This window comes from Micrococcus sp. H39-S4, from assembly GCF_027158145.1.
In the GTDB taxonomy this organism is placed as follows: Bacteria; Actinomycetota; Actinomycetes; order Actinomycetales; family Micrococcaceae; genus Micrococcus; species Micrococcus luteus.
The window spans coordinates 1-49,678 of the sequence record NZ_JAPVLT010000012.1 but is presented as its reverse complement, the minus strand read 5'-3'; the positions used below and the strand labels follow the sequence as shown (position 1 = coordinate 49,678).

Sequence of the window (49,678 nt, the reverse complement as noted above, 5' to 3'; positions counted from 1 at the left end):
CTAAGGCGAGGCCGACAGGCGTAGTCGATGGACAACGGGTTGATATTCCCGTACCAGTGAAGAACCGTCCATGTTGAGCCGGTGATACTAACCGCCCGAACCATCCCGAACCCCGTCTTTGACGGGGTCGGTGGTGGGGAGCGCGGGACCTGAACCGGGGAGGCAAGCGCATTAACGGGTGTGACGCAGGAAGGTAGCCGGGCCGGGCAATGGAAATGACCTGGTCTAAGGGTGTAGGGCTGCCGGTAGGTAAATCCGCCGGCTGTATGCCTGAGACCTGATGGGCGCCCACGTGGTGGGTGATCCGGTGATCCTATGCTGCCTAGAAAAGCATCGGCGCGAGGTTCAAACTGCCCGTACCCTAAACCGACACAGGTGGTCAGGTAGAGAATACTAAGGCGATCGAGAGAATCATGGTTAAGGAACTCGGCAAAATGCCCCCGTAACTTCGGGAGAAGGGGGGCCCCAACCTTGAGCACCACGTGCTGGTGTGAGGGGATCGGGGCCGCAGAGACCAGGGGGAAGCGACTGTTTATCAAAAACACAGGTCCATGCGAAGTCGTAAGACGATGTATATGGACTGACTCCTGCCCGGTGCTGGAAGGTTAAGGGGACCTGTTAGCTTCGGCGAAGCGGAGAACTTAAGCCCCAGTAAACGGCGGTGGTAACTATAACCATCCTAAGGTAGCGAAATTCCTTGTCGGGTAAGTTCCGACCTGCACGAATGGAGTAACGACTTCCCCGCTGTCTCAACCATGAACTCGGCGAAATTGCATTACGAGTAAAGATGCTCGTTACGCGCAGAAGGACGGAAAGACCCCGTGACCTTTACTATAGTTTGGTATTGGTATTCGGTGTGACTTGTGTAGGATAGGTGGGAGACTGTGAAGCGGGCACGCCAGTGTTCGTGGAGTCGCCGTTGAAATACCACTCTGGTCACTCTGGATATCTAACTTCGGCCCGTGATCCGGGTCAGGGACAGTGCCTGATGGGTAGTTTAACTGGGGCGGTTGCCTCCCAAAATGTAACGGAGGCGCCCAAAGGTTCCCTCAGCCTGGTTGGCAATCAGGTGTCGAGTGCAAGTGCACAAGGGAGCTTGACTGTGAGAGTGGCAGCTCGAGCAGGGACGAAAGTCGGGACTAGTGATCCGGCGGCTCGTTGTGGAACGGCCGTCGCTCAACGGATAAAAGGTACCTCGGGGATAACAGGCTGATCTTGCCCAAGAGTCCATATCGACGGCATGGTTTGGCACCTCGATGTCGGCTCGTCGCATCCTGGGGCTGGAGTAGGTCCCAAGGGTTGGGCTGTTCGCCCATTAAAGCGGTACGCGAGCTGGGTTCAGAACGTCGTGAGACAGTTCGGTCCCTATCCTCTGCGCGCGTTGGAAATTTGAGAAGGTCTGTCCTTAGTACGAGAGGACCGGGACGGACGAACCTCTGGTATGTCAGTTGTACCGCCAGGTGCATGGCTGATTAGCTACGTTCGGGATGGATAACCGCTGAAAGCATCTAAGCGGGAAGCCGGCTTCGAGATGAGATTTCCTTGCCCCTTTGAGGGTGTGAGGCCCCCAGCTAGAACACTGGGTTGATAGGCTGGATGTGGAAGCGAGGACTGAAGACTCGTGAAGCTGACCAGTACTAATAGGCCGATGACTTACACACACTCTTATCCTATTGCTTGCTTCAAGGTGATGGGTTGGTGTTCGCGTCCACTGTGCGGTTGTCTGATTGCAACCGGCTGTCTGCTTGTTGGTGGGTGGTTGAGGTGTTTTGAGTTGAATAGTGTCACTGTTGTGTGACCCGTAGGTTTCCCTGCTGTTGCCCGTGTTGAGGGTGGTGGTGTGGGGTTAGGGTTACGGCGGTCATAGCGTGGGGGAAACGCCCGGTTCCATTCCGAACCCGGAAGCTAAGGCCCACAGCGCCGATGGTACTGCAGCCGGGAGGTTGTGGGAGAGTAGGTCGCCGCCGGACATTCTTTGAGGGAGGGCCTCGCACCGTTGGGTGCGAGGCCCTTCCCGCATTTCTGGACTGCTTTCCCCGCAAGGACGGTCTGCCACAGGCTCCGGGCACTAGCCTGGTCCCCTGAGGACCCGGCCGCGAGGCCGGCACATGAGGAACAGAGACCGCGTTCCCGCGGACCGTCGCGGCGTGACGCCCAGGAAGGACACCATGGCTGAGGACACCCCCCGAGAGCGCCGCGAGGACCGCGGATCCGAGGGCCGCGGGCCCCGTGGTGGCGGTGATGGCCGGCGTCGTGGCGGTGACCGCGACGGACGTCCTCGCAGCGGTGCCGGTGACCGGCGCCGCTCCGGCGGGCCTCACGAGGACCGGCGGCGCGGCCCGGGCCAGGGGGGCGGACGCCCCGAGCGCCGCGGTGCGCCGACGGGCCCTCGTCGCGAGGACCGCGCCGAACGACCCGCGCACAATCCCGGTGACCTCCGAGCGGCGAATCGTGCGGACCAGGAGCGCTCTCCGGACATCGACCCGGACGTGACGGGCCAGGAGCTCGACCGCGGCACGCTCAAGGAGATCAACGGCCTTGACGAGCGTCCTGCCAGCTGGGTCGCCAAGCATCTCGTGATGGCCGGCCGCTACCTGGACGTCGACCCGGCGCTGGCGTTCCAGCACGCCCTCGCCGCGTCCCGCAAGGGCGGCCGCCTCTCACGCGTGCGCGAGGCAGTCGCGCTCACCGCCTACGCGGCGGGGGAGTACGCCGACGCGCTGCGCGAGTTCCGCACCTACCGGCGCATGACGGGCGACGACACCCACATCGCCGCGCAGGTGGACAGCGAGCGTGCCCTCGGCCGCACGGAGAAGGCCCTGCAGCTGGCCGCCGAGGTGGATGCCTCGCGTCTGGACCGGGCGGCGCGGGCCGAGCTGGCCATGGTCGTCTCCGGCATCCGCGAGGACGCCGGCGACCTTCAGGGTGCCCATGAGGCCCTGCAGATCCCGGAACTGGACCGGCGGCGCGGCTACCCCTTCTCTCCCCGGCTGTTCCAGCGTCAGGCCGACGTGCTGCTCGCCCTGGGGCGCCGCGACGAGGCTCGGCTCTGGGCGCGTGCCGTGCGCGTCGCGGAGAAGGCCCTCGGCGTGGGCGGGTTCGCGGACCCGGAGATCATCGACGTGGACACCGAGCCGGTCGAGGACCCCCGGGACCGCCGCCCGTCCCCCCGCGAACGGCGCCACGAGCGGTATGCGGCCGAGGCCGGTGCGGAGCCGACGGCGGACGGATCCCCGGCCGAGGAGCCGGAGGCCGCCACGGAGCCGACCGAGGCGCCCCGGCCGGAGGCCGCCGCAGAGCCGCCGGCCGCCGTCGACGCGCCGGACGAGGTCGACCCGAACCAGCTGTCGCTGTTCGACGCCCTCGAGGCCCCGGAGGCGGACGAGCGGTGAGCGCCACGTTCTTCGCCGGTCACGACGGGCTGCTGTGCGACCTGGACGGCGTCGTCTACGCCGGAGGCGGCGCGATCGCCGGGGCGGTCGAGACGCTGTCGACGCTGCAGGAACGGGGCGTGCCGGTCGGGTTCGTGACGAACAACGCCTCCCGCGCGCCGGAGTCTGTGGCCGAGCATCTCCGCACGCTCGGGGTGCCCGCGCAGGCGGGGCAGGTCTTCGGCTCCGCACCGGCGGGCGTCGACCTGCTCGAGGAGACGCTCGGCCGCCGCACCGGCCGGGTGCTCGTGGTCGGCTCGGCGTACCTGCGCGCCGTGGTCGAGGAGCGGGGCTACGAGGTGGTCGCGTCCGCGGCGCAGCGTCCCGACGCGGTGATCCAGGGCTTCGACCCCGGTCTCGGCTGGGCCGATCTGGCGGAGGCGGCGTACGCCGTGCGCGCCGGGGCCACCTGGGTCGCCACCAACCTGGACACCTCGATCCCGCGCGCGGAGGGGATCGCCCCCGGCAACGGGGCCCTCGTCGAGGCGGTGGGCCGGGCCACCGGCACCGCGCCCGTCGCGGCGGGCAAGCCCGAGCCACGACTGTTCCGGACGGCGGCCGAGGCCCTCGGCCTGGCCCGTCCCCTCGTGGTCGGCGACCGCCTGGACACGGACATCCGCGGCGGCAACGCGGCGGGGTTCGACACGGTGCTCGTCCTGACCGGCATCGACACGCGCGAGACCGCGGCCGCCGCCCCCGGGCCGGACCGGCCCACGTGGGTCCGTGCGCACCTGCCCGCTCTGCTCGCCGGCGGGGCCGAGGCCTTCGCGGACCCACGGCGTGGCTGAGACCGCACGCGCCGACGTCGCCCTGGCCGCCCGGGGCCTGGCCCGCTCCCGCACGGAGGGCGCGGCGCTCATCCGCGCGGGGCAGGTCCTCCTCGACGGCCGCCCGGTGCGCCGGCCCTCCGACCGCGTGGCCGCCGACGCCACGCTGCGCCTGCGCGACCCGGGCCCGCGGTACGTCTCCCGTGCGGCCCACAAGCTCGTCAGCGCGCTCGAGGCATTCCCGGACGTCGCCGTGGCCGGCCGCCGGGCGCTCGACGCCGGGGCCTCCACCGGCGGATTCACCCAGGTCCTCCTCGAGCGGGGCGCCGAACGGGTGGCCGCCGTCGACGTGGGCCACGACCAGCTGGCCCCGCCCGTCCGGGCCGACCCCCGCGTCCTCGTGCGCGAGGGGCTCAACGTCCGCGACCTCAGGGCCGAGGACATCGACGGTCCGGTGGACCTGGTGGTCTCCGACCTGTCCTTCATCTCGCTGCGCCTCGTCCTCGCCCCGCTCGCGGGCGTGTGCCGACCCGGCGCGGAGCTGCTGCTCATGGTCAAGCCCCAGTTCGAGGTCGGGCGGCGCGCCCTGCCGCGCTCCGGCGTCGTCACCGATCCGGACGCCCGCCGCGACGCCGTCGCCGGGGTGGCCGCGGCCGCGCTGGGCGCCGGCCTCGCCCCCCGCGGCCTCACCCGATCCGGCCTGGCCGGCCAGGACGGGAACGCCGAGTTCTTCCTGCGGCTCCACCGCCCCGACGCCACCGCGGCCGACGACCCGGCCGGCAGGACGAGCCCGGCCACGCCCGCCGACGAGCGCGCCGCCGGGTGGGTCCGGGGCGCCCACATCGACTGGTCCTGACCCGCGTCCGGGGGGGCGCCGCCCGTCCACGGGCGCGGGGCCACCGGTTCGCGTGTCCGATCTCGTGGCTATCCTGGAGCGCAGTGCCCGGCACCCCGGCTCGCGGAAGGAACCATGCCCTACACCCCCGGACGTCGTGTCCTCGTCCTGACCCACACGGGCCGCGAGGACGCCATCAGCGCGGCGCTGCAGGCCACCCGCATGTTCGCGGAGGAGGGCCTGGTCAGCGTCATGCTCGAACAGGACGTGGCCGCCATCCGCGCGGCCGCGGGGGACCCCCCGGAGTTCGCGCCGGAGGCCCTCGGGGTCGACTGCGAGCTCGAGGACATCACCCTCGGCCTCGTCCTCGGCGGCGACGGCTCGGTGCTGCGGGCGGCCGACTTCGTCCGCGGCCACAACGTGCCACTGCTGGCGGTGAACCTGGGCCACGTCGGCTTCCTCGCCGAGTCCGAGCGCACCGACCTGCACCGCACCGTCCAGGCGATCGCCTCGGAGTCCTACGTAGTGATCGAGCGCATGGCCCTGGACGTCGTCGTGCTCGTGGAGGGCCGCGAGGTGGCCCGCACGTGGGCCCTCAACGAGGCCTCCGTGGAGAAGTCCCACCGGGAGCGGATGCTCGAGGTGGTCGTCTCCGTGGACAACTCGCCGCTGACGGCCTTCGGCTGCGACGGCGTCGTCCTGGCCACCCCCACCGGCTCCACCGCCTACGCCTTCTCCGGCGGGGGCCCCGTCGTGTGGCCCTCCGTGGAGGCCCTGCTGTGCGTGCCCATCAGCGCCCACGCCCTGTTCACCCGCCCCCTCGTGGTGGGTCCGCGCTCCACGATCGGCGTGGACGTGCTCACCCGCACCCGCGAGACCGGTGTGCTGTGGTGTGACGGCCGGCGCACCGTCGAACTGCCGCCGCAGGCCCGGATCGAGGTGTCCCGGTCGGCGGAGCCGGTGCGCCTGGCCCGTCTCAACCCGACGCCCTTCGCGGAACGGCTCGTGCGCAAGTTCCGGCTGCCCACGGACGGCTGGCGCGGCCCCGTCACCGCCCAGGAGCGGGCGGGCGTGCTCCACGCGGTGGAGACCGTCGAGCCGCGGCACGCGGGGCCGCGTCCCGACGTCGTCGAACCGGCCACCATGCCGCTGTCGGTGCTCTCGCCCGCGGACATCCAGCGCCACCGCGACCGCGGGGCGCGTCACCCCGGGGAGGACGCATGATCGACCATCTGAGGATCTCGGGGCTCGGCGTGATCGGCGAGGCCACCGTGGACCTGGACCCCGGCTTCACCGTCGTCACCGGCGAGACCGGCGCCGGCAAGACCATGGTGGTCACCGCCCTGGGCCTGCTGCTCGGCGCTCGCGCCGACGCGGGCGCGGTCCGCCGGGGCTCGTCCCGTGCCGTCGTGGACGCCGGCGTCCGCCTGCCCGAGGCGCACGCCGCGCTCGCCCTCGCCGAGGACGCCGGGGCCGTGCTGGACGAGGCCGACGAGGGCGTCCGGGAGCTCGTCCTGAGCCGCAGCGTCACGGCGTCCGGGGAGGGGACCCGCTCGCGCGCCGCCGCCGGCGGGCGGACCGTGCCCGTCGGCCTGCTCGCCGAGATCGGGGCGACCCTCGTGGCCGTGCACGGCCAGAACGACCAGGTCCGCCTCCAGGGCGCCGACGCCCAGCGGCACGCCCTCGATGCGTTCGGCGGCGCCGAGCTCGCCGCGGCCCTGCGCGCCTACCGCGCGGACCACGCCGCCTGGACCGCCGCGCGTCGGGAGCGCGAGGAGCTCACCGCCCACCGCCAGGAGCGGGCCCGCGAAGCCGAGGCGCTCCAGCGCTCGCTCGAGGAGATCGACCTCGCCGAGCCGCAGGAGGGGGAGGACGAGGAGCTGCGGGCTCTCATCCGCCGGCTCGAGGACGTCGAGGAGCTGCGCGCCGCCTCGGGGGAGGCGCACGCCCGACTGGCCGGCCCCGACGTGGACGCGATGGACGAGACCCCCGGCGCCGTCAGCCTCGTGGAGGCGGCGCGGCAGGCCGTGCTCGCCGCCCCCGGCGACGACCCCGAGCTCGCCGCCGCGGCCGCGCGCCTGGCGGAGGCCGCCGTCGTGCTCTCGGACATCGCCGGCGACCTGGCCCGCTACACCGCTGACCTGGACGCCGACGCGGCCTCCGACCTCGACGCGGCCCAGTCGCGGCTGGCCGAGCTCACGCGACTGCAGCGGCTCTACGGGCCCGAGCTCGCCGACGTGATCGACTGGGCCCGGACCCAGCGTCCGCGCCTGGACGAGCTGCAGGGCGACTCCGGCCGCCTCGAGGAGCTCGAGGCGGAGGTCGACCGGCTCGACGCCGCGCTGCGCGAGCGGGCCGCGACCCTCACCGCCCTGCGCACCGAGGCCGCCGAGCGGCTCGAGACCGCGGTGACCGAGGAGCTGCACGCCCTGTTCATGCCGGACGCCTCCTTCCACGTGGGACTGACGCCGGTCGCCGGGGACGGTCTCGGCCCGTACGGCGCTGAGGACGTCACGCTCGCCCTGCGCCCCCACGCGGGCGTCGAGCCCCGGCCCCTGGGCCGCGGCGCCTCCGGCGGCGAGCTCTCCCGCGTGATGCTCGCCCTCGAGGTGGTCCTGGCCGCCACGGACCCGGTGCCCACCTTCGTGTTCGACGAGGTCGACGCCGGCGTGGGCGGTGAGGCCGCCGTGCGGATCGGGGCCCGCCTGGCCCGGCTCGCCCGCCACGTGCAGGTCATCGCCGTGACGCACCTGCCCCAGGTCGCCGCCTACGCGGACCGGCACGTGCGGGTGGAGAAGAACTCGGACCCGGCCGCGGGTGTGACCACCTCCGACGTCGTGACGCTGACGGCCGACGAACGGGTCGAGGAGCTCGCCCGCATGCTCGCCGGGCACGGGGACTCCGCGGCGGCCCGCGAGCACGCCCGGGAGCTGCTCGAGTCCTCCGCCCGCGAACGCGGCTGACCCGGTCCGCGGACGCCGCCCCGACATGAAAGGATCGCCCCATGCCTGAGATCCCCGCGTCCGCGGGACGCTCGCCCCTGCGCGACCTGCACGTCCCCCGCCCGGTGAAGAAGTCGAAGACCGTCTACGAAGGCCGAGTGTGGGACATCGCCCGGGAGTCGTTCCGCCTGGACCCGGCGGACAAGTCCCAGGATCCCCTGACCCGGGAGCTGATGGTGCACCCGGGCGCCGTGGCGATCCTCGCGGTCCGCACCAAGCTCACCACCACCGGCCCCCGCGAGCAGGTGGCCCTCGTCCGCCAGTACCGCCACCCCGTGGGCATGGAGCTGTGGGAGATCCCGGCGGGCCTGCGGGACGTGGACGGGGAGGACCTCCACCAGGTCGCCGTCCGTGAGCTGGCCGAGGAGGCCGACCTGCGCGCCCTCGAGTGGCACACCCTCGTCGACTACTACACGACCCCGGGCGGCTCCAGCGAGGCGATCCGCGTGTTCCTGGCCCGTCAGATCGAAGAGATCCCCGACGGCGAGCGGCACACCCGGCAGGACGAGGAGGCCGCCATGCCGCTCGTGTGGGTCGGCGTCGACGAGGTGACCGACGCCGTCCTGGATGGGCGCGTGCACAACCCCTCCACGGTCGTGGCGATCCTCGCCCTGTGCGCCCACCGCGCCCAGGGGTGGCGGCGCCTGCGCCCCGTGGACGCCCCCTTCGTCCCGGACCGCCACGGCCCCGGGGCGGACTGGCCCGCGTGAGCACCGACCCGGCCGCCCGGGGGAGCGGCGAGGCCGAGGCCCGTGGGAGCCGTGGGGGCCGGGGCGCGGAGTCCGCGCTCGCGGCCCCGTTCCGCCGCCACCTGGAGCACCTGGCCGTCGAGCGGGGCCTCGCCGCGAACACGCTGGCCGCCTACCGCCGCGACCTCGAGCGCTACCGCCGCTGGCTCGAAGCCCACGGGGTGCGCGCCCCCGCCGACGTCGACCCCGGCCACGTCTCCGGCTTCCTGCGGGCGCTGGGCACCGGCGAGGACGGCGGGCGGCCCCTCGCGGTCCGCTCGGCGGCCCGCGTGCTCGCGGCCGTGCGCGGCCTGCACCGGTTCTGGGCCCTCGAGGGCCTCACGCCCGCCGACCCCGCCCTCGACGTCCACCCGCCGAAGCCGGGCGCCCGCCTGCCGAAGGCGCTCCCCGTGGAGCAGGTGACGGCGCTGCTGGAGGCCGTGCCCGTCGACACCCCGGCCGGCCTGCGGGACCGCGCGCTGCTCGAGTTCCTCTACGGCACCGGCGCCCGCATCTCCGAGGTGGTCGGCCTCGACGTCGACGACGTGGTGGGGCTCGCGCAGACCGGGGACGACGGCGGCCAGCCTGTGGTCCGCCTGTTCGGCAAGGGGTCCAAGGAGCGCGTGGTGCCGATCGGCTCCTACGCGGCCGCCGCGCTCGACGCGTGGCTGGTGCGGGGACGGCCCACGATCATGGCGGGAGCCGCACGCTCCACGCCCGCCCTGTTCGTCAACGCCTGCGGCGGCCGGCTCTCCCGGCAGTCCGCGTGGGCCGTGCTGAAGCGGGCGGCCGAGCGCGCCGGCCTCGAGGCGGACGTCTCGCCCCACACCCTGCGCCACTGCTTCGCCACGCACCTGCTGGCCGGCGGCGCGGACGTCCGCGTGGTCCAGGAGCTGCTCGGGCACGCGTCCGTGACCACCACGCAGGTGTACACCCTCGTCACCGTGGACTCCCTGCGCGAGGTCTACTCCGCCGCGCATCCGCGCGCGCGCTGAGCCCCGCACCTGATACGCTCAAGATCCGTGGTGAAACGAACTTCTCGTACTCAGACGTCCACGCGCGTCACCCGTCACGTGTTCGTGACCGGCGGTGTCGCCTCCTCCCTCGGCAAGGGGCTCACGGCCTCCTCGCTCGGCCACCTGCTCAAGGCGCGCGGGCTCAGGGTGGTGATGCAGAAGCTCGACCCCTACCTCAACGTGGACCCGGGCACCATGAACCCGTTCCAGCACGGCGAGGTGTTCGTCACCGAGGACGGCGCCGAGACGGACCTGGACATCGGCCACTACGAGCGCTTCCTCGACGAGGACCTCGACGGCCTGGACAACGTGACCACCGGCCAGGTGTACTCCACCGTGATCGCCCGCGAGCGCCGCGGCGAGTACCTCGGGGACACCGTCCAGGTCATCCCGCACATCACCGACGAGATCTGCCGCCGGATGCGCCTGCCCGCGGAGCCCCGCGGCGACCGCCCCGCCCCGGACGTGATCATCACGGAGATCGGCGGCACCGTCGGCGACATCGAGTCGCAGCCCTTCCTCGAGGCCGCCCGCCAGGTCCGCCAGGACGTCGGCCGCGACGACGTCTTCTTCCTGCACGTCTCCCTCGTGCCGTACATCGGCCCCTCGCAGGAGCTCAAGACCAAGCCCACCCAGCACTCCGTGGCCGCCCTGCGCTCGATCGGCATCCAGCCGGACGCGATCGTGCTGCGCTCGGACCGGGCCGTCCCCGACGACGTCCGCGGCAAGATTGCCCGCATGTGCGACGTCCCGCAGGACGCCGTCGTCAACTGCGCCGACGCCCCCTCCATCTACGACATCCCCCGCGTCATCCACGACCAGGGCCTCGACGCCCACGTGGTGCAGTCCCTGGACCTGAAGTTCAAGGACGTGGACTGGACCGCCTGGGACGCGCTCATGGACGCCGTGCACCACCCGGAGCATGAGCTCACCGTGGCGCTCGTGGGCAAGTACGTGGACCTGCCGGACGCCTACCTGTCCGTCACCGAGGCGCTGCGCGCCGGTGGCTTCGCCCACCGGGCCAAGGTGGGCATCCGCTGGGTGGCCGCGGACGAGTGCGCCACCCCCGAGGGCGCGGCGGTGGCGCTCGCGGACGTCGACGCCGTGTGTGTGCCCGGCGGCTTCGGCGTGCGCGGGCTCGAGGGCAAGCTCGGCGCGCTGCGGCACGCCCGCGAGCAGCGGATCCCGACGCTGGGTCTGTGCCTGGGCCTGCAGTCCATGGTCATCGAGTACGCCCGCAACGTCCTCGGCCTGGAGGACGCGGACTCCACCGAGTTCGACCCGGAGACCGCCTCGCCCGTGATCGCCACCATGGCCGAGCAGGAGCAGATCGTGGCCGGCGAGGGGGACCTCGGCGGCACCATGCGCCTGGGCGCCTTCCCCGCGACCCTGCGCCCGGGCTCCGTGGTGGCCGAGGCCTACGGCACCACCGAGGTGACCGAGCGCCACCGCCACCGCTACGAGGTGAACAACGCCTACCGCGACCGCCTCGAGGAGGCCGGTCTCGCGATCTGCGGCACCTCCCCGGACGGCGCCCTCGTGGAGTTCGTGGAGCTGCCCCGGGACGTGCACCCGTACTACGTGTCCACGCAGGCCCACCCGGAGTTCTCCTCCCGGCCGACCCGCCCGCACCCGCTGTTCGCCGGCCTCGTCGCCGCCGGCCTGGCCCGCCGCGCCGACGCGGCGGCCCGGCGCTGAGGGGCCGACGACCGGCCCGACACAGTGGTCACGACACGCCGTCGCCGCGCCCGGCACGCGGCGTGTCGTGACCACTCTGCGAGGGCGTCGCACCGATGACGACACGACGACGGCGGGCCGCCCCACCCGGGGCGACCCGCCGTCGTCGTGCACGCGGCACCGCGCCGCGAGCGAATGGGGCGATGTGTCGGAGGTGATCTGCGTCTACACCTCCGACAAGTCGCCCCGACCGCCCCTCACGAGGCTCAGCCCGCCGGCAGCTCCCGCTGCTCGGGGCCGTCGTAGGCCGAGAGCGGGCGGATCAGCGCGTTCGCGGCGCGCTGCTCCATGATGTGGGCGGTCCAGCCCGTGATGCGCGAGGCGATGAACAGCGGGGTGAACATCTCCGTGTCGAAGCCCATCAGGTGGTAGGTCGGGCCGGCCGGGTAGTCGAGGTTCGGCTTGATCTGCTTGGCCTCGTCCATCGCGGACTGCAGGCCGTCGTACAGCCCGAGCATCTCCTCGCGGCCGTAGTGCTCGATCATCCGGTCCAGCGCGGCCTTCATGGTGGGCACGCGGGAGTCGCCGTTCTTGTAGACGCGGTGGCCGAAGCCCATGACCTTCTTCTTCTGGGCCAGGGCGTCCTCCATCCACGCCTTCGCTCGGGCGGCGGCGTCCTGGCGGGACTCCTCCTTCCGGATGCCGATCTCGTCGAAGGTGTGCATCACGGCCTCGTTGGCGCCGCCGTGCAGGGGGCCCTTGAGCGCGCCGATCGCACCGGTCACGGCCGAGTGCAGGTCGGAGAGCGTCGAGGTGATCACGCGCGCGGTGAAAGTCGAGGCGTTGAACGAGTGCTCTGCGTACAGCACCATCGAGACGCGGAACGCGTCCACGACCTCCGGGGCGGCCTCCTCGCCGAACGTCATCCAGAGGAAGTTCTGCGAGTAGTCCAGGTCCTCGCGCGGCTCCACCACGTCCTGGCCGCGCCGGCGGCGCTGGTCGTAGGCGACGACGGCCGGGAACGCCGCGAACAGGGCCTGGGCCTTCTCCAGCTCGGCCTCGGGGGAGGAGTCCTCCGCCTTCGGGTGGTTCGCGCCGAGCACGGACACGGCGGTGCGTCCGACGTCCATGGGGTGGCAGTCGGTGGGCAGCAGGTCGATGGCCTGCTTCACCTTCGGGTCGAGGGCACGGTGCGCGCGCTCGAAGTGCTCGAACGCGGCCAGCTCCTCGTCCGTGGGCAGCTCGCCCGTCCAGAGCAGCAGCGCGACGGCCTCGAACGAAAGCTGCGCGGCCAGGTCCTGCACGGGATAGCCGCGATACAGCAGGGAGTTCGTCTCCGGGTTGACCTTGGAGATCGCCGTGGTGTCCACGACGACGCCGGCCAGGCCCTTCTTGATCTCGGTCTCGGTCATGGTGTCCCTCCTCGGGGAGTGGGGCCCGCCCGCGCACGGGCGGGCCCGGTGACGGGTCAGAGGTCGGCGTGGTTGGCGCCGATGTCGAGCGTGGGCACGTCGAAGTTGAAGATGCCCGTGTCGAAGGCGTTGTAGCCCTCGTAGTCCACCAGCTCGTAGAGGCGGGCGCGGGTGAGCATCTGCTCCACCTGCGACTGCTGGGTGCCCTCCTCCTTGATGGCGTTGAGCACGCGCTCGGCGGCGCCCATCGCGGAGCGCAGCAGGGTGACCGGGTAGATCACCATCGCGACGCCGGCGTCGGCCAGCTGCCGGCGGGTGAACAGCTCGGACTTGCCGAACTCGGTCATGTTCGCCAGGACCGGGACCCCGAGGGGCTCCAGCTCGCGACACACGGTCTCGAACTCGCCGATGTCCTTCAGGGCCTCCGGGAAGATCGCGTCCGCACCGGCCTCCACGAGCGCCTTCATGCGGGCGATCGCGGCGTCCAGGCCCTCCACGGCACGCAGGTCGGTGCGCGCCATGATGAGGAAGTTCGGGTCCCGGCGGGCGTGGACGGCGGCGGCGATGCGCTTGACCGCGGTGTCGAGCTCCACCATGTTCTTGCCGTCGAGGTGGCCGCACCGCTTGGGGTTGAACTGGTCCTCGATGTGGCAGCCGGCCAGGCCGGCGTTCTCGAACTCCTGCACCGTGCGGGCCACGTTCATCGGCTCGCCGAAGCCGGTGTCCGCGTCGATGAGGCACGGCAGGTCCGTGAGGCGGGCGATCTGCCCGCCGCGCACGGCCACCTCGGTGAGCGTGGTCAGCCCGACGTCGGGCAGGCCCAGCTCGTTCGCGAGCACGCCGCCGGAGATGTAGACACCGGGGAAGCCCTTCTCCTGGATCAGCTTGGCGGTCAGCGGGGTGAACGCGCCCGGGAACTGCTGGGCGCCGCCCTGCTTCAGGGTCTGCCGCAGGTCGATCCGCTTCTGTTCGGCCGTCTTCGTCGAGTACAGCATCAGAACAGGCCCTTCGGGGCGGCGGCGAGGTCGGCCTCGGACAGGAACGCCGGGTCCGCCAGGATGTTCAGCTGGTCCAGCTCGCCGGGCTGCAGCTCGGCCACGCGCTCGGCGGCGGCCAGGAAGCGGTCCTGCTCCTCCTTCGAGACGATGCCCTCGGCCAGGGTGCGGAACTTCTGGATGTACTGCTCGCGGGCGAACGGCCGGGCGCCGAGCGGGTGGGCGTCGGCCACGGCGATCTCGTCGGTGATGACGGTGCCGTCCTTGAGGGTGATCTCCACCGCTCCGCCGAACGCCTTCTCCGCGAGGTCCAGCGAGTGGTAGCGGCGGGTCCACTCCGGGTCCTCCACGGTGGTCACCCGGTGCCACAGGGCCACGGTGTCCTCGCGCTGGGCGCGCTCGGGGGCGTAGGAGTCCACGTGGTGCCAGGAGCCGTCCTGCAGGGCCACGGTGAAGATGTAGGGGATCGAGTGGTCGAGGGTCTCGCGCGAGGCCGTCGGATCGTACTTCTGCGGGTCGTTGGCGCCCGAGCCGATCACGTAGTGGGTGTGGTGCGAGGTCTTGATCAGCACCGACTCGACGTTCGCCGGGTCGGTGGCCTCCGGGTGCTCCCTGTGGAGCTTGCGGGCCAGGTCGATCCAGGCCTGGGCCTGGTACTCGGCCGAGTGCTCCTTGGTGTAGGTGTCCAGGATGCCGCGCTTGGGCTCGCCCTGCTCGGGCAGCGGCACCTCGTAGGAGGCGTCCGGGCCGTCCAGCAGCCAGGCGATCACGCCGTCCTCGCCCTCGTAGATCGGGACGGGGGAGGTCTGGCCGCGCATGGCGCGGTCCACGGCCTCGACGGCCATCTTGCCGGCGAACGCCGGGGCGTGGGCCTTCCACGTGGAGATCTCGCCCTTGCGGGACTGGCGGGTGGCGGTGGTGGTGTGCAAGCCCTGGCCGATGGCCTGGAAGATGGTCTCGGTGTCCAGGCCGAGCAGGGTGCCGATGCCGGCGGAGGCGGAGGGGCCGATGTGGGCCACGTGGTCGATCTTGTGGCCGTACAGGTTGATGGACTTCACGAGGTCCACCTGGATCTCGTAGCCGGTGGCGATGCCGCGGATCAGGTCCTTGCCGGAGCGGCCGGTGTGCTGGGCGACGGCGAGGATCGGCGGGATGTTGTCGCCCGGGTGGGAGTACTCGGCGGCCAGGAACGTGTCGTGGTAGTCCAGCTCGCGGACGGCCACGCCGTTGGCCCATGCGGCCCACTCGGGGGAGACCTTCTGCTCCACACCGAACACGGAGGCGCCCGCACCGCCGGTGGAGACCGGGTGGGACAGGGCCTGGGCGCGGGCGGCGACGATCGGGCCGCGCTTCAGCGAGGCGACCGCGACGGAGGCGTTGTCGATGATCCGGTTGATGATCATCTCCTCGACCTCGGGCAGCACCTCGACGTCGTCGACGGCCACCTCGGCCAGCTTCCAGGCCAGCTGGTCCTTGCGCTCGAGGTTCTCCTCGGAGCGGTGCACGCGCACGTGATGGTTCTTCATGGTCGGTCTCCTTCGGTGGGGGTCAGCAGGGTCGGGGTCTCCTCGGCGCGGCCGCGCCGGGTCAGATGGTGGAAGGCGTGGTGCAGGTGGACCCGCGTGGTCGCCTCCGCGAGGTCTGCGGCGCCCGAGCCGACGGCGTCGGCGATGTCCGCGTGCTCCGCGGCGGAGGCCGCGAGGCGGGCCGGGTCGTCCGCGGCCAGTCGGCGCAGGCGCGCCAGGTGCAGGCGCAGGGTGCGCAGGGTGGAGACGAGGTAGGGGTTCGCGGCGGCCTCGTCCAGCCGGCTGTCCAGCTCGGCCGTCATCGCGTAGTAGTCCGCCGGGTCGGTCCCGCCGCGCAGGGCCGCCTCGGCCTCCTGGAAACGGCCCGCGAGGACCGTGAACCGCTCGGCCGCCTCCGGGGTGGCCCGCTGCGCGGCCCGGCGCGCCAGGAGGGACTCGAGGGCGATGCGCAGGTCGAACAGCTGGTCCGCCTGCTCGAGGGACAGGTCGGCGACGACGATGCCCCGGCCCGGGGCCTGCTCGGCCAGGCCGTCGGCCACCAGGCGGGAGAGCGCCTCGCGCAGAGGGGTGCGCGAGATGCCCAGGCGCTCGGCCTGCTCCACCTCGCCCAGGCCCGCGCCCGGAGGGAGGGACCAGTCGAGGATCTCCGCCCTCAGGGCCTGGTACGCCCGCTCACTCGCTCGCATGCCGCCAGTGTATACACAACAGTCCCGCCGAGGGCAGGGGGTGTGTCCGATGCGCGTGCCGGGCGACGCCGTCCACGGGGAGCGTCGTCCGGCGTGCGGGGGCTGGGTGGTGCGTCCCCGGCGCGGGTCTCGCGCGTGCCGCCACGCCTCACTGACGGGGCACGAAATGTATACAGATCCCTTGCCCCCTGTGATCCACGGCACTACCCTGGGCGCATGGCGACCCACGATGCCCCCACCGAAGACCGCCCCTCCGGCGCGTACGCCGACGCCCACGCCCGCTCCCTCCGCGACCCCGAGGGGTTCTGGCTCGACGCGGCGCGCGCCATCGACTGGACCGTCGCGCCCACGCGCGCCCTCGACGACTCCGCCGCGCCCCTGTACCGCTGGTTCCCGGACGGCGAGCTGAACACCGCCTTCAACTGCCTGGACCGGCACGTCGAGGCGGGCCGCGGGGACGCCGTCGCGCTGATCCACGACTCCGCGATGACCGGCGAGGTCACCCGCTACACGTACGCCGAGCTCACGGACGCGGTGGCCCGTCTGGCCGGCGCCCTGGCCGCGCGCGGCGTCGGCAAGGGCGACCGCGTCCTCGTGTACCTGCCGATGATCCCGCAGGCCCCCATCGCGATGCTGGCGTGCGCGCGGCTCGGCGCGGTGCACTCCGTGGTCTTCGGCGGCTTCGCCCCGCGCGAGCTCGCCTCCCGCATCGACGACGCGGCCCCCGACGTCGTGCTCACCTGCTCCGGCGGCATCGAGCCCAAGCGCCGGGTCGAATACCTGCCCGCCGTGGCCGAGGCGCTCGAGACCGCCGCGCACCCCGTGCGCACGGTGCTGGTCCACCACCGCGAGGGCTTCGAGACCGCGCTCGCGGACGCCGACGGGCGCGGTGGCGCGAGCTGGGAGGACTGGGGCGAGGCCGTCGCGGCCGCCGAGCCGGCCGACTGCGTCCCGGTGCAGGCCACCGACCCGCTGTACGTGCTCTACACCTCGGGCACCACGGGCAAGCCGAAGGGCGTCGTCCGGGACAACGGGGGCCACGCCGTCGCCCTGCGCTGGACCATGGAGCACATCTACGACGTCGGCCCGGGGGAGGCGATGTGCACGGCCTCGGACGTGGGCTGGGTCGTGGGGCACTCCTACATCGTCTACGGCCCGCTGCTGGCCGGGGCCACCACGGTCATGTACGAGGGCAAGCCCGTGGGCACGCCCGACGCCGGCGCGTTCTGGCGGCTCATCGAGGACCATGGCGTGCGCTCCTTCTTCACGGCCCCCACGGCGCTGCGCGCGATCCGCCGCGCCGACCCCGAGGGCGAGCTGCTCCAGGCCCACGACCTGTCCTCCCTGCGGCACTTCTTCGCCGCGGGCGAGCGCCTGGACCCGGAGACGCAGCGGTGGATCGAGGGCCTGCTGGGCATGCCGGTGATCGACCACTGGTGGCAGACCGAGACCGGGTGGGCCATCGCGGCGAACCCGGTGGGCCTGGAGCAGCTGCCGGTGAAGATCGGCTCGTCCTCGGTGCCCTCGCCGGGCGTCGATCTCGTGGTCCTGGACGGCCTGGGCGAGCCCGTGCCCGCCGGGACCGAGGGCAACATCGCCCTGCGGCTGCCGCTGCCCCCGGGCACCCTGCCCACCCTGTGGGGCGACGACCAGCGCTACATCGACTCCTACCTCAGCGCGTTCCCCGGCCATTACGCGACCGGTGACTCCGGCGTCGTGGACGAGGACGGCTACGTGTTCGTGCTCGGCCGCACCGACGACGTCATCAACGTCTCCGGGCACCGGCTGTCCACGGGCGTCCTCGAGGCCGCCCTGGCCGCCCACCCGGCGGTGGCCGAATGTGCCGTGATCGGCATCGCGGACCCGCTCAAGGGCCAGCGGCCCTCGGGCTACGTGGTCCTCAAGTCCGGCGTCGAGACGCCCGAGGCCGGCTCCGAGGCCGAGGCCGCGCTCCTGGACGAGCTGCGTCAGGCGGTGCGCCGCGAGGTGGGCCCGGTGGCGGACTTCCGCGACGTCGTCGTGGTGGACGCGCTGCCCAAGACCCGCTCGGGCAAGATCCTGCGCAAGACCATGCGGCAGATGGCCGACGGCGAGGAGTACGCGGTGCCCTCGACCATTGAGGACCCCGCCGTGCTCGAGGCCCTGGCCGGGGTGCTGCGCCCGGCCCGCTGAGCCCCGCTCACGTGCGGCCGGCCCAGCGGTACTCCTGCTCGGGCCGGCCACGGCCGCCGTGCCGGGCCGAGCGCCGCACCCGGCGGATCCGCTCGAGGTGCTCGAGGTAGCGCCGGGCCGTCACGCGGGAGATGCCCAGGCGCTCGCCCACCTCGGCCGCGCTCAGGGCGGTCTCCGGGTCCGCCCCCAGCAGCTCCACCACCTCGCGCAGGGTGCTCTCGGTCAGCCCCTTGGGCAGGGCCTCGGCGCGCCGCTCGCGGGAGACGCGGAAGACGGCGTCCACCTGCTCCTGGCCGTCGAGGGCGCCGTCGCCGGCCAGCATCGCCGAGGCGGCGCGGAACCCGCCCAGCCGATCCGCGAACTCGTCGAACCCGAACGGCTTCACGAGGTACTGCGTCACGCCGTACGCGACGGCCCGGCGCACCACCGGCAGGTCGGTGGCCGCGGTGAGCGCCAGCACCCCGCCGTGGAAGCCCGCCGCGCGCAGTTGGTGCAGGAAGTCCAGGCCGTGCCCGTCCGGCAGGTTCATGTCCAGCAGCACGACGTCGAACGGGAAGCGCCCGTCCGCGTGCAGGCCCGCCGCGGCGACCTGCCGCGCGGCCAACAGGGAGCCGGCCACCGCGGCCACCTCGAAGCCCGGCAGCCGGTCCAGGTGCGCCACGTAGGTCTCGGCCGTCAGCTGCTCGTCCTCGACGACGAGCACCCGGTACGGGCGGGCGGTCATATCTCCTCCTGGGGTCGGGGGGTGCGGGGCACCTCGACGGTGAACACGGTGCCCGAGTCGGTCGCGACGTCCGCGACCCCGCCGGCCTCCTCCGCGATCCGCCGCGTCAGCCACAGCCCCATGCCGCGTCCGGCGGCGCCGACGGGCTTCGTCGACCAGCCCCGGTCGAAGAGTCGGCCGCGGTCCGCGTCGGAGGGTCCGGGGCCGCCGTCGGCCACCTTGCACGAGCAGGCCCGCGGCGTCCGAGACCACCTCGACGTCGACCCACCGGTCTGCCGCGGACAGGTCGGGTGCGGCGGCCGCGTCGAGGGCGTTGTCCACCAGGTTGCCCAGCGCGGTCAGCAGGGCGGCGAGGACGTCGTCGGAGGCCTCCTCGTCCGCGGCGCGTCGGGACAGCACGGCGCGGGCCGCCTCCAACCGGCCCGACTCGACGAGGGCGAGGGCGGTGTGCAGCTGGTTGGCGTGCTCATGCGTCTGCGCGCGCAGCGCCGTGGTCAGGGTGTGGGCCACGGTGAGCTCGTCGCCGAGCCGCTGCAGGTCGGTGCGGTCGTGCAGGACGAGCACGCGCGATCCCGCCGGGGCGGTGGTCACGCCCTCGCGGGCGGCCGCGGCGAGGGCCGTCGGCGGGACCGACCCGCCGGGGTCGGAACGGCCGGGCGACCGCACGACACGCTGCTGCACCACGAGGACCCGCCCGCCGGCGGCGAGGCTCGCCTCGCCGCTGACCGCGCCCGGCAGGGCCGCGGAGAGCTCGGTGGGCAGTCGAGGCTCGCCCGCGCTCTCCCAGCCGAGCAGGCGCGCGGCGGCGTCGTTGTGCAGGCGGGCCCGCCCGTCCGGGGCGAGGACCACGACGCCGGCCTCGAGCGAGTCCATGGCCGTCTCCGCCAGCAGGAACTGCTCGGCGATCTGCTCGGGGCCGCGTCCGAGCGTCACCCGGTTCAGATACCGGCCCACGAGCCAGGCGACGAGCAGGCCGACGGCGGCCACGGCGGCCGAGCCGAGCAGGATGCCGGGGATCTGGGCCTGGGCCATGATGGCGACATCGGAGATCTGCACGCCCGTCGTGACCACGCCCAGGACGGTGCCGTCCTCCGGGTCCACGACCGGTGCGAGCGCGCGCACCGAACGGCCCGCCGCACCGGTGCTCGAGAGCTCCACGACGGTGTCCCCGGCGACGACGGCGTCCACCGGCTTCGGGTAGCGGACACCGACCTGCTCGGGGCGCCAGCTCGCCAACCGCATCCCGTCCGGGTCCATCACGGTCAGCCACGAGACCTGTGCCTCGGCGATCCAGCCGTCGATCCCGGCCTGCAAGGCGGGGGCGTCGCCGGCCCGCAGGGCCGAGACGAGCGCGGGGTCGCGCGCCACGAGGGTGGTGACGCCCTGGACGTGGCGCTCCTCGACGCGCTGGGCCACCTCGCGGGCCTGGAGGTAGGCGCTCCACACGCTGAACAGGGCGATGGCCGCCACGAGCGCCACGTGGACCACGGCGATCCGCCGGGCGATCGACCACGGGTGGCGCATGCCTCTCCTCCCTCGGGCCGGCGACGCGCCGGTCCACCCCCACGATCCTGCAGTCCGCCGGCCGCCGTGACCACTATGACCGCAATCGTGACCGACACCACCCGGGGCCGCGAGAGTGGTCACATCCCTCCCGCGCCGCTGCGGACCGCTCGGCGGCGCCCCACCACCGCAGAGAACGGAACGCCCGATGGCGCACACCCCACCGGCCGAGACCTCGGCCCCGCCGGCCCCGGCGGGAAGAAGGACCGCACCCACTGGCTGTACATCGCCGTGATCGCCTCGGTGGTGCTGGGCGCCGCCGTCGGCCTGCTCTTCCCCGAGTTCGGCAAGTCCCTCAAGCCGCTGGGCGACGGCTTCGTCTCCCTCATCAAGATGATGATCGGCCCGGTCATCTTCTGCACGATCGTCCTCGGCGTCGGCTCGATCGCCAAGGCCGCGACCGTCGGCCGCGTGGGCGGCATCGCCCTGGTCTACTTCATGGCGATGTCCACGTTCGCGCTGGCCGTCGGCCTCGTCGTCGGCAACCTCATCCACCCCGGCGAGGGCCTCAAGCTGACGCCCTACGACCCGAACAAGCCCACGGCCGCGGTGGACGGCACCGTCCAGTTCCTGCTGGACATCATCCCCGGCTCCCTGCCGATGCTGCCCACCCTGTTCATCGCCCTGCTCGTGGGCTTCGCCCTGCAGCAGATGGGCCCGGCCGACGCCCCGCTGCTGCGTGGTCTCACGCTGATCCAGGGCGTCGTGTTCCGCATCCTCATGATGGTGATGTGGGTCGCCCCGATCGGCGCCTTCGGTGCGATCGCCGCCGTCGTCGGCTCCACGGGCTGGTCCGCGATCGGCGCCATGGCGCTGCTCATGGGCGCCTTCTACCTGACCTGCATCGCCTTCATCGTGGTGGTGCTCGGCACCGTCCTGAAGGTCGTGACCGGCCTGAGCATCCTGTCCCTCATGAAGTACCTGGGCCGGGAGTACCTGCTCATCTTCGCCACCAGCTCCTCCGAGACCGCCCTGCCCCGCCTGATCGCCAAGATGGAGCACGCCGGCGTGGACAAGTCCGTCGTGGGCGTGACCGTGCCCACCGGCTACTCCTTCAACCTGGACGGCACCGCCATCTACCTGACCATGGCCGCGCTCTTCGTCTCCAACGCGATGGGCGCGGAGATGAACCTCGGCGAGCAGATCGGCCTGCTGGTCTTCATGATCATCGCCTCGAAGGGCGCGGCCGGCGTCACCGGCGCGGGCATGGCCACGCTCGCCGCCGGCCTGCAGGCGCACCGACCCGAGCTGCTCGGCGGCATGGGCGTGATCGTGGGCATCGACAAGTTCATGTCCGAGGCCCGCGCCCTGACCAACTTCACCGGCAACGCCGTGGCCACGCTCCTCGTCGGCCGCTGGGTGGGCGAGCTCGACGGCGAGCGTGCCCGGCGCGTCCTCAGCGGCGAGCTGCAGTTCGACGAGGCGACCGTGGCCGGCCACGACGGCGCCGCGCACGACCCGCAGCAGTCCCCGACGATCGCCGAGCAGGCCTACGAGGGTCACCCCGACTCCAGCCTGAACTTCGCCATGGCCGCCGACGGCGACCGGAACCCCGCCCGCTGACGGAGGCGGCGGGCCCGCGCGGCACGCCGCACCGTCGACCACCGGCGACGCCGGGGACGAGCCTGGACACCGGCCCGTCCCCGGCGTCGCCGTCGTCCCGGGAACGCCAGGCACTAGGGTGGGGGAAGATCCGGACACGCCGACGACGGCGGCCGCGGCGCGCCGCGGCCCGCGGCCGGGCGTGCAGACCACCGTGGAAGGAGCCGGCGCCGCCGTGACCTCGAGAGAACCGATCCCCGTGATGACCATCCACGGCGAGCCCGTGCTCGGGCCCACCGGCCGGCCCAAGCACGACTTCCCCGAGCCCGCGCCCCTGACCTCGCACGGCCCGGCGCGGATCATCTCGATGGTGAACCAGAAGGGCGGCGTCGGGAAGACGACCTCCACCATCAACCTGGGCGCCGCGCTCGCGGGCTACGGCCGCAGGGTGCTCATGGTGGACTTCGACCCGCAGGGCGCCCTCTCGGCCGGCCTGGGCGCGAACCCGCACGAGCTCGACACCACGGTGTACAACGTGCTCATGGAGCGGTCGGTGACCGCGAAGGACGCGATCCTGTCGACGGACTTCGAGAACATGGACCTGCTGCCGGCCAACATCGACCTGTCCGCGGCCGAGGTGCAGCTCGTCAACGAGGTGGCCCGCGAGCAGGTCCTCGAGCGCGCGCTGCGCCAGGTCCGCGACGACTACGACGTGGTCCTCATCGACTGCCAGCCCTCGCTGGGCCTGCTGACCGTCAACGCGCTGACCGCCTCGCACGGCGTGATCATCCCGCTGACCGCCGAGTTCTTCGCGCTGCGCGCGGTCGCCCTGCTCGTCGAGACGATCGAGAAGGTGCAGGACCGGCTCAACCCGGACCTGGAGATCGACGGCGTGCTGGCCACGATGTTCGACCAGCGAACCCTGCACTCCAAGGAGGTCGTGGGCTCGCTGGTGGCCGGCTTCGGGGACCGCGTGTTCGAGACCGTCATCAAGCGGTCCATCAAGTTCGCCGACGCCACGGTGGCGGCCACGCCCATCACCCTGTTCGCCGAGAACCACGACGGCGCCAAGGCCTACCGGCAGCTCGCCCGCGAGCTGATCTGCCGCGGCGGCGCGCCGTGACCGTCGGCTGAGCGCCGACGACGCCGGCCCGGTCCCGTCGCGGGACCGGGCCGGTTCTCTGCGCGCTCGCGGCCGGGGGAGCGGTGGCCGGGAGACGCGACGCCGCCGATCTGCGAGAATGGAGCCGGGCGTGTCCGTCTCCGGGCCGTCCCTCACCCCCTGACCCGTCCGCCGCCGGCCCGACCGGCGCCGTTGACGCGCACCCGAAAGGACGCCCTCCCCATGAACTCCCGCAAGCCGCGAGGCTCCGGACGCACCCCCGCCGTCGGTCGACGGGGCGGCCCGTTCCAGGAGCGCGACTACCAGCGACAGATCGGTGCCCGCCGAGGCGCCGCCGGCCCCCGCGAGGAGGCCCCCTTCGACGAGGACGCCGTGCCGCGCACCCGCGGTCGCCGCGGCCGCGGCGCCGGCGCCGCCCGGGCCAAGGCCGCCCACCTCGACCGCATCCACGACGAGTCGGGCGAGCGCCTGCAGAAGGTGCTGGCCGCGGCGGGTGTGGCGTCCCGGCGCGTGAGCGAGGACCTCATCGCCGAGGGCCGCGTGGAGGTGGACGGCGTCGTCGTCACCGAGCCCGGCGTGCGCGTGGACCCGGCCACGGCCGTGATCCGGGTGGACGGCATCTCCGTGCAGACGGACGTGACCAAGCAGTACTTCGTCTTCAACAAGCCCCGCGGCGTGATCTCCACGATGGTGGACCCGGAGGGCCGGCCCTCGATCGCCACCTACCTCAAGCCCGGGCAGGAGCACCTGTTCCACGTGGGCCGTCTGGACAACGAGACCGAGGGCCTGCTCATCCTCACCAACGACGGTGAGCTGGCCAACCGCCTCACCCACCCCAGCTACGAGGTCCCCAAGACCTACGTGGTGCAGACCCGCGGCCCGCTGGCCAAGGGCGTCTCGAACCGGCTGCGTGAGGGCGTGGAGCTGGAGGACGGCGTGGCGCAGGTGGATTCGTTCAAGCTCGTCGACTCGACTCCGGGCCACGTGCTCGTCGAGGTCGTGCTGCACTCGGGCAAGAACCGCATCGTGCGCCGCATGTTCCAGGAGATCGGCCACCCGGTCGAGCGGCTCGTCCGCGTCAAGGTGGGCCCCATCCTGCTGGGCGACCAGAAGCAGGGCACCGTCCGCGCGCTCAACGCGCAGGAGCTGGGCCACCTCAAGGCCCTGGTCGGCCTGTGAGCGCGCCCGCCGAGTCCGCCGCCGCGCTCGGTGACGGCCCGGCCGGGATCCCGCAGCCCGTCCTCGTCCGGGGGACCGGTCTGCTGGGCACCTCGATCGGCATCGGGCTGAGCGCGGCCGGTGTGGACGTGCGCCTGCACGACCCCTCGCCCGCCGCCCTGGCCGTGGCCGCGGACATCCGCGCCGGACGCCCCGCCCGCCTGGACGCCGCGGGCGACGACCTCGACGCCGCCCCGGGCCTCGTCGTCGTGGCCGCGCCGCCGGACGTGACCGCCGACGTCGTGGTGGACTCGCTGCGCCGCTGGCCCGCGGCCGTGGTGGTGGACATCGCCTCGGTGAAGGAGGCGGTCGCCGCGGGCGTGCGCGCCGCCGTCGACGACGGCCGCCTGGCCCCGCAGGACGCCGACCGGTACCTCGGGACGCACCCGATGGCCGGCTCCGAGCGGTCCGGTCCCGTGGCGGCCCGCGGCACCCTGTTCACGCAGGCGCCGTGGGTGCTGTGCCCGACGGACACGACGCACCCGGGCGCCCTCGCGGCCGGTCGGGCGCTCGCGCTGACGCTGCAGGCCACCCCGTACCGGATGGCGGCCCGCGCCCACGACGAGTCGGTCGCGCTGATCTCGCACCTGCCGCAGATCGCCGCCTCGCTCGTGGCCTCCCGCCTGCAGGACACCCCGGACCAGGCGCTCGCCCTGGCCGGCAACGGGCTGCGGGACACCACCCGGATCGCGGCGTCGGACCCGCAGCTGTGGGTGCAGATCCTCTCCGGCAACGCCGGGCGGATCGTGCCGGCGCTGCACGGGCTGCGGGCGGACCTGGACCGGTTGATCCGCACCCTGGAGGACCCCTCCGCCCCCGGGGCGCGGCTGGACATGGCGCAGCTGATCGCCGAGGGCAACGCCGGTCGGGCCCGGGTGCCCGGCAAGCACGGGGCGCCGCCGCAGGCGTTCGCGGTGGTCACGGTGATTGTGGACGACGCCCCCGGGCAGATCGCGGCCCTCCTCGACGAGGTCGGCCGCACGGACGTGAACGTGGAGGACCTGCGGCTCGAGCACGCCTCGGGCCACCGGGTCGGCATGGTGGAGGTCTCCGTGCTGCCCGGCCGCAGGGACGAACTCGTGGCGGCGTTGACCGCCGCCGGATGGAAGGTGGTCTGAGATGACCGAGCACACCCGCGACGACGTCGCACCCGCGCCGCTCGTGGTGGCGGTGGACGGGCCCTCGGGCTCGGGCAAGTCGTCCGTGTCCAAGGCCGTGGCGCGGCGTCTCGGCGCCGCGTACCTGGACACCGGCGCCATGTACCGCGCCGTGGCGTGGCACTGCCTGAACGAGGGCGTCGACCTGGCCGATGCGGAGGCCGTGGCGGCGGCCGCCGTCGCCATGGACCTGGACCAGTCCACCGACCCGGACGTCGAGGCCGTGCGGGTCGGCGGCACGGACGTCACCGAGGCGATCCGCGGCCCCGAGGTCACGGACACGGTCTCCACCGTCGCCGTGGTCATCCCGGTGCGTGAGGAGCTGCATCGTCGCCAGCGGGCGGTGATCGCCGCCGCGGGCCGGATGGTCGCCGAGGGCCGTGACATCACCACGGTGGTGGCCCCGGACGCCCACGCGCGCGTGCTGCTCACGGCCTCCGAGGCCGTGCGCACCGCCCGCCGCTCGGGCCAGCTGGCCGCGGCGGGGGAGACCGGCGTCGATGCCGGCACGCTGCACCGTCAGGTGGCCGGGCGCGACGCCCGCGACGCCACCGTGTCCACGTTCGACCGCCCCGCCGACGGGGTGGCGCTCGTGGACTCCACCGAGCTCGACTTCGAGCAGACCGTGGCGGCCGTCCTGGCCGCCGTCGAGGACCAGGCCGGCATTCCGGCCGTGAAGGGAGGCCGACGATGACCGAGAACCCCCAGCACCGCTCCGGTGAGGACGAGTTCGTCCCCGCCGGCGACGATCAGGTGGCCGAGCGGCTCGCCGCCATGACCGAGGAGGAGGCCGAGGCGCGCGCCGCGTCGCTGCGCGCAGGCCTGGCCGACTACGAGCTCGAGGAGGACGACGCCGCCCTCCTCGACGCGTGGCAGCTCGGGCCCGACGAGGACGTCGACGCGCCCGTGCCGCCCGTGCTGGCCATCGTGGGCCGGCCGAACGTCGGCAAGTCCACGCTCGTCAACCGCATCATCGGCCGCCGTGAGGCCGTGGTGGAGGACGTGCCCGGCGTGACGCGCGACCGCGTCTCCTACGACGCCGAGTGGAACGGCCGCGAGTTCACCGTGGTGGACACCGGCGGCTGGGAGCACGACGCCAAGGGCATCCACCGTCGCGTGGCCGAGCAGGCAGAGCTGGCCGTGGACGTGGCGGACGCCGTCGTGTTCGTGGTGGACGCCACCGTCGGCATGACGGCCACGGACGAGGCCGTGGTCTCGATGCTGCGTCGCAAGGACCGCCCGGTGATCGTGGCCGCCAACAAGGTGGACGACATGGTCCAGGAGGCCGACGCCGCCACCCTGTGGTCGCTCGGCTTCGGCTACCCGTACCCGGTGTCCGCGGTGCACGGCCGCGGCGTCGCGGACCTGTTGGACGCCGCGCTCGAGGCGCTGCCGGAGGAGTCCGCCCACGGCGGTCTCGTGCCGCGCGGCGGCCCGCGCCGGATCGCCCTCGTGGGCCGGCCGAACGTGGGCAAGTCCTCGCTGCTGAACAAGCTGGCCGGCTCGGACCGCGTGGTGGTGGACGACCTGGCCGGCACCACGCGCGACCCCGTGGACGAGCTCGTGGAGCTCGGCGGACGCCTGTGGCGCTTCGTGGACACCGCCGGCATCCGTCGACGGCAGCACATGGCCCACGGCGCCGACTACTACGCGTCGCTGCGCACTGCCTCGGCCCTGGACCGCGCCGAGGTGGCCGTGGTGCTGCTCGAGGCGCCGCAGGTGATCTCTGAGCAGGACGTGCGCATCCTCCAGATGGTGCTGGACTCCGGTCGCGCCCTCGTGATCGCGTTCAACAAGTGGGACCAGGTGGATGAGGATCGGCGGCTCCAGCTGGCCAAGGAGATCGAGCGGGACCTGGCGCACGTCGCGTGGGCACCGCGCGTGAACATCTCCGCGAAGACCGGCTGGCACAAGGACCGTCTCGTCCCCGCGCTGGACCTCGCCCTGGACTCATGGGACACCCGTATCCCCACGGGCAAGCTCAACGCGTTCCTCGGCGAGCTCGTGGCGGCCCACCCGCACCCGCTGCGCGGCGGCAAGCAGCCCCGCATCCTGTTCGCGACCCAGGTCTCGAGCCGGCCGCCCAAGTTCGTGCTGTTCACCACCGGGTTCCTGGACCCCGGGTACCGCCGGTTCATCGTGCGCCGCCTGCGCGAGACCTTCGGGTTCGAGGGCACGCCCCTCGAGATCGGGATGCGCGTGCGCGAGAAGCGCGGTCGCCGCCGCTGATCCGGCCCCGCCCCGACGACGTCCCTCGACCACCCGCGTCGGGGGACGTCGTCGTCCCGGCCGGCTCCCACCGTTCGTCCACCTTCGCCTCGTAGCCTGAGGGCATGAGCCTCATCCGACGTCGCCCCGCCGCCCTGTCCCTGGCCACCCTGGCCGCGCTCGCGCTGGCCGCATCCGGCTGCGCGGTCGACGACGGCGCGACCCGGGCCGCGCTGCAAAGCGCGGAGGACCGGCTCGCCCAGGCCGAGGACCGGATCAGCGAGCTGGAGGCGGACGCCTCGGACCGCGTGGACCTGGGGCAGCTGCGCCAGGAGGCCGAGGGCGCCCTCGAGGAGGCGGACCAGCGCGCCGCCGAGGTCGTCGAGGACCTGACGCGATCGCTGCCCTCCGGTTCGGACATCGTCGACGTCGAGGCCCTTCGGGAGGACGGGAAGGTGGTCATCGAGTACGGCCAGTCCCTGCTCGAGGCCGATCCCCAGGTTCTCGAGGACACGATGCGGGAGGCGGCGGACCGGGCGCGCGACGCCATCCCGGACCTGGAGGACGTCGAATTCCGCGTGGGGGACCGAACCTTCACGTTCTGAGCCTGCGACGGGGCTCCGTGAGGCCCCCGACACGCCCCTGCGACGCGCCCGGAACGGCGGATCGGAGCGGCTCAGCGTGTTACACTTCTCACGTGCGCGACTGCACCCTCAGTCATGAGAGGGTTCGTGCAGACCGCCAGGCCCACCGGTACGCCGGGGCCGCGGTCGCTGGGGGACTCTCGGTCGGGTGGCCCTCGGTCAAGGGATGAGGGGTTCACGTCTGTGAAGAGGACGTGGGCCCCTTGTTCACGTTTCGGGGGTGTCGCGCGGTTTGCCCCTGACAACGACGACCTGGCAGGCCCGCTTCCGATTCGCGCCCGGCGGTGCCGGTGGGGTATGCTCATCGGGTGCCGAAGCGCGGATGACCGCGATTCGCCACGGGCTATGGCGCAGCTTGGTAGCGCGCTTGACTGGGGGTCAAGGGGTTTACCCCGCTCTGATCGGCCCGAACAACTGAAAATCGATGCCACGGGATGTGGCGCAGCTTGGTAGCGCACCTGACTGGGGGTCAGGGGGTCGCAGGTTCAAATCCTGTCATCCCGACAGAAAAGCCCCGATGAGAAGCCATTTTCATCGGGGCTTCGTCATGTCTGACGACGGGTTTTTGTTGGTCCCCCTCTGGTCCCCTCGCCAAGGCATCGATGCCGCATCACAGACGTCGGAGGGCATATCTGGCTCTCTGGAAAACGCCGCCTGTGGATAAGGGGACCAAAAGGGGACCAGAGCCCCCGGTCGTGGCTTCCGGCTCCCCGTCACAGTGGCCTCGAGGCCTCACGCCGGCTCGGTCTGCTGGCCTTGGCGGATCGGGCGAGGAAGGCGTTGGCCTGCTCTGCGGCGGATGCGAGGTGGCGGTCGTCGGGGTGCAGGTATCCGCGTGTGGTCTCGACGGAGGCGTGGCCGAGGATGTCCTGGAGGACGTGCAGCGGGATGCCTGCGTCTGCCATCCAGGTGGCTCCGGTGTGCCGGAGGCCGTGCCGGGTGAGGTCGGGCAGGCCGAGATCGCTGACGATCTGGTCCCAGTTCGTGGCGTCCCGCACGGTCGCGGTCGTGAGAGCGCCGCCCTTCGGGCCGATCAGCAGCCGGTCCTCGGGCTCCTTGCCTTCCGCGAGCCGCTCGAGGATCGGGCGGAGCGGGTCGAGGATCGGGACGCGGCGTTCTCTCCGGCCTTTCGTCTGTTTCGTGATGAGCCCGCCTTTGCCGGGGTAGGTCTGCCGTGCGATCATCACGATGTTCTTGTCGAACCGGACGTCACCGGCCTGAAGGCCCGAGACCTCGGATGAGCGCGCTGCGAGGAGGGCGGCGAGCATGACGAAGTCGGAGTAGGACTGGTGAATGTTCCCGCAGGCTTCAGCGAGCGTCGTCAGCGTTGCCATGTCGGGGATCGCATGCGCGCGCGGGGAAGCATCCTCCGCAGGCTGGAGACGGAAGGCATTGCGGTTCAGGCTGCGCTTGGCACGGTTCTTCGCGGGGTTGATCGGGATGAGCCCGTCGCGCACCGCTTCATCGAGGACCCGCACGAGCGGGGCGATGGAGTTCTTGATCGTTGACGCCCCGTGCCGTTTCTCCCAGGCATCGATGGTGCGGTCGATGATCCCGGCGGTGATCTGCGCGACCGGCAGGTGCCCGAGGGCAGGTAGCACCCGGAGCTTGAGACCGTACCCGTAGGTCTCCCCGGTGGAGGTGGGGTCGAGGCCGCGCGCCCATCGGTCGCCGATCGTGGTGACGAACTCGGTGAGCGTCATGGACACGTCCATGCCCTTGGCCGATGACTGCCGCAGCGAGTCGAAGAACTCGTGCGCCGCAGCCTCGTCATCGACGATCTCGGAGCGGATGATGCGGCGTTTGCTGATCGGGTCCGTCCAGCGGGCACGGGCGCGGATGCCGTAGGAGCGACGTTCCAGGTCGGTGGAGATCTTCACGCCGACCGGAGGCACCGGCTTTGGCTGCGCGTGCGGGAGCGGCTCACCCTTCCGGGGCATGGCTGTCCTCCAGCCCAGCCAGCCAGGCGTCGACCGCGTCGATGCGGTACCGGGCGATCCCGCCCAGCCGCAGGAACGGCGGCCCCTGACCAGCCGAACGCCACCTCGACAAAGTCGACTCGGACACCTTGAGATAGGCGGCGATCTCCCGACTGTCCATTAGAGGCGAGACCACGATCGTGCCGCCGGTATCGCTCATGCGACTTCTCCGGTGTTCGGGTCGAGTCCGGCATAGAAGTCGTCCTCGGCCTGGCGGCGCGCGGCGACATCGTCGAGGACGAACTGCACGAAGTCCTGATCCCGGTGAGCGATGATCGTGTCCTCGACCGGGCCTGCCGGGTCCTCGCCGGGCCAGGTGGTCTGCCGGGTCGGGCGGTCTCGGTCGAGACGGGTTCCGGAAGCGGCGACCCAGTCGCGGAGCCGCTGGCGGGCGTCGGCGAAGTCGCGATGCCAGCCCAGCGGCGCGGAGCCGTTCTGCTCCGGGTCGTAGGCGGACAGCCAATGCAGGTGCAGAGCGCTCAGCTCCCACAACAGCTCCGGGTGGCGGTGCCAGAACGGCGGAACTACCGAAGCAGGCAGCCCGTAGGTGCGGCGGAGCCAGTCGACCCAGCGGTTCAGCTCCAGCCACTCGGCCTCCGCTTCCTCGCTGGTCAGGAGGTTCCAGTTGATCGGGTGCGGAGGCTCCGGGATCAGCGGCCCGTCGAACTCCGCGGCCTCCCCGTCCAGGTCCGGTTCGTCGGTCTCGGGGGCGGTGTCGTTCTGGTTCATCACGGTCACCGCCGTTCAGAGCCCGAGCGCCGGTGCGGCGCCGCGTGATTCGCGGCGGGCGCCGACATCGACGGTCTGCCCCGCGGTCTCCTGCGTGACGGCGGGCTGGCGGCGGGTGCGGTCGACCTCGTAGCTCGTGCGGGCGAGGTCGTGGCCGAGCTTCTTCGCGACGAACTCCTCGGACTTGACCACCTCGCCTTCCGGCGTGGCGCGGTCGTACTCGCGGGTGTAGCCCTCGGCGACGAACTTGTCTCCCTTGGCGAGCCGGTCGTGGGCGCGCTCGGCGGTCTTCTTGAACGCCACGAGGTCGTGGAAGGTCGTCTCGGTCTGCGTGAACGACCCGTCCGGCTCCTTGCGATAGTGCTCCTGCCCGATCTTGGCGTAGAACCGGGCATCGCCCCGCTCCGTGTAGGTGAGCTGCGGGTCGGAGGCGATGAACCCCGAGACGGATTCCTGCGTGTGGAGAGCCATTGGACTGCCCCTCTTTCTGACATCGGCGGCGACCCCACGGTGGGGCCGCTCTGTCAGGCAGGTGCGCCCGGCGGCTCCTCCGAGCGGTGCTGCAGCGTCGCCTCGATGTCGGCCCGGTCGTCGCGCAGCTGTTTCGCGTCGGGCCGGTCGGTCCAGGTCCGCAATCGGGTGACGATGGGTGGTGCGGAGCGCAGCAGCACCAGTGCAGTCCCGAACGGGAGGGTGCGGATCGTGTCGGGCGGCATGATCGGCACGCGGCGGATGGAGCGCTGTGCGGAGCGGGAGCCGTGGTCTCCGACCGTGGTGGAGTCGGTCACTTCGTCGCGCTCGCCGATGAGCGTGGTCAGGTCGTGCAGGTCCTTGGAGTTCGACGCTCCGCCGAGGACGATCTTGACGATAGCGGCGTCCCAGATCGCGCCGGCCGCGTTCTCCGACCACTTCTCCCGCGCCTGCGCGAGGCTTTGGAGTACGGGCATGGTCGTGATCCCGGTTCCGCCGCCCTCTGCCATGAGCGTCGGCAGCGAGGGCAAGGGTGCGAGGTTGCCGACCTCATCGAGTGCGAGCAGCAGTGGCGGGTCGAGGCGGGCGCCGGGGCTCGTGGCGGCGAGGCGGCGGGCGGCTTCCACGACGTCTTCCACGAACGCCGCCACCAACGCAGCGGAGTTGTTGGCGCCGGCTCCGGTGGCGAGCAGATAGAGGGTTCCTCGGTCGCGGAGGAACGCTTCGGGGTCGAAGTCCTCGTCCTCGCGCGGCGAGACGGCGTCGAGCACGCGCGGGTCTGCCAGCGCGGCGAGGGCGAGGGAGACGCCTTGCCAGATGGAGTCGCGCGTGCGGGGGTCGGAGTCGATCATCGCCTGCAACGAGTCCGCCCACCCAGTCGCCGCTCGCGGGTTCGCGGTGAGGATCGCCACTGCGTCCGCGGCGGCGGAGGGGTCGAGGGTCCAACGGAACAGCTCCGAGGGCGGCCGGTGATCGAGGGCGGCGGCATGGAGGAGCGCCTGGAGCGCGGTCCTCGTCTTGCCCTCCCAGAACCCGCCTCCCTCGACCCCGCCGGCCGAGAGACCGGTGCCGGCGGCAAGGCCGGTCGCGCGGATCATCGCCGTCAAAGGGTCCTCACACCCGCGGATGGGTGACCACCTGAGCCCGGCGGGTAGGCCTTCGGCGAGGTGCTGGGGGTCGAACACCGCGACAGGGCCGATCTTCTGCCGGGCGCGGAGCGTCGCGGTCAGGTTGTCCGGCCGCGTCGATGTGGTGACGACCGCGCCAGGGGCGTCCAAGATGGCGTTGATGACGATGTGGGCGCCCTTCCCGGAGCGGGGCGGGCCGATCAGCAGGATGCTGTCTTCGACGGACGCCCAGACGCTCGTGCCATGTGAGGCGCCGATCCGGTAGCCGACATCCTTCGGCTGCGGCTGGTGGAGCGAGGGCCGCAGGTGACCGGCCCGGCGCAGCAGCGCCGCCTCCGAGGCGGCCTTAGCGACCTCGTTGCGGGTGGCGATCCCGGCGATGCGGTACGGGTCGGTATTCACTTGACGGCCGTGCTCGCGGAAGAACCGCCACGTCCACCAGCCGGCCACTCCGGCGCCGAGGACCAGCAGACCGGCGGTGATCCAGTACGCCACGGCGCTCAGGCCCGGTGCGCCGAGCGCGGTCGCTGGGTCACCGGGGCCCAGCAGCACGCCCAGTCCGGCTTCGACTCCGCCAGTGGGCTGGTTGACGCCGGTGATCCAGGCGGCGACGGACCCGGCGCCGCGGAGGATGGCGGCGAGGACCGCCGTGCCGATGAGGATGCCGATGCCGAGGTTGCTCAGCTCGTCCCCGAGCGCTCCCGTGGGCCGGGGCGTGCTCATTCGGGGTGGCCGATCGTGAGGGTGCCGGAGACGCGGCCGAGCAGGATGACCTCGCGGGTCGGGGTCCCGGCGAGCTGGTGGGCTTCGACGAGGCCGCGCATGGTGCCGTCCGGGGCGGCATCGCCGTGGGCGATGACGACGGCGATCGCGACGTCCTCGCCGGGAACGAACCCTTCCCCGTGCAGCGCGACGAGTTCCGCCGCCGGTCGGCGGGCCGGTTCTTCCGATGCCGGCTCTGGATCGGGTTCGGTGCGGCGGCGCCTGCTCGGGGTGATGATGTCGGTGAACACGGTTCCGTCCGCTTCGCGCACCTCGACCCGCACCGGGGAGCGGCGCAGGTCGGTGAGCTGGTCGAGGACGCGGGCGAAGTCCTCCCGCCGCCACGGTGGCGCGAACGGCTCCGGCTCGAACGGCGCCCCGTCGACAGTGACGGTCATGCGGCCGTCCTCGGCGATGGTGATGGCGACGAGCGGGAGCACGACCGGCACGGGCTCGGCACTCCCGCTTCGGGATGCGGGTTCGCCCCAGGATCGCTTGTAGCGGGGCCGGAGCATCAGGAATCCTGCCGATCGTTCGGGATTCCTGAAGGCACGTCGAGATTCCCGAACTCGTGCGCATCTGTCCCAACCGCCGTGAGTTCGTTCGCGGTGTAAGTCGGTCGCAGTCTCATATCCATCAGGTACGCGGGCGAGTACGGCCAGTGCTCCGCGGCTGACGAACGTTCAGGATTAGTGCGAGGAGTTCACGATTCGTGAAGGAATCGCAGGAATGGTGAACGCTCGGCTCGGGCTGGACTATCCGACGTTGAGGGCGGCGAGTTGCTGCGGGGAGCCGGTCACCACGAGCCGCAGGTCCGAGTGCTGCTCCTCGATGCGCCAGTCGACGAAGGAGCAGCAGGAGCTTTCGGCCTCGACCAGCCCGCGAAGGCGGGCGATGGAGTCCTCGACCTTGGCGTAGTGGATGGTCAGCCGCGTGTCGGTGCGTTCCGTTTCGAGTGCGTAGTCCTCGTCGAATGCTCGCCACTTCTCGATCTGCGCCTTGCCGGCGGTGGGGGTCAGCGTGCAGGCGATGGGCAGGCCGTTGAGCGGGCCGATGTGGGTCACGGGGTGACCTCCTCGTGGTCGTCGTGGTCGAGGTCTTCGAGCACCTCGAAGGGGGATTCGATGTCGCCGCGCCAAGCCTCGATACCCTCACGGATCGCCAGGCCCGCCACCACGAGCGCGGCGATGGAGTCGGCCCACGCCCACCCGAACAGGCCGTTGAGGACGAGCCCGATGAGGACGGTGCCGGAGAGGTAGATGCACAGCAGAAGCTGCTTCGCATCGGCCTGCACGCTCTTGGAGCGCAGCTCCCGGCCGGTGCGAAACTCGAACCAGGCCAGGACGGGCATCACGATCAGGCTGGCGATCGCGATCCCGATACCGACCGGACTGTGATCCGGGTCGCGGACGCCGGTGAGGGCGAGGATCGCATCGACGGCGACGTACACGGCCAGGGCGAAGAACGCGCCCCCGATCACCCGGACGGTGGCCTTCTCCCACCGTTCGGGGTCTCTGCGAGTGAACTGCCAGGCGATCGCGGCGGCAGAGGCGACCTCGATCACCGAGTCCAGACCGAACCCGATCAGCGCCGCAGACGACGCAACCGCGCCGGCCGAGAGCGCAATGACAGCCTCGATGACGTTCCAGGTGATCGTGAAGAAGACGATGAACCGCACCCGCCGGTGCAGCTGGGCGCGGCGCTCGTCGGTCAGGGCCGGCGCGCTCATCATGCGGTGGCCTCGGTGTCGCAGCAGCCGGGCACGCTGCAGGCCGGGTCCAGGCACGGCGCGCTCTCGTCGACGGCGAGCGTCACATCCACCAGCGCGACGAGCGCCGCCGTCAGGTGTGGGTCGGCGATCTCGTACCGAGTCTGCCGACCCTCGGGCTCGGCAACCACGATCCCGCAACCACGCAGACACGACAGGTGGTTCGACACGTTTGTACGGGTCAGGTCCAGGTCGCGGGCGAGCTTCGCCGGATACCCCGGCTGCTCCAGCAGCGACAGCAGGATGCGCGAGCGGGTCGGGTCGGCCATCGCCCGGCCGAGCCGGTTCATCACGTCCACCCGAGAAGCAAGAGTCAGCACACACTGGCTATACAGCGATCAGTGACCTATTGGAAGGCTGGAAGGATAAGACTCATGCGGACGGCGGTCGAGTGGATGGAGCGGTGGCAGGTGCCCCTCTACCTCGCCGCGTTCGTCCTCGGCGCGGGCATCGGGCTGCTGATCCCGGCGATTGCGCACCCGGCGGAGTTGGCGATCAACCCCGTGCTCGGGCTGTTGCTCTACGCGACCTTCCTCGGGGTGCCGTTCGCGAAGATCGGGCAGGCGTTCCGCGACTGGCGCTTCCTCGTCACCGTCTTGACGGTGAACTTCGTCGCCGTCCCGATCGTCGTCTACGTCCTTTCGCGGATCGTCGCCCACGATCAGGTGCTCCTGATCGGCGTGTTGTTCGTCCTCCTCACGCCATGCGTGGACTACGTCATCGTGTTCACCGGCATCGCCGGTGGAGCCAAGGATCGGCTGCTCGCGGCCGCACCACTGCTGATGCTCGCGCAGATGCTCCTGCTGCCGCTCTACCTCTGGCTGTTCGTCGGAGCCGAGTTCGTCGCCACGGTCGACTTCGCCCCGTTCATCGAGGCGTTCCTGCTGCTTATCGCGCTGCCTCTCGTTGCCGCGGGGTTCACCCAGCTTGCCGCCGCCGGCACCCGCTGGGGCGTAGCGATCCAGGGCACCGTGCTGGGGGCGATGGTGCCGCTCATGATGCTCAGCCTCGCTGTCGTGGTGGCCTCCCAGATCGCCGGCGTCGGACGACAGCTCGGCGCGCTCCTGCTCGCCATCCCCGTCTACATCCTGTTCGCCGCGGTCATGGTCCCGATCGGTGCCGCCGCCGGGAAGGTTGCCCGGATCGACGTCCCCGGTCGCCGCGCGATCGTGTTCAGCGGCGCGACCCGCAACTCCCTCGTCGTCCTCCCGCTCGTCCTCGCCCTACCCGCCGCGTTCGACCTTGCTCCGCTCGTCGTTGTCACACAGACCCTCGTCGAGCTCATCGTCATGGTCGTGTTCGTGCGGCTCATCCCGCGACTGCTCCCCGACGACATCGACACCGCGAACTCACGACCTCAGATACTCTGAAATGGCCCCTCGGCCCGTGGGTTCCCGCCTCAACTGCCTTCAGGATTCGTGATCTTACGTGGGTTCGCTGGTCATGCGGCCGGTGGTGTCGAACGCGGCGAGCTCGGCGGGATGGAGCTGATGCTGCACGACGAAGGAGCGGTCCTTGATCCGCCAGAGCCCCTGACCGGTCCCCAGGCCGGGGAGCAGCTTCTGCTCGGTGCCGGTGAGCCCGAGCGCGAGGGCGGTGGAGCCGAGCTGGTCCGGCTCCTGCCGGTACACGATCCGGGTCTCCGCATTCGCCAGCAGCGACGAGGCGAGGGCGCGCATCGCGGTCCCGGCATCGCCGACGTTGTCGAGGTCGGAGAGCTTGTGGAAGATGAGCATGTTCGCGATTCCGAAGTGCCGCGCCAGCCTCCACTGGGCGTCCATGCGGCGAAGCAGCGCCGGGTACTGCATGAGCCGCCACGCCTCGTCGTAGACCACCCATCGCTGCCCGCCCGCCGGGTCGGACAGAGCGGACTCCATCCATGCGGACGAGCAGGTCATCAGCACCGAGATCAGCGTGCTGTTCTCCGCGACCCGCGATAGGTCGAGCGACACCATCGGCAGCGACGGGTCGAACCTGACCGTGGAGGGGCCGTCGAACAGGCCTTGGAGGTCTCCGGCGACAAGCCGACGGAGCGCGTGGCCGACGAGACGACCGTCTTCCGCGAGCCGACCGTCCTCATCGTCCCCCGTGTTGGGGGTGAGGATGCGGTCGACGACCATCGGCAGGATCGGCACCTCGGCGCTGCGGACGGCGTCTCGGAGGGCGAGGTCGATGGCGGTGTGCTCCAACGGCGACAGCGCCCGGTCCAGCACGGTCTCTGCGAGGGCGCCGATGAGGTCGCGGCGGCGGGAGGCGACCTGCATCGCCCACTCCGTATCCGACACGGCAGATGGCCGGTGGCCCTCATCGAGCGGGTTCAGACGATTGCGAAGGCCGTGGCCGAGGATGATCGCCCGTCCGCCGACCGCCTCCGCGACAGCCGTGTGTTCGCCCTTAGGGTCGCCGGGGACGTAGACCCTGCGTCCGAACGGCAGGCTGCGCGTGTACAGCGACTTCGCCAGGGAAGACTTGCCGGAGCCGACGATCCCGGCGAGCACGACGTTCGGCGCCGTGATGAGGCCGCGCTGATAGAGCACCCAGGGGTCGTAGACGAACGATCCGCCGCTGTAGAGGTCCTGGCCGACGAAGACGCCCTGGCTGCCGAGGCCGGCCTCGGCCAGGAAGGGGTACTGGCCGGCGAGCGTCGCGGAGGTGTCTTGGTGCTTGGGGAGCCGGAACCGGCCCGGCGTCCGCAACGCCGCGGGCCCCGCCTCGCCGGAGGCGGGCAGGTAGCTCGTGTTGCGGCGTTCAGCCTGCTCCGCCTCCCACTTCGCCCGAGCTTGTGCCTTGCGATGCTGGCGGGCATCGGTCTCGACCTTCGCCGCCGCCTGCCGGCGGGCCTTGCGTGCCCGGCGCCGCTCGCCTTCGGGACCGACGAGCACGGCGGTGTGCAGGCGGCTGTCGTCCTGCCCGGTCACAGCGCCAGCCCCCGTCCGTGTGCGGAGGCGGCGCCGGGGCGGCGGGTGAACCAGTCGGCCCCGTCTCGCCCCCGGCTGACCGCGGGGCCGACTGCACGCGTGGACTTGTGCGCGGCGCGTTCCGCTTCCCGCCTCGACTCCGATGCGGGTGCGGAGGCCGGGGTGTCGATGCCGAGGAGCGCCGGGTCGGGCACGGTGTCGTGCTTGCGCAGCAGCGAGACGTGCCCGAGGAAGGGGTTGTAGGTGAGCGTGTAGACGTCGTGGGTGGCCACCTTGTCGAGCACACCTGCCGGGGGCTCGTCGTAGACGTATCCGTTCTCGAGCGCGGCCTGGGTGGTCTCCGCTCCGTAGTCGTGCCCGGCCAGGTGCTCGATCGCTGCATCCGTCCCGTCGCGGTCGATCAGCTCCAGCACCTCATCGGCCTCGGCGCCTTCCAGGAACACGACGCTGACCCACCGCCTCGCCGGGCCGTCCTCGACGGCAGGTGCGGGGTGCCAGGCGATGCGACCGGAGTGCTGGGAGGCGGCGTCCAGCCGCCACTCCACGGTGTCCAGCAGGGTGCCGGCCTGGTGCAGCTCATCGGCAGCTGCGAGGGCCGAGGTTGCGCCGGCGGCCTGGTTCCCGGCGTCGTCGTGCGCCCTGGCGCGGGCGCTGATGTGGGCGGCTGCGAGCTGGTCGAGCACTTGCCGCAGCGACCTGACGCCGGCGAGCAGATCTCCGATCACCGGGTGGGTGTCGGCGGGGCTCTCGAACGTGCGGGTCGCGTGGGCCAGGCCCCGCAGCGCGGCGGACGCCTCAGCGGCGTCCGCGAGCGGGTCATCGAAGGTCGGCATGATCGGGGCTCCTCACAGGAAGGCGTGACGGTTGGTGAGCAGGTGCGCCGGGTCAGACCGGCCGGCACAACGGCAGCGCGGCAGCGGTGAATGCCTGCGCCTGCTGACCGACGAGCCGCCTGGTCTCGCAGGACGCTTGGATCGCCGCCTGCTCGACCGCGGCCACCGCCGCGTCGAGCTCGTCCACGGTCGGCGCAGAGACGGAGACGAGGCCGGAGACGCGCAGGACGCCGTGCCCGGCAGTCAGGTCCGCCTCCTGCTGGAGCACGTCGTCCAGCTCGGCGCTGCTGGCCGCGTCGTCGATCTGCCCGATCTTGCGCCGCTGGGCGGCATCGGAGATGAGCTCGGTCTTCTTCTTCCGCAGGTCCCGCGCGGCCTGGTCGGCGCGCACCGGGGTGTAGTGCAGGGCGAGGGTGCGCAGGATGCCGTTGGACAGCACGAGCGGCGCGAGGAAGCCGGGATACACCTGCGAGCGAGGCCACTCGGTGATCCACAGCACCGCATGGTGCGCGGAGTCCGACCGCAGCCGGTCCCAGGTCTCGGTAACCGCGACCGGACCTGCGGTCGCCAGGTCACGGCCCAGGTCCCCGTGGCGCTCCAGCGCCGGGGCGGCGGCGGGGTCGTAAGCCGAGCGCAGGACGACGGCGACCTCGCCCGGCGTCAGCCACCCGGTGCTACTGAGCTCCGCGGCGCGCAACGCCGTCGTCAGCGTGCTCATCTCCTGCCGCAGCACCGCAGCCGCGCCGCGTATCCCGCCACCGCTCGTTCTGATCTGCCGGGCGGCGGCCTTCATGTCGAGCGCGAGCGAGATGGTCGTCGCGTGGCGCTCTCCGGCGGGGCCGGCACGCTCGATGAGCTCGGCGTACGTGGTCGCGGCCCAGGAGCCGTCGTCGGTGCCGTGCGTGCGCCACCACTCCGCCAGCCCCGTCCCGGAATCCGGCAGAGTGCGCTCGGACACCTGGATGCGGGCGATCCGCCCGGACCTGCAGGCGGCGGCCAGTACGCGGCCCCAGCCGGAGACGCGACGCTGCTGCTCACCCGGATCAAGGAGCACGAACGCGGGGTGGGAGACGCCGAGGATCGCGGTGAGGGTCTGCGCGTGCGGGTCGTGGACCATCGCCGCGCCGGTCTCGGGGTCTTCCCACTCCCGCAGCGGTGCCGCATCCCCGGGCAGGGCGAGGGTCCCGGCGGGGCGGGGCTTGATGACGCGGCGCCGGTAGATGAGCTGCCCGAGATAGGTCCGGGCGGCCCAGCGGGCGAGGATCGGCACCCACTCGATCACCTTCCGGCCCCCGGCAGGGATCACCGCGAGCAGGGCGCAGGTCCCCCAGACGGGTGCGGTCCAGGCCAAGCCCATCCCGTCGGCGGTGTAGAGGGAGAAGACGACCGTGAGCACCGCGATACCGAGGACGATGAGCTGCGGCAGGGACAGACCGAGCATGATGCCGCGCCTGGCGAGCCGCGAGAACTGCACCGGCGCCAGCGGGTAGTCGCTAGGCGAGTTCGTGACCATCGGTTACTCCTTCCCGGCCGGTGCGGACGACGGCGGAGGCGGCGGGTCCTGCCGGCGCTGGCGCGCGGGCGAAGACTCTCCAGGCCCGGGAGAGGGCGGCGTGGCCGGAGGCGGTGTCGACGGTGCGGGACGCGGCGGGGCGCCCTGCGACGGCGGCGGGGATGCCTGCTCGGCCGCCGCGCCGGCCTGACTGTCCGCCGCGCCGCCCGCCGCTCTGCCTGCCTTCGGACCGGCGGTCGCTGCGGCCTTGACCACGGCGGCTCCGACGACCACCGCGGCACCGACCGGCCCCGCGGCCGCACCGGCACCAGCCGCGCCAGCGCCGGCAGCTCCGGCGCCCGCTCCAGCTCCAGCTCCAGCTCCAGCCCCTGCTCCTGCTCCGGCTGATGCGGCGGCGCCGGTGCCCGCCGTGCCGGCTCCCGCGCTGGCCGGGGCCGCAGCCGACGCACCGGGAGGAGGTGGGGGCGGTGTCGAGCCTCCGCCCGCGCCGCCTCCACCACTCGGCGGCTTGCTGCCCGGGTCGGTGCCGCCGTCGAGGACCTTCTTGGCCGTGTCGGCCTGCGGGGCGGACGGCACCGGCACGGGCCGGTTCAGCGCGGACTTCGCCTCCTGCTCGGACGACATCGCGTGGTACATGTCGAAGCCCACGAACGACAGGAACTTGTAGGTGATGTACGGGGCGAACGCGGCGATGAACATCAGCACGACGCCCGCGATCGGGTCGGAGATGGAGGCCAGGTCGGCCTCGATCGGGGCCGAGACCTGCCCGATCGCGACGAGGAAGATCACGACGAGGACGAGCTTGGAGAAGATCAGGGCGATCACGAACGCCGCCCACTTGGCGAACCAGCCCTTCGTCGCATCCCACGTCGCCCCGGCCAGGGCGACCGGGCCGAACACGACCGCCACCAGCAGCAGCGCCTTGCGGATCAGCAGGGAGAACCACACAATCGCCGCCGCCGATATGGCTAGGCCGGCGAAGAAGATCGTGAGGATCGCCCCGACGCCAGGGCCGCCGATGTTGATGGCGCCGAGGGCGACGGCGAGGAGCCCGATCTGGGTCCCCATCCCTTCCATCGTGTTCCCGGTGGCCTGCACGATCCCGACCGCGAGCTGATCGGTCACCTCCAACAGCAGCGCCGTCAGCGTGATGACGAGAAACGAGCCGAGGACGGACTTGGCGAGGCCGAGCGCGGCACGGGACAAGGCGGTCGGGTCGCGGTGGACCAGGCCGGTGATGAGCTGGAGGCAGAAGAAGATCAGCATCACGAACACGGCGACGCCGAAGAGGACGTTGTAGACGCCGACGTACTCGGCGCTCGTGACGTCGACGAGGGTCGTGGTGTCGAACACCCACCACACGGCCTCGAACAGCCACGCCGCCGCCCCCGCCATCGCCTGAGCCAGCCAGTCGAACGGGGCCGCGATCAGGGAGGCGGTGCCCTCGCCCACGGCGTCACAGACGGAGGAGATGACCGGGACGTCGCAGACGCTCACCGCGCCCACCCCCGCCGTCGGAAGTCATGTCGGGTCGTCATTAGACGGCCTGCCCGACGCCCCAGAAGAAGTTCACCAGCGTCACCGCCGCGCCGCAGATGATCGCCGCCCCGCAGCTCACGAGGACGCCGACCTTGCCGCGGCTGGCGAGGTGGGGGTTGCTGCTGTTCGATCCGAGACCCCAGACGATCGCGGAGACGATCAGGGCGAGGACGGAGAGGATCAGGCCCACCGTCATGACGGCGCCGACGATGATGCGCAGCTGCTCGATGCCCGGAAGGCCCGAGCTGTTGGGGTCGATGTCGATCACGGTTGTGCTCCCTTGACTGGTCGAGACGGGGTTCTCGACGGTCAGGTGCGCACTCGCTCCCAGCCGCACAGGCAAGGACGGTCAGAGCCGGGTGCCGACGTCCAGCAGGAAGTTGAGCCAGGCAACGCCGGCACCGGATAGCGCGGCGGCGCCGACCGCGACAAGCAGGCCGGTGCGGGCCTTGGTCGCTGCCTGGTAGTTGCCGGAGGCTCCGCTGATCGCCCAGATGATGGCGCAGACGATGAGCATGAGCACCGCGGTGACGAGCACGAACATCAGCAGCGCGCCGACGATGGAGCGCAGGTCTGCGGCGCCGCCCACGCCGCCGAAGTCGGGGAACACGTCCATCACGCGCCCCCGGCAGTGCACAGGGCGGGGGCGGCATCGCCGCCCGCAATCCCTCCGGCACCGTGTTCGGTGAGCCAGGCGTCGGAGTCCACCGGGTCCGCTCCGGCGCCGCCGGGGTGGATCTGCAGGTGGAGGTGCGGGCCGGTCGAGTGGCCGGAGGAGCCGACGTCTCCGATGTGCTGGCCCGCGGTCACGGTGTCGCCGTCGGCGACGTGGATGCCGTGCTGCCACATGTGCACATACATCGACGCGACCCGCTGCCCGCCGACGGTGTGCTCGATGACGATGATCCCGCCGCCTGCGTCGGTGTAGTTCGCGCGCACCACGACGCCATCGGCGACGGCGTAGATCGGGGTGCCGTCGGGGGCGGCGAAGTCCGAGCCTGCGTGGAAGCGTCGTTCCCCGGTGATCGGGTCGTTGCGCCACCCGAACGGGCTCGTCCGCACCCAGGTTCCCTCGGGAAGCGGGAACACGATCCTGGTCGTCTCGGGCACGACCGGTGTCTCATCCCCGCCGCCGTTGCCGGAGGGCGCGGGGCGGGTGAGGGCGTCGAGGATCGCCTGCGCGACTGGCTGGTAGTTCTGATACCTGTCCGGGTAGGCGCTGACCTCGACGGCCTGGGCGGCCTCGCCGGGGTCGAGCTGCTGCCAGCCGGGGATGTCGAGCAGCCCCCGCGGGGACGGGTAGTTCGGGCCGGACTCGCCGCCGTAGAACGCCCTGGCCTGGTAAGCCGAGTCCATGAGCTCGGCGACCGTGCCCCAGCCGCTGGCGGGGCGCATCTGGAACAGGCCGAGCGAGTCATGATCAGAACCGTTGCCGTCGTTCGGATAGTTCGCCGACTCGGGGTAGGCGCTGGTGTTGGCGAGCATCCGCAGGGTGGATTCGGTGAGGGCGGCCATGAGCGCGATGAGCACACCGTCGCGGCCGACGCCGGCGGTCTGCCCGCCGACCGTGATGATCGTCGCCGCGTGCGTGAGCTGTTGCCGGTTCAGCGTGACCGTCTCCCCGTTTCGGGTCGTCGTGGTCAGCGAGTCCGGGATCGGGCCGACCGCGAGTGAGCCGGGCGTGCAGACGGCGGCGGTCGCGGAGGTGCCGCCGAGCGCGGCGACGCCCAGCAGGGCCGTGGAGGGCCCGATGAGCAGCAGGGTGAGGGCGAGGACGGCGAGCTTCTTCATCACGACGCTCCCGGCTAGTGCAGCGGGTTGTCGAGCTCGGACAGCCGCAGCACCTCGCACGAACCTGATGCCGCGCCGTGGCCGGGCGTGGGCGGGTTGCAGACGAGGAACACGGTGAACGCGACCGGGCGGGACGCCTCCACCGGCGTCGTGCCCCAGGTGCCGTCGCGGTGCCTCGTGCCCTCGAAGGTGTAGGCGATCGCCCCGGCCGGGATCTGGCCGGGCGCGGCCTGGTCGACGGCGGTCTCCCACGCCTCCGGGATGAACACCTCGTCGATGGTGAGCCACTGGCGCGTCGCATACTGTCGCAGCTGCGCCCACGCCTCCACAGAAGGCAGGTAGGCGCGCACGTCGCCCACGAACGCATCCGCCTCGGAACCGTGGGCGGCATCCGCGAGCACCTGCGCATAGTCCGAGGGCGTGTGCCCGGTCGTGGTGTCCCAGGTGAACAGGGCGGTCGCGACCGCGCGGGCGAACGCTTCCGGGCCGAGGTTCTGCCGGAGCGACTCCAGCTCACCGCCCGGCATCGGGCCGGGCGTCACAGGCGCAGCCGTGGTAGACGGGCGTTCGCTCGACGCCGGGTCGGCCGCGGCGGGGCCGTGGACGAGTCCGTAGATGCCGACGCCGACGAGGATCAGCAGGGCGAGGCCTGCGGCGGTGGCGGCGATCAGCAGGCGACGACGGCGACGGTCATCGGGGGCGGCGGGGTCCATGAACAGGGGTCCTTCCCGGACGGCAACAGGGATGCGTGGTTGCCAGGAAGGTGCGCACCACCGCCCCCCGCCCTGTTCAGGCGGTCTGCTCGGCCCGGTCCTCCCGGGCGGCACGGGCGGCATCGGCGAACGTGACGGTGCCGGCGATCGTCTCCTCGAACCGGGCCCATTGCTCGGTGGTGAGTGCCGGGCCGACATCGGCGGGGTCGTAGTGCTCCCACCACGAGGCCATGTCGTCCCACGTCGCGGTGAACACGCTCAGCGGGAACGGCACCGGGACACCCGGCTCCACCGCCGTCAGCGCGGGCCGCTTCGCCTTCCTGCCGGTCTTGGCGGCCTTGACGCGGGCGAGCGCGGCCTGCGCCAACTGCTCCAGCTCCGCAGCCTTCGCCTCCCGCTCCGCCGCCCGCACCGCATCCGCTTCGGTGCGGGCCTGCTCGCGCAGCTCGGCGGGCTGGGCAGGGTCGGCGGCGAGCTGGTCGAGCTCCGCCAGCGACAGCTCCGCGTTCACGCGCAGATGCGAGGGATAGACGCTGCCGCCGGTCTTGATCTGCTCGACCTCCTGCGCGGCGCGCGCCCGCACCGCCTCGGGCTGGGACTCGTCCGCGGCGAGGTCTTCCAGCCGGCCGATGCGCTCCAACGTCGTGTAGGAGGCGCGGCCAGTGACCATCCGAGCAGCCTGCGCACGGGTCTTGCCCTGCTCGATCTGCGGTGGTGCCAAATTGGCACCACCGTCTTCTGCGTCGTCGGCGGACGCCTGGAACCGGGTGGCCTCCTGTCGGCGCGCGGCGTCCTCGGCCAGCAGGGCCTTCAGCTCGCGGTAGAGGGCGGCGGCTTCGAGCTGGGTGAGGGGCTTGTGGAGCTGGTTGTCGTCCTGCTCCGCGAGGAGCTGCCCGAGCCGGTCGGAGACGCCGGAGCGTACCCACACGTTGACGGTTTTGATGCCGAGCAGCTTGATCGCCGCGAGCCGTCGGGCTCCGCAGATCAGGTGCCCGTCGAGGGTGACCGTGATCGGCTGCAGCAGCCCGTGGCGGCGTATCGACTCGACCAGCGGGATCAGGTCGCCGTGGTCGTGCCTGTGCCGCGCGCCGACGACGATCGAATCGACGGCGCGCTCCAGCTCGATTCGGCCTTCCAGCGGCGTGCTCATCGCCCGCCGCTCCCGGCATCGAATCTGGGTGCGGCGAGCCCGGCGGTGATCACGAGATCGTCGTCTGTGAGGAGTGCGCGCAGCGGCTGGCCGATCAGCAGGCGGCGGAGCATTCCGCGGCCGGCGTTCGTGTGCGCGAGTGCCGGGTCGGGAACGCCGAGCACGGCCCGCAGCAGCGCCGTCCAGGATGCGCCGGGGAGGTCGAGGAGGGCGCGGGCTTGCCGGTCTCGGCGCAGCACCTCGAACGCCGACGCCCGCGAGGACGCCTCCGTGAGCCGGGCAGTGACGTACTCGACCGCGGCCCGCGCGGTCTCTGGCTCCCACCCGACCCGGGTGAGGAACGCGATGGTGTCCTCGATGGCGGCGGTCACGTTCACCGCTCGCTCGGGCGCCGGGTCCTCGTCGTCGGGCTCGTCGTCGGTGAATGGGTCGAACCGGAACGCGGGGTGGTAGTCGGGCAGCGGGTTCTCCCGATCGCTGAACCGCTCCGCATCGTGGAACACCGAGTAGCGGGGACGGCGGGCCTGGTGAACGGAGCACAGCAGCCCGTTGCCGCGCTCCTCCGCGGTGCACGTCACCTGCACCGCCCGCGTGATCACCGCCCACGGGTCCTCCGCCCGGCGGGTCGCGGCACCGCGCATCGCCTCGAATGCCGCGGACGCCGCCTCCCACGGGTCCAGTCCGTGTTTGCGGGCCAGCGCCGCGTACTTGCTCGCCGCGTGCTCCATGAGCGCAGCGGCCTCGGGGTCATGGCGCCACGCTCCGCGCCCCGCCTCGTGGAGGCGGGTGAGCAGGGCGCGCAGCGCTTCCGAATCGTCGAATCGTTCCCGCCGTTTGCGGGCCGTGGCAGTCTCCATGACGGCACCTCCTGACAGGCAGGTGCGCACACGGCCCCCAGCGGCTTGGTTTCGCGCCGTCGCGCCGGGGGCGAACATGGTTACCCGAGCCCGATCCCGGAGCGAGACACCCAGGAGTAGTGCTCCCCGGACCCGCGGCCGAACGCCGTCACGGGCGGCAGCTTCCGGGCACGCTCGCTCACGAACCGGACACCAGTGCGCGCCCCGGTGCGCGCTGCCCGGTACGCCTGGCCGGGAACCCGGCGGGAGCGGCGGGCGAGCTCAGCCTGGAAGTCGATACCCCGTCCCGCAACCCTGGCCGAGCGGGAGACCATCAGGTCGGTCGGGCGCACCCACTCCACGCCCGGCCGTTGCTTCTTCGCCGCCTCCGTGGTGTCTTTGGTCAGCGACGGGTCGCGGTGCCGGGCGAGCGCCGAGGTCTCGCCCTCCCGCGGCGTCTCGTCGCGCTCCGGCCAGTCCGGGGCGCGTTCGACGCGCTCGTGCAGGGCGGTCGTGTGCTGGTCGTCGTTCATGGCGTCTCCTTCTCCTCAGGCCTCGTCAGTGCGGGCGGGGCCGTGAACCAGCGACCCACGGTGGAGGGGTGCACGCCCAGGCGCCGGGCGATGGCCTTGTTCGACCAGCCCTCCTCCTCGCGCAGGCGCGCTGCGAGCTCCCGGCTCGCCTGGCGCACCGGTCCGACCGCCAGCGGCGCTGGCGCAGCATCAGGCACGCGCTCATCAGGCGCAGGCTCCTCGGCGGGCTCGATGCTCGCGGGAAGGGGGCGGGTGAGGATCACGGTGAGGTGCGTGATCGCCAGCAGCACCATCGGCGGTACCGCCGCCACACACGCGGCGAGCACGCTGGGCACGTCGGCGTCGGCCGCGACGACGGCGTGGATCGCGTTCGCCGTCACCGACACCAGCGCACCGGCCGCGAGCAGCAGCCACGGGTACCAAGCCGACCGCTGGCTCGCGAGGGCGACGACAGCGACCGTCGCGACGACGATGATCCCGTCGACGATGAGCGGCCACGCCCAGGCCTGCCCGGCATCCACGCCCGAGCGGCGAGCGAGGTCCGCGAGGGCGGTGAACGAGAGCCAGAACGCGCCGGCCGCGATGAACACCGTCCCGGCCAAGGCCGTCACGACCGCGACCCCGCCGCCCCGCGTCCGTACCGCGGTACTCATAAGAGCACCTGCCCCGTGAGCCGCACCGGCCGTTGCGGCGCATCGCCCTGCCCGACGACGGATGCGGGCCGGGCGTGCGCGACGCGGTACGCAGAACGGATCGTGGTCTCGACCTCTCGCGGCGCAAGGCCGACTCGTTCGCCGGCCGGGGCAAGCGCGTCGACCATCTCCGGCAGCGACATGCCTGCCTCCGCGAGACGGCACGATGCCCAGAACAGGCCGCGGTTGCGCTCGCCCTCGGCGCGCATCCCGACCCACGCGGCCAGCCGTGTGGCATCTTCCGACCGGATCGGGCCGCGTACCTGGTGCGGGGCAGGCTCCGGGCGCGGGTCGAGGAAGTCCCGCAGCCGAGCCGCATCGACCGGTGCGGGCGCACGGTCGGCACCGGCGACGAACTCGTAGGAGCCGGCGCCTGTCACGGCCGAGGGCGGGACGATGATGTAGCCGCCGTCGCCGCGGAAGTCCACATGCGCCTTCGCCGCCTGCCACGACCGCTGCGGCCGGTCCGGGTCGGATGGGAAGTAGAAGTGCGCCCCGCCCGACGCCGACCTGACCGCGGCCAGCCATCCCGGCACCAGGCCGGCACGGCGGGAGCGCTCGAACGCCGCGAACCCGTCACCGCCGGGCTTGCGATCCACATCGACGACCACGACCCCGGAGACAGCGCCGGTCGGGATGCCAATGTTCGCGGACGGCCACCGCCGCCACCACGCCGCCACCTGACGGGCATCGATGGTTGCCGCGTGGAACCCGCCGGGCTGCGCTTCCGGGTTCTCCTCATCGGGCTTCAACAGCGGGTTCTTCGCGCCCGGCACGCACGGCAACACAGGCACCCCAGCAGCCGCGAGCAGCGCGGCGGCCTGTGGCAATGGAAGGGTCGACACCGAGGAGAGGACGCTGGCGACGCTCATCACAGGCTCCTCACCGCGACGTCCGCAGGACGCGACGAACGCGCCGACTCGCCCGGCACCGACTGGGGTGCGATCCGCTTAGAGCCAGCCACACGCGAAGTCCCAGTCGACTCACGGGACAGGCCGGGCGGGTCGCCCGTGCCGACCTGAACGGTGGGTAGCGCGTCGAGAATCGTCACGGCGACCTTGCGGACACGCTCGCCGGTGGCCTGCACAACCTCGGCCGGGTCCTTGTCCTTGACCGTGCCCGCCCAGCCCGAAACATACGGGATCGTGTAGGCGGTGGTGTCCATGCCATGCGCGGCGCCGATCATCAGCGCCACGGACTCGGCCTCGACCTCGCCGACGCCTCGATGCCCGGTCGCATCCGGGCTGTCGGGGCCGTGCAGCATCACATGCGCGAGCTCGTGCGCGAGGGTCTTCACCTGCGCGGCGTCGTCCATGTTCGTCCGCACCGCGACCGTGCGCGCCTGGAAGTCGGTCAGGCCGTTCGCGCCGTGGATCATCCCCTCGTGCTCGACCCGCAGCACCGCGAAGCCCTCGGCCGCCACCAGTGCCGATAGCCCTTCCCATAAGCCGTCCGGTGCCTGGCCTTCCATCAGCGTCGGCGCCGGGCGTTCAGGGATCGGCGGGCCGTCGGTCATCGAGACGTCCCAGACACGCACCGGAATCGCGCGGACCATCTTCGACCGGACCGTTTCTCCGGGCTTCGGCTTCTCGTACCTGTCCAGGCGGCGCCATGATCCGGGGTTCTGCGGTGTCGAGGACGCGAACCGCGCCATCAGCGGGGCGAAGATCTGCATCGACCCGCCTGCCAGCGGAGAGCGACCCAGCGCCTTCCATTGCTTGTAACCGGCCACGAAGGTCGGCTCTGGCGCGCTTGTGCGACCTGCCTCGTATGTAAGCGGCCATGAAAAGCTGCCCATAGGTGGCCAGGGAATGACCCGCTGACGGCCATGAGGACTGCCCAGTGATGGCCACGGGAACTGCCCGGTGCTGGCCATCTGGTTTGCCCGCGTTGCTCGT

General features: G+C 72.0%; 45 protein-coding genes, 1 tRNA gene and 2 rRNA genes. 20 read left to right on the top strand and 28 right to left on the bottom strand.

Annotated elements, in window-relative coordinates; translation table 11 throughout:
* The 10 genes from O3T09_RS10745 to O3T09_RS10700 form a co-directional block, all read left to right on the top strand.
* Positions 1-1,661: ribosomal RNA gene (locus tag O3T09_RS10745) — 23S ribosomal RNA — on the top strand; the annotation flags it as partial.
* A gap of 192 nt (positions 1,662-1,853) precedes the next feature.
* Positions 1,854-1,970 (top strand): 5S ribosomal RNA (gene rrf, locus O3T09_RS10740).
* Between the two features lie 519 nt (positions 1,971-2,489).
* A complete protein-coding gene (locus O3T09_RS10735) occupies positions 2,490-3,392 on the top strand; it encodes a hypothetical protein (RefSeq protein WP_223247459.1) in 903 nt (300 codons plus the stop codon).
* Positions 3,389-4,219 carry an HAD-IIA family hydrolase gene (locus O3T09_RS10730; RefSeq protein ID WP_049147786.1) on the top strand — a complete coding sequence of 277 codons (831 nt, stop codon included), beginning with the start codon at positions 3,389-3,391 and terminating at the stop codon, positions 4,217-4,219. The genes O3T09_RS10735 and O3T09_RS10730 overlap by 4 nt, the downstream gene beginning before the upstream one ends.
* A complete protein-coding gene (locus tag O3T09_RS10725; protein ID WP_044659883.1) occupies positions 4,212-5,054 on the top strand; it encodes a TlyA family RNA methyltransferase in 843 nt (280 codons plus the stop codon). The genes O3T09_RS10730 and O3T09_RS10725 overlap by 8 nt, the downstream gene beginning before the upstream one ends.
* Positions 5,055-5,168: 114 nt before the next feature.
* Positions 5,169-6,257, top strand: a complete 1,089-nt coding sequence (locus O3T09_RS10720) for an NAD kinase (protein ID WP_036383271.1) — start codon at positions 5,169-5,171, stop codon at positions 6,255-6,257.
* Positions 6,254-7,996, top strand: coding sequence for a DNA repair protein RecN (recN, locus tag O3T09_RS10715; RefSeq protein WP_250202788.1), 1,743 nt, complete (start codon positions 6,254-6,256; stop codon positions 7,994-7,996). The genes O3T09_RS10720 and recN overlap by 4 nt, the downstream gene beginning before the upstream one ends.
* Before the next feature lie 41 nt (positions 7,997-8,037).
* Positions 8,038-8,745: an NUDIX domain-containing protein gene (locus O3T09_RS10710; protein WP_101966169.1), complete on the top strand. Its 708-nt coding sequence runs from the start codon at positions 8,038-8,040 to the stop codon at positions 8,743-8,745.
* The gene (xerD, locus tag O3T09_RS10705) at positions 8,742-9,758 is read left to right on the top strand and encodes a site-specific tyrosine recombinase XerD (RefSeq protein WP_269295540.1); all 1,017 of its coding nucleotides are present in this window, start codon (positions 8,742-8,744) and stop codon (positions 9,756-9,758) included. The genes O3T09_RS10710 and xerD overlap by 4 nt, the downstream gene beginning before the upstream one ends.
* Before the next feature lie 9 nt (positions 9,759-9,767).
* Entirely contained in the window at positions 9,768-11,477 is a 1,710-nt protein-coding gene (locus O3T09_RS10700) for a CTP synthase (RefSeq protein ID WP_078025592.1), read from the top strand.
* A 245-nt stretch (positions 11,478-11,722) separates the two neighbouring features.
* Here O3T09_RS10700 and O3T09_RS10695 read toward each other — a convergent pair whose 3' ends face one another.
* Genes O3T09_RS10695 through O3T09_RS10680 form a run of 4 tightly spaced genes read right to left on the bottom strand, consistent with a single transcriptional unit; the run spans position 11,723 to position 16,075 of the window.
* Positions 11,723-12,868: a bifunctional 2-methylcitrate synthase/citrate synthase gene (locus O3T09_RS10695; RefSeq protein WP_078025593.1), complete on the bottom strand. Its 1,146-nt coding sequence runs from the start codon at positions 12,866-12,868 to the stop codon at positions 11,723-11,725.
* A gap of 56 nt (positions 12,869-12,924) precedes the next feature.
* Positions 12,925-13,863: a methylisocitrate lyase gene (prpB, locus tag O3T09_RS10690; RefSeq protein ID WP_101966167.1), complete on the bottom strand. Its 939-nt coding sequence runs from the start codon at positions 13,861-13,863 to the stop codon at positions 12,925-12,927.
* The gene (locus O3T09_RS10685; protein WP_036315722.1) at positions 13,863-15,389 is read right to left on the bottom strand and encodes an MmgE/PrpD family protein; all 1,527 of its coding nucleotides are present in this window, start codon (positions 15,387-15,389) and stop codon (positions 13,863-13,865) included. Before O3T09_RS10685 ends, prpB begins: the two co-directional genes overlap by 1 nt.
* Positions 15,386-16,075 (bottom strand): GntR family transcriptional regulator, encoded by a 690-nt coding sequence (locus O3T09_RS10680; protein ID WP_020628108.1) that lies wholly within the window; start codon positions 16,073-16,075, stop codon positions 15,386-15,388. Before O3T09_RS10680 ends, O3T09_RS10685 begins: the two co-directional genes overlap by 4 nt.
* A 216-nt stretch (positions 16,076-16,291) precedes the next feature.
* On the opposite strand from O3T09_RS10680, the gene O3T09_RS10675 reads away from it, so the two are divergent.
* Positions 16,292-18,247: an AMP-binding protein gene (locus tag O3T09_RS10675; RefSeq protein WP_036338137.1), complete on the top strand. Its 1,956-nt coding sequence runs from the start codon at positions 16,292-16,294 to the stop codon at positions 18,245-18,247.
* Positions 18,248-18,254: 7 nt separating this feature from the next.
* On the opposite strand, the gene O3T09_RS11855 is transcribed toward O3T09_RS10675, so the two are convergent.
* Positions 18,255-20,495: a response regulator gene (locus O3T09_RS11855; protein WP_434543502.1), complete on the bottom strand. Its 2,241-nt coding sequence runs from the start codon at positions 20,493-20,495 to the stop codon at positions 18,255-18,257.
* A 270-nt stretch (positions 20,496-20,765) separates the two neighbouring features.
* Here O3T09_RS11855 and O3T09_RS10655 point away from each other — a divergent pair, with 270 nt between their 5' ends.
* From O3T09_RS10655 to O3T09_RS10620, 8 genes are all read left to right on the top strand, one after another.
* The gene (locus tag O3T09_RS10655) at positions 20,766-22,097 is read left to right on the top strand and encodes a cation:dicarboxylate symporter family transporter (RefSeq protein ID WP_251393491.1); all 1,332 of its coding nucleotides are present in this window, start codon (positions 20,766-20,768) and stop codon (positions 22,095-22,097) included.
* A gap of 241 nt (positions 22,098-22,338) precedes the next feature.
* Positions 22,339-23,199, top strand: coding sequence for a ParA family protein (locus O3T09_RS10650; protein WP_036315755.1), 861 nt, complete (start codon positions 22,339-22,341; stop codon positions 23,197-23,199).
* A gap of 222 nt (positions 23,200-23,421) precedes the next feature.
* Positions 23,422-24,378 (top strand): pseudouridine synthase, encoded by a 957-nt coding sequence (locus tag O3T09_RS10645; protein WP_002857422.1) that lies wholly within the window; start codon positions 23,422-23,424, stop codon positions 24,376-24,378.
* Entirely contained in the window at positions 24,375-25,535 is a 1,161-nt protein-coding gene (locus tag O3T09_RS10640; protein WP_101966164.1) for a prephenate dehydrogenase, read from the top strand. Before O3T09_RS10645 ends, O3T09_RS10640 begins: the two co-directional genes overlap by 4 nt.
* A 1-nt stretch (position 25,536) precedes the next feature.
* Positions 25,537-26,268: a (d)CMP kinase gene (gene cmk / locus O3T09_RS10635; protein WP_101966163.1), complete on the top strand. Its 732-nt coding sequence runs from the start codon at positions 25,537-25,539 to the stop codon at positions 26,266-26,268.
* Positions 26,265-27,803, top strand: a complete 1,539-nt coding sequence (der, locus tag O3T09_RS10630; protein ID WP_095347576.1) for a ribosome biogenesis GTPase Der — start codon at positions 26,265-26,267, stop codon at positions 27,801-27,803. Before cmk ends, der begins: the two co-directional genes overlap by 4 nt.
* Before the next feature lie 104 nt (positions 27,804-27,907).
* Positions 27,908-28,387 carry a hypothetical protein gene (locus O3T09_RS10625; protein WP_020628098.1) on the top strand — a complete coding sequence of 160 codons (480 nt, stop codon included), beginning with the start codon at positions 27,908-27,910 and terminating at the stop codon, positions 28,385-28,387.
* A gap of 469 nt (positions 28,388-28,856) precedes the next feature.
* Positions 28,857-28,930 (top strand) — tRNA-Pro (locus O3T09_RS10620).
* A 209-nt stretch (positions 28,931-29,139) separates the two neighbouring features.
* On the opposite strand, the gene O3T09_RS10615 is transcribed toward O3T09_RS10620, so the two are convergent.
* The 9 genes from O3T09_RS10615 to cmtR all read right to left on the bottom strand — a co-directional run bounded on the left by O3T09_RS10615 (position 29,140) and on the right by cmtR (position 35,582).
* Positions 29,140-30,306: a tyrosine-type recombinase/integrase gene (locus tag O3T09_RS10615; protein WP_308302086.1), complete on the bottom strand. Its 1,167-nt coding sequence runs from the start codon at positions 30,304-30,306 to the stop codon at positions 29,140-29,142.
* Between the two features lie 43 nt (positions 30,307-30,349).
* Positions 30,350-30,565 carry a helix-turn-helix transcriptional regulator gene (locus O3T09_RS10610; protein WP_020628096.1) on the bottom strand — a complete coding sequence of 72 codons (216 nt, stop codon included), beginning with the start codon at positions 30,563-30,565 and terminating at the stop codon, positions 30,350-30,352.
* Positions 30,562-31,134 carry a hypothetical protein gene (locus O3T09_RS10605; protein ID WP_070708793.1) on the bottom strand — a complete coding sequence of 191 codons (573 nt, stop codon included), beginning with the start codon at positions 31,132-31,134 and terminating at the stop codon, positions 30,562-30,564. Before O3T09_RS10605 ends, O3T09_RS10610 begins: the two co-directional genes overlap by 4 nt.
* A gap of 15 nt (positions 31,135-31,149) precedes the next feature.
* The gene (locus O3T09_RS10600) at positions 31,150-31,605 is read right to left on the bottom strand and encodes a single-stranded DNA-binding protein (protein ID WP_020624341.1); all 456 of its coding nucleotides are present in this window, start codon (positions 31,603-31,605) and stop codon (positions 31,150-31,152) included.
* Positions 31,606-31,658: 53 nt separating this feature from the next.
* Positions 31,659-33,455: a type IV secretory system conjugative DNA transfer family protein gene (locus tag O3T09_RS10595; RefSeq protein ID WP_020624340.1), complete on the bottom strand. Its 1,797-nt coding sequence runs from the start codon at positions 33,453-33,455 to the stop codon at positions 31,659-31,661.
* Positions 33,452-34,009 carry a hypothetical protein gene (locus O3T09_RS10590; RefSeq protein WP_051050192.1) on the bottom strand — a complete coding sequence of 186 codons (558 nt, stop codon included), beginning with the start codon at positions 34,007-34,009 and terminating at the stop codon, positions 33,452-33,454. Before O3T09_RS10590 ends, O3T09_RS10595 begins: the two co-directional genes overlap by 4 nt.
* A gap of 240 nt (positions 34,010-34,249) precedes the next feature.
* Positions 34,250-34,558, bottom strand: coding sequence for a hypothetical protein (locus O3T09_RS10585; protein ID WP_020624338.1), 309 nt, complete (start codon positions 34,556-34,558; stop codon positions 34,250-34,252).
* A complete protein-coding gene (locus O3T09_RS10580; RefSeq protein ID WP_371204940.1) occupies positions 34,555-35,226 on the bottom strand; it encodes a cation diffusion facilitator family transporter in 672 nt (223 codons plus the stop codon). The genes O3T09_RS10585 and O3T09_RS10580 overlap by 4 nt, the downstream gene beginning before the upstream one ends.
* Positions 35,223-35,582, bottom strand: a complete 360-nt coding sequence (cmtR, locus tag O3T09_RS10575; protein ID WP_043278786.1) for a Cd(II)/Pb(II)-sensing metalloregulatory transcriptional regulator CmtR — start codon at positions 35,580-35,582, stop codon at positions 35,223-35,225. Before cmtR ends, O3T09_RS10580 begins: the two co-directional genes overlap by 4 nt.
* 54 nt (positions 35,583-35,636) lie before the next feature.
* Here cmtR and O3T09_RS10570 point away from each other — a divergent pair, with 54 nt between their 5' ends.
* A complete protein-coding gene (locus O3T09_RS10570; RefSeq protein WP_101966154.1) occupies positions 35,637-36,632 on the top strand; it encodes an arsenic resistance protein in 996 nt (331 codons plus the stop codon).
* Between the two features lie 54 nt (positions 36,633-36,686).
* Here the strand turns inward: O3T09_RS10570 and O3T09_RS10565 are convergent, their stop codons facing one another.
* The 14 genes from O3T09_RS10565 to O3T09_RS10500 all read right to left on the bottom strand — a co-directional run bounded on the left by O3T09_RS10565 (position 36,687) and on the right by O3T09_RS10500 (position 49,455).
* Positions 36,687-38,180: an ATP-binding protein gene (locus O3T09_RS10565; RefSeq protein WP_070708981.1), complete on the bottom strand. Its 1,494-nt coding sequence runs from the start codon at positions 38,178-38,180 to the stop codon at positions 36,687-36,689.
* Positions 38,177-39,013, bottom strand: coding sequence for a hypothetical protein (locus O3T09_RS10560; RefSeq protein ID WP_070708980.1), 837 nt, complete (start codon positions 39,011-39,013; stop codon positions 38,177-38,179). The genes O3T09_RS10565 and O3T09_RS10560 overlap by 4 nt, the downstream gene beginning before the upstream one ends.
* 52 nt (positions 39,014-39,065) lie before the next feature.
* Complete coding sequence (locus O3T09_RS10555) at positions 39,066-40,526, bottom strand: SCO6880 family protein (protein WP_020627606.1); 1,461 nt, start codon at positions 40,524-40,526, stop codon at positions 39,066-39,068.
* Positions 40,527-40,529: 3 nt separating this feature from the next.
* On the bottom strand, positions 40,530-42,023 hold the full coding sequence (locus tag O3T09_RS10550; protein ID WP_043281858.1) for a conjugal transfer protein TrbL: 1,494 nt from the start codon (positions 42,021-42,023) through the stop codon (positions 40,530-40,532).
* Between the two features lie 40 nt (positions 42,024-42,063).
* Positions 42,064-42,333, bottom strand: coding sequence for a DUF6112 family protein (locus tag O3T09_RS10545; protein WP_020627604.1), 270 nt, complete (start codon positions 42,331-42,333; stop codon positions 42,064-42,066).
* Positions 42,334-42,414: 81 nt separating this feature from the next.
* A complete protein-coding gene (locus O3T09_RS10540) occupies positions 42,415-42,681 on the bottom strand; it encodes a DUF6112 family protein (protein ID WP_043281856.1) in 267 nt (88 codons plus the stop codon).
* Complete coding sequence (locus O3T09_RS10535) at positions 42,681-43,856, bottom strand: M23 family metallopeptidase (protein WP_020627602.1); 1,176 nt, start codon at positions 43,854-43,856, stop codon at positions 42,681-42,683. The genes O3T09_RS10540 and O3T09_RS10535 overlap by 1 nt, the downstream gene beginning before the upstream one ends.
* 14 nt (positions 43,857-43,870) lie before the next feature.
* Entirely contained in the window at positions 43,871-44,569 is a 699-nt protein-coding gene (locus O3T09_RS10530) for a hypothetical protein (protein ID WP_020627601.1), read from the bottom strand.
* Positions 44,570-44,645: 76 nt separating this feature from the next.
* Positions 44,646-45,719 carry a ParB N-terminal domain-containing protein gene (locus O3T09_RS10525; RefSeq protein WP_020627600.1) on the bottom strand — a complete coding sequence of 358 codons (1,074 nt, stop codon included), beginning with the start codon at positions 45,717-45,719 and terminating at the stop codon, positions 44,646-44,648.
* The gene (locus tag O3T09_RS10520) at positions 45,716-46,576 is read right to left on the bottom strand and encodes a hypothetical protein (RefSeq protein WP_043281843.1); all 861 of its coding nucleotides are present in this window, start codon (positions 46,574-46,576) and stop codon (positions 45,716-45,718) included. Before O3T09_RS10520 ends, O3T09_RS10525 begins: the two co-directional genes overlap by 4 nt.
* Positions 46,577-46,656: 80 nt before the next feature.
* Positions 46,657-47,088 (bottom strand): hypothetical protein, encoded by a 432-nt coding sequence (locus tag O3T09_RS10515; protein ID WP_020627598.1) that lies wholly within the window; start codon positions 47,086-47,088, stop codon positions 46,657-46,659.
* The gene (locus O3T09_RS10510) at positions 47,085-47,741 is read right to left on the bottom strand and encodes a DUF2637 domain-containing protein (RefSeq protein WP_020627597.1); all 657 of its coding nucleotides are present in this window, start codon (positions 47,739-47,741) and stop codon (positions 47,085-47,087) included. Before O3T09_RS10510 ends, O3T09_RS10515 begins: the two co-directional genes overlap by 4 nt.
* Positions 47,738-48,652, bottom strand: a complete 915-nt coding sequence (locus O3T09_RS10505) for a bifunctional DNA primase/polymerase (protein ID WP_020627596.1) — start codon at positions 48,650-48,652, stop codon at positions 47,738-47,740. The genes O3T09_RS10510 and O3T09_RS10505 overlap by 4 nt, the downstream gene beginning before the upstream one ends.
* A complete protein-coding gene (locus tag O3T09_RS10500) occupies positions 48,652-49,455 on the bottom strand; it encodes an ImmA/IrrE family metallo-endopeptidase (RefSeq protein WP_144819123.1) in 804 nt (267 codons plus the stop codon). The genes O3T09_RS10505 and O3T09_RS10500 overlap by 1 nt, the downstream gene beginning before the upstream one ends.
* Positions 49,456-49,678: the final 223 nt, after the last annotated feature.

Coding starts and splice junctions, on each gene's coding strand:
- O3T09_RS10710 (WP_101966169.1), top strand. CDS start 8,038: ATGCCTGAGATCCCCGCGTCCGCGGGACGCTCGCCCCTGCGCGACCTG.
- O3T09_RS10625 (WP_020628098.1), top strand. CDS start 27,908: ATGAGCCTCATCCGACGTCGCCCCGCCGCCCTGTCCCTGGCCACCCTG.
- O3T09_RS10590 (WP_051050192.1), bottom strand. CDS start 34,009: ATGCTCCGGCCCCGCTACAAGCGATCCTGGGGCGAACCCGCATCCCGA.
- O3T09_RS10595 (WP_020624340.1), bottom strand. CDS start 33,455: ATGAGCACGCCCCGGCCCACGGGAGCGCTCGGGGACGAGCTGAGCAAC.
- O3T09_RS10510 (WP_020627597.1), bottom strand. CDS start 47,741: ATGAGTACCGCGGTACGGACGCGGGGCGGCGGGGTCGCGGTCGTGACG.
- O3T09_RS10560 (WP_070708980.1), bottom strand. CDS start 39,013: ATGCCGACCTTCGATGACCCGCTCGCGGACGCCGCTGAGGCGTCCGCC.
- O3T09_RS10695 (WP_078025593.1), bottom strand. CDS start 12,868: ATGACCGAGACCGAGATCAAGAAGGGCCTGGCCGGCGTCGTCGTGGAC.
- recN (WP_250202788.1), top strand. CDS start 6,254: ATGATCGACCATCTGAGGATCTCGGGGCTCGGCGTGATCGGCGAGGCC.
- O3T09_RS10605 (WP_070708793.1), bottom strand. CDS start 31,134: ATGAACCAGAACGACACCGCCCCCGAGACCGACGAACCGGACCTGGAC.
- O3T09_RS10600 (WP_020624341.1), bottom strand. CDS start 31,605: ATGGCTCTCCACACGCAGGAATCCGTCTCGGGGTTCATCGCCTCCGAC.
- O3T09_RS10720 (WP_036383271.1), top strand. CDS start 5,169: ATGCCCTACACCCCCGGACGTCGTGTCCTCGTCCTGACCCACACGGGC.
- O3T09_RS10540 (WP_043281856.1), bottom strand. CDS start 42,681: ATGGACGTGTTCCCCGACTTCGGCGGCGTGGGCGGCGCCGCAGACCTG.
- O3T09_RS10525 (WP_020627600.1), bottom strand. CDS start 45,719: ATGAGCACGCCGCTGGAAGGCCGAATCGAGCTGGAGCGCGCCGTCGAT.
- O3T09_RS10650 (WP_036315755.1), top strand. CDS start 22,339: ATGACCATCCACGGCGAGCCCGTGCTCGGGCCCACCGGCCGGCCCAAG.
- O3T09_RS10645 (WP_002857422.1), top strand. CDS start 23,422: ATGAACTCCCGCAAGCCGCGAGGCTCCGGACGCACCCCCGCCGTCGGT.
- prpB (WP_101966167.1), bottom strand. CDS start 13,863: ATGCTGTACTCGACGAAGACGGCCGAACAGAAGCGGATCGACCTGCGG.
- O3T09_RS10505 (WP_020627596.1), bottom strand. CDS start 48,652: ATGAGCGTCGCCAGCGTCCTCTCCTCGGTGTCGACCCTTCCATTGCCA.
- O3T09_RS10515 (WP_020627598.1), bottom strand. CDS start 47,088: ATGAACGACGACCAGCACACGACCGCCCTGCACGAGCGCGTCGAACGC.
- O3T09_RS11855 (WP_434543502.1), bottom strand. CDS start 20,495: ATGCGCCACCCGTGGTCGATCGCCCGGCGGATCGCCGTGGTCCACGTG.
- der (WP_095347576.1), top strand. CDS start 26,265: ATGACCGAGAACCCCCAGCACCGCTCCGGTGAGGACGAGTTCGTCCCC.
- O3T09_RS10675 (WP_036338137.1), top strand. CDS start 16,292: ATGGCGACCCACGATGCCCCCACCGAAGACCGCCCCTCCGGCGCGTAC.
- O3T09_RS10685 (WP_036315722.1), bottom strand. CDS start 15,389: ATGAAGAACCATCACGTGCGCGTGCACCGCTCCGAGGAGAACCTCGAG.
- O3T09_RS10680 (WP_020628108.1), bottom strand. CDS start 16,075: ATGCGAGCGAGTGAGCGGGCGTACCAGGCCCTGAGGGCGGAGATCCTC.
- O3T09_RS10555 (WP_020627606.1), bottom strand. CDS start 40,526: ATGGTCACGAACTCGCCTAGCGACTACCCGCTGGCGCCGGTGCAGTTC.
- cmk (WP_101966163.1), top strand. CDS start 25,537: ATGACCGAGCACACCCGCGACGACGTCGCACCCGCGCCGCTCGTGGTG.
- O3T09_RS10535 (WP_020627602.1), bottom strand. CDS start 43,856: ATGAAGAAGCTCGCCGTCCTCGCCCTCACCCTGCTGCTCATCGGGCCC.
- O3T09_RS10520 (WP_043281843.1), bottom strand. CDS start 46,576: ATGGAGACTGCCACGGCCCGCAAACGGCGGGAACGATTCGACGATTCG.
- O3T09_RS10610 (WP_020628096.1), bottom strand. CDS start 30,565: ATGAGCGATACCGGCGGCACGATCGTGGTCTCGCCTCTAATGGACAGT.
- O3T09_RS10570 (WP_101966154.1), top strand. CDS start 35,637: ATGCGGACGGCGGTCGAGTGGATGGAGCGGTGGCAGGTGCCCCTCTAC.
- O3T09_RS10580 (WP_371204940.1), bottom strand. CDS start 35,226: ATGATGAGCGCGCCGGCCCTGACCGACGAGCGCCGCGCCCAGCTGCAC.
- O3T09_RS10530 (WP_020627601.1), bottom strand. CDS start 44,569: ATGGACCCCGCCGCCCCCGATGACCGTCGCCGTCGTCGCCTGCTGATC.
- O3T09_RS10500 (WP_144819123.1), bottom strand. CDS start 49,455: ATGCAGATCTTCGCCCCGCTGATGGCGCGGTTCGCGTCCTCGACACCG.